The sequence below is a fragment of the Paraburkholderia sp. EG304 genome (genome assembly GCF_046543485.1).
Taxonomy (GTDB): domain Bacteria; phylum Pseudomonadota; class Gammaproteobacteria; order Burkholderiales; family Burkholderiaceae; genus Paraburkholderia; species Paraburkholderia youngii.
In genome coordinates this window covers 112,158-169,828 of the sequence record NZ_JBKGUA010000002.1, presented here as the reverse complement: position 1 = coordinate 169,828, position 57,671 = coordinate 112,158, and the positions used below count along the sequence as shown (strand labels likewise).

The following is a 57,671-nucleotide window of genomic DNA, read 5'->3' as shown; positions in this document are numbered from 1 at the left end:
CTTCTCGCTTACCTCGCTAGTGGCCGGCCAGGTTTCGAACTCGCCGCGAGCGAATTCGCGGCGAACGGCTTCGGTGCTCATTCGCCCGCCGACTATCCGTTGCATTCGGCGCTCGTCGTGGAAGTCGTGCTGTCGTTCGTGTTTGTCGGGACCTGCCTGCTGGTCGTCGTTCGAAAAGAGTTGGCAACGGTTGCGCCGTTCATCACCGGCGCATGTCTGATGCTCGTCTACCTGGTGTCGATTCCGGTCACCAATGGAGCGGTCAATCCGGCCCGCTCGACAGCGCAGGCAGTGTTCGTCGGCAACTGGGCGCTGGACCAGCTGTGGCTGTTCTGGGCAGCGCCGTTGGCCGGCGCAATTGCGGCTGGCGTCCTGTTTTCGTTTCTGCACGGTCGAGTTGATTCGTCCGCGGTGTCATTGGTGGACGGACAGGGTGACGTTTCGTGAGCGGGGGACGCTACTCATCACTTCCGATCGATGCGAGTTCTCAATGCGAGGTGCCGCTGACGTTGGGGCTGCGGCGTTTGTTGCGGTGTCTTTGGCAGCGCTCGCCGCGGCACTCAATGATGCGCTGGCTGGTGTTATCTCTGCTGGCGGCTACGCATGCGGTCTGCATGGCCGCGCCTGCCGGCGCTGCGTCAGAGTCAACCGTCATCTCCACAGTGCGAGCCGATGTCTCCGCGTCGTCACCCAATGCATTTCCTTCCAGACTGACCGTGGGCATACTCGAAGGTGGCTGGCCGCCGTTCGACATCCAGCGGGGTGGCCAGCTCGCCGGCGTCAGCGGCGACCTGTTGCGCGCGCTCCTGGAGCCGAACGTCGTCATCGAGACGAAGAGCTTTCCCGACATGGCCAAACTGGTCGCCGCGGCTTGCGCCGGCGAGGTCGACCTGCTGACGAGCATAGCGCGCACGCCGGAGCGCGAGCGCTGCCTCGGCTTTACGGCGCCCTACTTCCACTCGTTCGCGTCGGCTGTCGTGCGTCGCGACGACGCCCGGCATCTGAAGCCCACTGATCTCGCCGGCGCGCGTATCGCGATCGAGCGCGGTTTTGCGCGTGAGCGTTTGTTGCGCGCCGGTTTTCCGCGCGCGAAGATCGTCTCGTTCGCGAGCACGCACGAAGCGCTGAACGCGCTATTGCATGGCGATGCCGACGTCTATTTCGGCTTCACACCGGTCGTTCAATACGAACTGGCGACCGACGCGTATCGCAATCTGCGCGTAGCGTTCGAGCAAGGCGGCAAAGCGCTCGACCTGCGCTTTGCGGTATCGCCCCGGCAGCTTGCCTTGCGCGATCAACTGAACCGCGCGCTGGTGTCGATGAATCCCGCCGAAGCCGCTGCGATACGCGCGCTCTGGCTGTCCGGCAACTTCAACGCGGCGCCCGCGACGGGTGCCCCACGCTTCGCGCTAACGCCGGAAGAGAAGAACTGGCTGCGTTCGCTGCCGCCGTTGCAGATCGGCTTCGACGACGATTGGGCGCCGTTCAGCTATGTTGACGCCGCGGGTCGCCCCGTCGGTCTGACCGCCGATTACCTCGCATACCTGAGCAGCACGCTCGGTGTCGTGTTCAACCGCGCACGCACGGCCGACTGGGCAGCCACCATCGACGCATTCCAGCGCGGCGACATCGCGATGCTGTCCTCCACATCGAGTCGCGGTGCGCTTCTCGTGGGCGCCGACCGTAGCCGCGTGTACGAGAGCGATCCTCTGGTGATCGTCGGACGCACCGGCGTGCCGCCTCCATGCTGGTTCGACGACATCACGTCGTGCCGCGTCGTGATGTCGCCGCACGTAGCCGGTTCGGTGCCCCTCGCGTTGGAGGCGGTGCCGGTCGATCACATCGTCGTCGCGGCGAGCCTGGGCGAGGCGATGCGCATGGTCGCGAGTGGCGAGGCCGACGTGCTGGTCGGCAACGCTGCCGCGATCAACGTGCAACTCCGGCAGCGCTACGCCGGCGCACTCAGGGTGCTCGACTCGCTCGGTGAATCCGACTCGTTGTATTTTGCTGTGCGCGAGGATTTGAGCCCGCTCGTCAAGCTGATCGATCGCGCGTTGCAGGCGATGCCGGCAGCCGAAAAGCAACGCATCCGGCGCAAGTGGGTGAGCCCCGCCGCGCCGGACAACGCGATGTGGAGCGTGACTGCGGTGCGGCTGCTGCCGGTGCTGATCGGCATCGGCGTGGTGCTGCTGGTGACGCTGCGCGCGTACGTGCTGCTGCAACGCGAAGTCCGGCTGCGCAAGCAGACCGAGCGCGAACTCGCGCTGCAATTGAACTTCCAGGAAACGATGATGAAGACGGTGCCGTATCCGCTCATCGCGAAAGGCCTGGACGGACGGTACATCGCGATCAACGAGGCATACGAGAAGGCGTGCGGGCTGCAGCGCAAGGACGTGCTCGGGCGCACAACGGCCGAGGTCGGCACATGGGGCGAGGCCAATAGCCGTGTGCTCGACGACATGACACACGAGCTCCTGCGCGGCGGCGGCATCGCCAAAGTCGAACTGCAGTTCGAGGACGGTGCTGGCGAGTCGCGGCATGGCATTTTTTGGACGAGCGTCTGCGAAGGCGGCGATGGGCAGCCGGCATACGTACTCGGCACGATGGTCGACATCACCGACATCCGGCGCGCCGAGATGCGCGCGCGCGAAACCGAACGGCGTCTGTTCGACGTCACGCGCTCGTTGCCGGCCGTCGTGTTCCAGATGCGGCGCTCGCCGGAAGGTGCGTATTCCTTCCCGTACATCGGCGGCGACGCGCGACATCTGCTCGGCGACAGCGATTCGCAGGGCGGGGCGCGAGTCGACTTTCAGCGCATATCGGAGCTGGATCGGCCAATCGTTCTTGCCGAGCTCGAGCGTTCCGCGATCTGTACCTCTGCGGTGCATATTGAGTTCCGTGTCGAAAGCGCCGGTCAACTGAAGTGGGTGCGGGCCGAGCTGGTGCCGCAGCGCGAAGCCGATGGCGGCGTCGTTTGGAGCGGCTATTGGGTCGACGCGAGCGTCGAGCGCGCGCGTTCTGAGGAACTCGCCAGAGCGCGCGATGTGGCCGAGGCGGCCTCGCGCGCGAAGGACAACTTCTTCGCGATGATGAGCCACGAAATCCGCACCCCGATGAACGGCGTGCTCGGTCTCGTCGAAGTGCTCGAGCGCACGCCGCTCAGTACCGATCAGAGCGAAATGCTCGGCATGATCCACGAGTCGGCGGGCGCGCTGCTGCAGATTCTCGATGATTTGCTCGACTATTCGAAGATCGAGGCGGGTCGGCTCACGCTCGAAGCCGAGCCGATCGATCTCCGTGAGCTCGTCGATAACGCGGTCGGCCTGCTCGCCGGGCGCGCCCACGAAAAGGGGCTGAAAGTGCGCGTCGACATCGCGAGCGACGCCGCTGCGACGCTCCGTGGCGACAGCGTGCGTCTGCGCCAGATCCTGTTCAACCTGCTCGGCAATGCAATCAAGTTCACGCCGAAGGGCGAGGTGGGTGTCAGCGTAGCGGTCGTCGAAGACCGCGCGGGTTCGCAGACGCTGGAGCTGACCGTTCGGGACACCGGCATCGGCATCGCGCCGGATGTGCAGGCGGGGCTGTTCGAGCCGTTCGTGCAGGCCGAGTCGTCCACCACGCGGCGCTTCGGCGGCACAGGCCTCGGGCTGACGATCTGTCGCAAGCTGATCGACCTGATGAACGGCACGCTCACGCTGCACAGCGAACCCGGCCGCGGCACGAGCATGATCGTGCGGCTGACGATGCCGATCGTCGAACAGCGTTATTCGATCAATGGTCTGCACGGCAAGCTCGGCGTAGTGATCACGCGAGATCGACGCATCGGCCGGGCTCTCGCACACTTCGGCGAGGCGCTGGGGCTCGAACTGCACAGCCTCTCGGGCGATGCGGCGACGCTTGCCAAAAGCGACGTACTGAGCTGCGCGGATCTGCTGTTCGTCGGCGAGGACGTCACGTTGCCGACACATATCGGCACAAATGCGTGCATCGTCACGCTGACCGAAAAACCGAAGCCAACGGGTTACCGCATCCTCGACGACAAGGTGCGCGTCAGCATCAATCCGATTTCGTGGCGCGGCCTCGGCGCCGCTTGTGCGGCCGCGATGACGGAGCTGCCGTCGATCGCCCGGATGGCATCGAGCGTGGTAGGCGCGCCGTTCACGACCGATGGCATCGCGCCGCCGCCCGATCGCGAACGCGCGCTCGCGATCGGGCGGCTGATTCTTGTCGCGGAAGATCATCCAGTCAATCAGGAGTTGATCCGTCATCAGCTCGCCCTGCTGGGGTTCGCGTGCGACGTCACCAACGACGGCGCCGAAGCGCTCACCGCGCTAGAGCGCACGAGCTATGGCTGCCTGATTACGGACTGCCACATGCCGAACCTGTCCGGCTATGAACTGACCCGTCGTATCCGCGAAGCGGAGGCACTGCACGGCGGCGCGCGGCGTCTGCCGATACTCGGCATCACGGCCAATACCGCGCCCGACGACCTGAGTCTGTGCCGCGAAGTCGGCATGGACGACAGTCTCATCAAGCCGACCCGGCTCGCCACGTTGCGCGACCACCTGAGCCGCTGGTTTGGCACTGAGGTCGAGTGGCACCCCGCCCCGGCGGAAACAACCGATCGCGTTTCGACCGCGTCGGCCGGCGAGCCGCAGGCCACCCAACGTGTCGGTGCCGAACCGTTCGTGCCCGTCGACCTCGCGCGCATGACGCAGTTATGGGGAAGCGAGTCGACGGTCAAGGCGTTGCTAGATTCATTCGTCTCGTCGATGCGCGACGACATCGACGCGCTGGCGACGTTACTCGAACGCGCGGACATGGGGCGGGTGCACGAGTGGCTGCACCGGGTGATGGGGGCGGCGAGCGTGCTGCAGTATCCGCCGCTCCTAAAGGCGCTCGAAGCCTATCGCCGCGTCATTGTCGCGAAGTCGCCGGAGCAGTTGCGTAACGAGGGGCATGCGCTAATTCGACAATGCGAGGCAATACTCGATGGCATCGAACAGCAGGCCGCATTGCTCGCGTAGCGAGCGGCGCGCCGTAGACTCGCGCAAATACACGGGCGGTTCAATCGGCCGCAACCAAAATCAGGACGAAAAAAAACGCGGCCGAAGCCGCGTTAAAGATTTGGAGACGTCCTTCGATGAAGGAGTCACTTCTCGCGAGTCGAAGCATACCAGGAATAACGTGATTTATTCATTACAAATCGCGCAATTAACTTTTTGATCAAATCGATTAAACGATTTCGCGCTACGTTTTTTTCTCAATGCTGCCCCGGGCAAACCACCATCCCAGCCTCACCGGCTTCAAATGATTTGCACTAGTATGTGGATGCTCCGCACGGCCGACACAATGCCGCCGCGGCGCGTCAATGTCCGGAGAAGACCATGATTTCGCAGCGAAAATTGAATCTGGCAGTACTGCTGTGCGCGCTTGCATCGAGCGCTGCATTTGCGGATACGGTTGCGCTGAAGGCGAATCTCCAGCCGTCGAGCGAAGTGCCGCCGCGTGTGAGTCACGGGCATGGCATGCTGAATGCGAGCTTCGACACGTCCACTCAATCGCTGCAGTGGACTGTTACTTACGAGGGCTTGAGCGGTCCGGTCACCGCCGCGCATTTCCACGGTCCCGCGCCGGTCGGCCAGAATGCGAAGGTCCAGGTGCCCATCGAGAAGAATGGGCTCGCGAGTCCGATCAAAGGCACGGTGAAGCTGACCGAGCAGCAGGTCATGGATCTGATGGCGGGGCAGTGGTACTTCAATGTTCATACCGCGCAGAATCCGACGGGCGAAATTCGCGGACAGGTGTTGCCGGCGAACTAGGCATGGACCTCGCGTTGGCCCGGCGCGCGTGCCGCGGCCACGATCACCGTCACGCGATTGGAACCCGCCAAACCAACGGCCCCTGCCAACCCACGTACCATGACGGGACTTCAACGAAGGAGCATGTCCCGATGAGCTGGCAAAGCGCGCTCGCGTGCTGGTATTTGCGCAGGCAGTTCCGGCCCGAAACCCTCAAACCGTTTATCAACGTCGAACGGGCGCGCGCGCTGACGTCGAGGCGCGTGTGGTCGCCACGCGTGCCGCGCGGCTGGCATCTGCGCGAAACGTACGGCGCAGGCAACGCGCCGCTCGTCGGCGAATGGCTGGAGCGCGTGGACGGCGGCACGGCCGGCGGCGCGGAGCCTACGGTGCTGTATTGCCATGGCGGCGGTTACTACTTCTGCTCGCCGCGCACGCATCGGTCGCTGACGTTCGCTCTCGCGACCCGCGCCGACGCGCGGCTTTTCTCCCTCGACTACCGCCTCGCCCCCGAGCATCGCTTCCCAGCGGCGCTCGACGACGCCACCGCCGCCTATCGACAGTTGCTCGCGATGGGCATCGCACCCAGCTCGATCGTGATCGCCGGCGACTCGGCCGGCGGCGGTCTCGCGCTCGCCACGCTGGTCGCGCTGCGCGACGCGGGTGCGCCGATGCCCGCGGGCGGTCTGCTGTTCTCGCCGTGGACCGATCTGGCGACCACCGGCGCGAGCCTGCGCACCAACGACAGCGTCGATCCGATGTTTTGCGGCGCCTCGATCGAGCGCGCGGCCAAGGTCTATCTGGGCGATGCGCCGCCCACCCATCCGTACGCGTCGCCGGTCTACGCGGACCTGCACGGTCTGCCGCCGCTGTTCCTGCAGGCGGGCAGCACCGAAGTGCTGCTCGACGACACGCGCCGCGTCGCCGACAACGCGCACGCGGCAGGCGTCGATTGCGAATGCGAGGTGTGGAACAAGCTGCCGCACGTGTGGCCGCTGTTCGCGCCGTTCATGCCGGAGGCGAACCGCGCGCTCGATCGCGCGGCCGCCTTCGTGCGACGCGCGACGAGCCGCGCCGCGAACAGGGCTCACGCGTCGAGTGTGATGTCGAGCGTCCGATAGACGGCTTCGATCGTTTGCTGGCCGTATTGCCGCTCGAGCCGCCGCACGGTGAAGTGCCCGTGCGCGACCTGCTGGAAGTGATCGATAAACACGGTATTGACCATCGCGCCGAGCACGGCGCCGATCGCCGGAATCGATTTGGCCGCGATCTGCTCGCTGACCTGCACCGAAAAGCGCGCGGCGATCGCGTTGATGAGCCGCAGCAGCGCCGCCGAGCCGTGGGCCGTGAAGCCCTTGCTGGCCACCTCGGACGACGCCTTCGACACCGCCTGCGCGAGCGCGCCGCGCATGAAGAAGTAGCCGAGGTCGGCGTCGTCGTCCTCGCTCGAGGCGCCGCCCATGCCGAGCACGGTCAGGCATTGCAGCTGTGTGTCGACCGAGGTCAGGTCCTCGCCCTCGCTGCGCGCGATGTCGCAGATGGATCGAAACATCAGCGTGGTCGTGACGGGCAGTTCGACCGGCAGCGCGAGCAATCCAAACGCGCCGCCAGCCGCGCCGGTCGTCGCGACCGCGAACTTGTGCAGCAGGTTGTTCGGCTTGTCCGGCGCGAGCAGCCTGGCGTCGTCGCGCCGGCCGAGCGTGCGCAGCGCGATCGACAGACATTTGCGCAACGCGGCCTGCGTCGCATCGGACACTTTTTCGTTGGCGAACACCGGAATGCGCGACAGCAGCTTTTCGATCGGCGCGCCGACGACGCTGGCGAGCTTCATCGCGAGCGCGGGGCTTTCGAGCTGGTGTTTGGCGCGCCGCAGCGCGGCGAGGTCTTGCTCCGATAAGGATGGTGCTGCGAGCGAACTCGGCTGCATGAGCCTCCCTGGCATGTCATGGCGTGGGTACTGCAAGTGAGTCTACCGCGTTGCAAGGCGTGTTCCGTCCCGCGCGGAGCGGTGCAGCGTGGTATGATTTTCAATCTTTTGACACGTCAACTTTTGCTCCATCAAAAATGGCTGTCCATACCGCCGCCCACCATTCGAGTGGGCAAGTCTTACCGTTCCGCGAATCCCTGCTGGCCATGCTCGGCATCTCGTTCGTCACGATGCTGGTCGCGCTCGACCAGACCGTGGTCGGCACCGCGCTGCCCACCATCGTGTCCGAACTGCGGGGCTTCGAGCTGTACGCATGGGTCGCCACCTCGTATCTGCTGAGCTCGGTGATCACCGTGCCGATCTTCGGCCGGCTCGGCGATTACTACGGGCGCAAGCCGTTCGTGATCGCATCGATCGTCGTGTTTACCAGCGCCTCGGTGTTGTGCGGCGCCGCCAACGACATGCTGTTTCTCGTGCTCGCCCGCGGCTTGCAGGGCATTGGCGGCGGCATGCTGGTCGGCACCGCGTTCGCGTGCATTCCCGATCTGTTCCCCGATTCCGTCGTGCGGTTGCGCTGGCAGGTGCTGATGAGTTCGGCGTTCGGCATCGCGAATGCGGTCGGGCCTTCGCTTGGCGGTTTTCTGACGCAGTACTACGGCTGGCGTTCGGTGTTCTATGTGAATCTGCCGGTCGGGCTGCTGTCGCTGTTTTTCGTCTGGCGTTTCCTGCCGCATCTGCGGCACGTCGAGCATGAAGGCAAGATGCGGCTCGATTGGCCCGGCGCGCTGTTGATCGCGATCGCGCTCGGCTCGCTGCAACTGTTCGTCGAGTTGCTGCCGAAGCACGGCATCACGCTGAGCGCGTTCGCGCTGCTCGGGCTGAGCGTCGCGTCGGCCATCGCGCTGTGGAAATGGGAAAAGCGCTGCCCGACCGCCATCCTGCCAGTCGACATGTTCCGCAACCGTAGCCTCGCCGCGCTGTTCACGCTGGCCGTGCTCGGCGGCTTCACGATGTTCTCGCTGTTGTTCTACGCACCGCTGCTGTTCCAGGGCGGCTTCGGCATGTCGCCGAAAGAAGCGGGCCTCGTGATCACGCCGCTCGTCGTGTTCATCACGATCGGCAGTATCACGAACGGGCGCGTCGTGTCGCGGATCAAGAATCCGAACCTGATGCTGTACATCGGCTTTGCGATGCTCGCGCTGTCATGCCTCGGCATCGTCGTCGCGACCCGATCGATGCAGCAATGGGTACTGATGTCGTTCATGGTCGTCGGCGGCCTCGGGCTCGGTTTCGTGATGCCGAATCTGACGATTTTCGCGCAGCAGTCCGCGGGCCGCGAACACCTCGGCATCGCGACCGCGCTGCTGCAGTCGCTGCGGATGATCGGCGGCATGATCGGCACCGCGCTGACCGGCACCCTCGTGACCCACATGTACAAGAGCGGCGTGCGCAGTGCGCTCGAAGGCGCGGGCGCTTCGCACTGGTTCGGCGATCTCGGCGATCCGCAGATCCTGATCAACCGCGATGCGCAGACCACGCTCGTCGATCAGCTGACGCACGCGGGCCACAACGGCGCGATGCTGCTCGAAAGCGCGCGCGAGTCGCTGGTCGGCGCGATTCATCTTGGTCTCGCGATGGCCGCGCTGATCGCCGTCGTGTCGGTGTGGCAAAGCCGCCGCGTGCCGCCGGTCAAGCTCCAGCGCAAGCTCGAGCCGGTGATTCACGCAGACTGATTTTTTGGACTTGGTGTTGGACAGGCAGATTATGGAAGAACAGGACCGCGTCGCCGTCATGCAGCAATTTGGTCGCACGTATCGGGCCTTCATGTCGGCATTCGAGACCCAGGTGGGTCATCCGCTGCCACGCTGGCGCATTCTGCTCGCGCTGCACGAGCAGGCCGGCGAGTCGTCGCAGAAGCGGCTCGTCGAGCGGCTGCGCGTCGATCCGGGCGCGCTGACGCGGCAGTTGAAGGCGCTCGAAAGCCTGGGCTGGATCGCGCGCAGCATGGACGCGCGCGATAACCGCGTGACCAACGTGCGCCTGACCGAGGCGGGTCGCGACGCGACCGAAGCGAGCCTGCCGCGTCGCCAGGCGTTCTTGCACGACACGATGGCCGGGTTGCCGGATGAGGCGCTCGCGGCGTTGTCGAGCGCGCTGAAAATGCTGGAGACGCGCATCGGCGAAGTGGCGGCCAATGCGAGCGCAGCGGCCGGCGCCGCTGGAGCAGCCCAGGAAACCGCCGGCGACGAGGCGGCACAGCGCGTGTGATTTCTTCTCCGCGTGCGACGACAAAAAAAGGCTGTGCGCCCTTGGGCTCACAGCCTTTTTTCTATCGTCGAAAAGCCCGCGCTTCAGCGCGGCGCAATCCACTCCAATCCAATCAGAAAAACGTCTCGATCACTTCCTTCACGCGATACTGTGGATCGACCAGCAGCACCTGCTTCCACTTGTCGAACGTCAGGCACGGATGCGAGATGTCGAACGCGATCATGTCGCCCACTTTCAGATCGGCGCCCGGGGGAATGCGCAGATACGCGTGCTGATCCATCAGACCGAAGATTTCCCAGCCCTCGCTCGCTGCGATGTCGCGCGGCGCTTGCTGGCCCGGACGATAGTGGCGCGCCGGCTCCGGCATGCCCGCGTCGAACGCGGAGTCGCGTTTGCCGAGGCCGATGATCGCGCGATCCGGCTCGGGAATCGACTGCACGTACGCCCACAATTGCAGCGCCGGCAGCAAGCCTTCGCCCATTTTCTTCGCGACCGGATTGCGCTTGAAGATGTCGGTCTGCGCCTTGCGATAGATGCCGACGTCATGCGTCAGGTAGCAGCCGGGCCGCAGCACGACCTCGACCTTGCCGGTTTGCGTCGCCTGCGCGAACTCTTCGGCGACCACGTCGTACCACGCCGATCCCGCGCCCGATAGCACCGCCGGCGAGCGCGCGAAACGCCCCTGCTCGACGAGCTCGCGCGTGACCGCAACCGCGCCTTGCAGGAACGCGCGCACCTCGGGTTCTTCCTTCAGCACGCCCTCGTACAGTTCGACGCCCGCGAGCTTCAGCACGTCCGGATAGCGCGCGATCGCGTCCAGCACCGCGTTGCGCTGCGCTTCATCGCGCACGCCGGTGCGCCCGCCCGGCACGCCGAGTTCGAGTAGCACCTGCAGCGGCTTCTTCACCGAGGTAAAGAATTCGCCGAGTTGCTCGACACCTTCGGCCGAATCGACGAGGCAGAAGAATTCGAAATCCGGATCGCTGAGCAACTCGGCGATCATCATCATGTTGTGGCGGCCGACCAGCTGATTCGCCATCAGGACGCGCGACACACCGCCGTGATACGCCGCGCGCACCTGATGAGCGGTGGCGAGCGTGATGCCCCACGCGCCGGTTTCGAGCTGACGGCGAAACAGTTGCGGCGCCATCGTGGTCTTACCGTGCGGCGCGAGCTTGACGCCGTATTCGGCGACGAACGCCTGCATCCACTTCAGGTTGTGCTCGACGCGGTCCTCGTACAGCACGGCGGCCGGCAGGCTGACGTCCTCGGCAAGCAGGTTCCACTCGAGGCGCGCAGCGTCCTTCAGCTGGACGCTCGTGCCCGGAACCATGCCCAAGCCCTTGCTATAAGGATCAATCGTCGCGCCCTGATAGTTTGTAACTTTCATGTCTCCGTGCTCCATCGTCCGGTTAAATTGAATCAAATTTGACTTTACCATGTTACCGAAAGTACGATGTCCGGAGAAATGTTATTTAGTACCACGGGTTTCGAAGGCCGCCGGAAAGGGGCGCGAAAGCCGTGCCGCGAACCCCATCGCCCGCCATGAACAGTAGCGCCGAACCGCTCGCTTTCGACATCGTCGCGCGCATCGCCGAATGCGCGCCGGAGTTGCGCTCGGCCGAACGCAAGGTCGCCGCGCTGATTCTCGACGATCTGACCGGCGCGTCGCGCGCGAGCATCGGCGCCCTCGCGCAGCAGGCCGAGGTCAGCATCGCGACCGTCACGCGTTTCGCGAAGGCGGTCGGCTGCCGCGACGTGCGCGAGCTGAAGCTGCGGCTCGCGCAGGCGGCCGCGGTCGGTCAGCGTTTTCTCGAGCGCGACGCAGCAAGTGACGCACCCGAGCCGATCGCCACGCGCGTGTTCGACGAACTGCAAACCGCGCTCGCGCACAATCACCAACTGCTGCGCCAGGCGCCGCTCGCCGAAGCGGCGGCCGCGCTGCGCAATGCGCGCATGACCTACGTGTTCGGCATGGGCGGCGGTTCGACCGCGCTCGCCGACGAAATGCGTTTCAGGCTCGTGCGCCTCGGCCGCCCGGTCGCGACCTATCAGGACGGGCTGTTGCAGCGCATGGTCGCGAGCACGGTGTCGCGCGACTGCGTGGTGATCGCGCTGTCCACCACGGGGCGCGTGCCGGAGATGGTCGAGAACTGCAAGATCGCGCGCAGCTATGGCGCGACGGTGGTCGCGGTGACCGCGCCCGCGTCGCCGCTGGCGAAGCTCGCCGACTGGCTGATCCCGATCGTCGCGTTCGAAACCGACTTCATTTACAAGCCGTCGTCATCCCGTTACGCGATGATGATGGCGCTTGATGTGCTCGTCACCGAACTTGCCGTCAGCCAGGGCGACGAGAGCCGCGAATTGCTGCGCCGCATGAAGCACGCGCTCGACGCGCACCGCGGCGGCGGCGATCGACAACCGTTAGGAGATTGATCCATGCATTCGCATCCCGAAGCCGCCGACACGCTGATCGTCGGCGCGCAACTGTATGACGGCACGGGCGCACCGCCCGTCGAGCGCGATGTGGCGATCCGCGACGGGCGCATCGCCGCGATCGGCAATCTGTCGAACTGGCTTGCCGAAGAGGTGATCGAGGCCGAGGGGCGCGCGCTCGCGCCGGGCTTCATCGACGTGCACACGCACGACGACACACACGTGATCCGCTCGCCGCAAATGCTGCCGAAGATCACCCAAGGGGTGACGACGGTGATCGTCGGCAATTGCGGCATCAGCGCGTCGCCGGTGTCGCTGAAGGGCGATCCGCCCGATCCGATGAACCTGCTCGGCGAGCGCGATGCGTTCCAGTATCCGACCTTCGCCGACTACGTGAGCGCGGTGAACGCCGCGCGGCCGGCGGTGAACGTCGGCGCGCTGATCGGCCACACGGCGTTGCGCAATAACCAGATGGACCGGCTCGATCGCGCGGCGACCGCCGAGGAAATCGAGCGCATGTGCGCGCAGCTCGAGGAAGCGCTCGCGCACGGCGCGCTGGGTCTCAGCTCGGGGCTCGCATACGGCTCGGCATTCGCCGCGCCGACCGAGGAAGTGATGGCGCTCGCCGAGCCGCTCGCGGCCGCGGGCGCGCTGTACACGACCCACATGCGCACCGAGTTCGACGCGATTCTCGACGCGATGGACGAGGCCTACCGCGTCGGCCGTCATGCGCGCGTGCCGGTCGTGATCTCGCATCTGAAGTGCGCGGGGCCGTCGAACTGGGGGCGCAGCGTCGAGGTGCTGAAATCGCTCGAAGGCGCGCGCGGCGGGCAGCCGGTCGGTTGCGACTGCTATCCGTACAACCGCAGTTCGTCGACGCTCGATCTGAAGCAGGTGACGGGCGACATCGACATCACGATCACGTGGTCCGAGCCGCATCCCGAGATGGCGGGCAAGCTGATCAAGGACGTCGCCGCCGAATGGGGCGTGTCGCAGCAGGAAGCGGGCAAGCGCCTGCAGCCGGCGGGCGCGGTCTATCACAACATGTCCGAAGACGACGTGCGGCGCATCCTGTCGCATCCGGCGACGATGGTCGGCTCGGACGGCTTGCCGAACGATCCGCTGCCGCATCCGCGGCTGTGGGGCGCGTTTCCGCGCGTGCTCGGCCACTATGCGCGCGATGCCGCGCTGCTGCCGCTCGAGGAAGCGGTGCGCAAGATGACGAGCCTGTCCGCGCGCCGCTTCGGTCTCGCGCAGCGCGGCGAAGTGCATATCGGCTATCACGCCGACCTCGTGCTGTTCGATCCGGCGAAAGTGCACGACGTGGCGACCTTCGACAAGCCGCAGCAGCCCGCTGCCGGCATCGACGCGGTGTGGGTCAACGGCGTGCTGTCGTATCGCGACGGCGCGGTGACGGGCGAGCGGGCCGGCCGGTTCGTCACGCGCGGTGCGCCGTCGAAGGGCGATGCTCAGGGCGCGTTCTGATTTTTATCGATTGATGGTGGCACGCGCGGCGAGGGCGCCGCGTACGTGCCCGACTTTTTGAGGAGTGTGACGATGAAGCGATATGGCGTGGAAGGCGGAAAGGGAACGGGCGGTCAGGTAATGCCGTTCGCGCGCGCGGTCGAAGCGGACGGCTGGCTGTTCGTGTCGGGCCAGACGCCGATGGAAAACGGCGAAGTGATCAACGGCGGCATCGTCGAGCAATCGCACAAAGCGATCCAGAACGTGTTCGCGATCCTGAAGGAAGCGGGCTACGGCGCCGAGCACGTCGTGCGTTGCGGCGTGTGGCTCGACGATCCGCGCGACTTCGCGTCGTTCAACAAGGTGTTTCGCGAGTATTTTGGCGAGAATCCGCCGGCGCGCGCGTGCGTGGTGTCGTCGATGGTGATCGACTGCAAGGTCGAGGTGGATTGCGTCGCTTACAAGAAGCCGGCGGCCTGAGCGCTTTGACGGCTTCGATGTGATGAGGGCGCCGCAGGCTGTGATGGCCTGCGGCGCCCTCGTTGCGTTTGCCGCGGTGCTTACCGTTACTGCCGCGCAAGCCGCATGTTGTCCGGCATCGGCAGGTTGTAGTTGGTGCGGAACGGGTTGATGTCGAGCCCGCCGCGGCGCGTGTAGCGCGCATAGACCGCGAGCTTCAGCGGTTTGCACATCTTCATGATGTCGACGAAGATCCGCTCGACGCATTGCTCGTGAAAGCCGGTGTGATTACGGTACGAGATGATGTAGCGCAACAGACCCGCGTGATCGATCTGCGGCCCGGCATAGTGGATCTGCACGCTGCCCCAGTCCGGCTGGCCGGTCACCGGGCAGTTCGACTTCAGCAGGTTAGAGAACAGCGTTTCCTCGACCGGCGCCTCGCCGTGCGCCGCGCTCAGGAGCGACGCATCCGGCTGATAGACGCTCGCCTCGAGTTCGAGCCGATCGAGCGACAGGCCGCCGAATTCTTCCATTTTCAGCTTGCCGAATTCGTGCGGCGTGTACAGATGCACCGACACGGTCGCGCCGCACGACGCGGACACGTCGCGCCTGATCGTGTCGCGCACGGCCTCGGTCGATTCGAAGGCGGTCTGCGCGAACGAGCCCAGGTACAGCTTGAACGATTTCGATTCGACGATGTTCGGCGAGTCGGCCGGTACGAAGAACGTGGCGACCGCGATTTGCGGTTTGCCGCGCGCGTTGAGCCACGACAGCTCGTAGGCGTTCCAGATGTCGGTGCCGAAAAACGGCAGTCGCGCGGTAATGCCGATCGTCTCGCGCGCATGGCTGCGCGCAATCGGAAACAGCAGCGTCGGATCGTATTGTTCGGTGTAAGTCGAGGACTTGCCGAGCGGAGATTGTTCGGGTGTCATGATGCGTTCACGATGCCACTCAGCACGTGCCCGGTCGCCGTTACGACGCGGGCCGATTCGCAGTGGCCGATCTGGTCGTCGAAGAAAAAGTCGGGCTCGAACTCGCGCAAAAATGCGCTTTTATCGAGGCCGCCGAGGAACATCGCTTCGTCGATTTCGATGTTCCACGCCATCAGGGTGCGGATCGCGCGCTCATGCGCGGGGGCCGAGCGTGCTGTTACCAGTGCCGTGCGAATGCGCATCGGCGCGGCCGCGTCCGCGAGTTTTTGCAACCGGTGCAGTGCTTCGAGCAGCGGCTTGAGCGGTCCGTCCGCGAGCGGCAGATGCTTGTTGTCGATCTCGTGACCGACGAACGCACGCAGGCCGTCCTTCTGGAAGATGCGCTCCGCTTCGTCGGAAAACAAGACCGCGTCGCCGTCGAACGCAATGCGGATTTCGTCCGGGTACTTGCTCGCCATTTTCGCCGATTCCGGCAACACGCGTGCGGCAGGGAACCCAGCGGCGAGTGCATCGCGCACGTCCTGCTGATTCGCCGACAGAAACAGCGACGCGCTCAGCGGCTTCAGATAACCGAACGGTGCGCGGCCGCGCGTGAACACGCCGCGCTCGATCGCGAGCCCGTGTTCGCGGCACGAATGAAACGCGCGCAGGCCGCTGATCGGATCGCTGCGCGACAGGATCACCACTTCGACGCGATGACCGCCGGCGGCGTTCAGCGCGAGCAGCTTGCGGATCAAAGGAAAGGCGACGCCCGGTTTCGCGGGCACGTTCAGGCGCTCGCGCTGCAACGCTTCGTAGGCCTTCAGGTCGCCGGCCTCGTAGACGCGGTTCTCTTCCTCGAAGTCGAACAGCGCGCGCGACGAGATTGCGACCACCAGTTTGTCGACAAGCGAAAGCGCCATCGGTGAGTTCCGGTCCGAAGAGATCAAGCGAGGAAGAGGCGATAGACCGGGTTTTTCGTTTCTTCCCAGCACGGATAGCCGAGCGTTTCGATGAAGCGCTCGAACGCTGCATGGTCGCTCTCGGGCACCTGAATGCCGACCAAGATCGAGCTGTAGTCCGCACCCTGGTTGCGATAGTGGAACAGGCTGATGTTCCAGTTCGGCGCCATCGACGACAGGAATTTCATCAACGCACCCGGACGCTCGGGAAACTCGAAGCGGAACAGACGCTCGTCGCGTGCGAGCGGCGAACGGCCGCCAACCATATAGCGGATGTGCTGCTTCGACAGTTCGTCGAAGGTCAGATCGACCGTGGCGAAGCCGTGCGCTTCGAATGCGCCGGCGATCTGCGCCGGTTCGCTGCGATTGCGGATCTGCACGCCGACGAAGATATGCGCGGAGTTCGCGTCGGCGATCCGGTAGTTGAATTCGGTGACGCTGCGCGTGCCGACCAGCTCGCAGAAGCGCCTGAAGCTGCCGCGCTCTTCGGGGATCGTCACCGCGAAAACGGCTTCACGTGCTTCGCCCACTTCCGCGCGTTCGGCGACGAAGCGCATGCGGTCGAAGTTCATGTTCGCGCCCGACGTGATCGCGATCAGCGTCTGGTTCTCGATGCCTTCCCGTTCGGCGTACTGCTTCGCGCCCGCCACCGCCAATGAACCTGCCGGTTCGAGCACGCTGCGCGTGTCCTGGAACACGTCCTTGATCGCCGCGCACAGCGCATCGGTGTTCACGAGCAGCACTTCGTCGAGATATTCGCTGCACAGACGGAAGGTTTCCTCGCCGACGAGCTTCACCGCGGTGCCGTCGGAGAACAGGCCCACTTCGTTCAGCGTCACGCGCTCGCCCGCCTTCAGCGAGGCGGCCATCGCGCACGAATCATCGGTCTGCACGCCGATCACCCTGATCTCCGGGCGCACCGATTTCACGTATGCCGCGACACCGGCCGCGAGCCCGCCGCCGCCGATCGGCACGAAGATCGCGTGAATCGGCCCCTGGTGCTGGCTCAAAATTTCCATCGCGACGGTGCCCTGGCCGGCGATCACGTACGGATCATCGAACGGATGCACGAAGGTCAGGCCGCGTTCTTCCTGCAGCTTGACCGCGTGACCATAGGCATCGCTATACGATTCGCCGAACTGCACGACCTCGACGGTCGGCCCGCCGTGCGTGCGGATCGCGTCGACCTTGACCTGCGGCGTCGTCACCGGCACGACGATGATCGCTTTCACGCCCATGCGTGCGGCCGACAACGCGACGCCCTGCGCATGATTGCCCGCCGATGCGGTGATCACGCCGCGACTGAGCGCTTCGGCCGGAATATGCGCCATCTTGTTGTACGCGCCGCGCAGCTTGAACGAGAACACCGGCTGGTTGTCCTCGCGCTTCAGATAGACCGGATTGCGCAGCCGTGCCGACAGGTTCGGCGCGCGTTCGAGTTCGGTCTCGCGCGCCACGTCGTAGACGCGCGCGGTCAGGGTCTTTTTCAGGTAGTCGTGGGAAGCCATGCGGGTCGCGCGGTGCGCTATGTGAGACGGGAAAACGTCAATGATAGCGCCAACGGTGCCCGCTCTGGCCGTTCCGCGCGCGGCGGGGAGGGGTGGCACGCCCTTGGTGGGGCCGTTTCGGCACTGCAAAGCGAAGTTTGCCAAACCGTCCGGCCGGTCAATGGGGTCGCATGCGAAACGCCGCGGGATTCGCCGCCAAATCCCCCGAAGCACCGTCACCGCCCAGGTTCCCGCCGTCAACGCGTGGCGGGATGATGCGGTAGAATTCCATTTTGGAATAAGGATCGGAAGATGCACTGGCAGCCTCGGATCGCCCATTTAATGCCCGTTCCGCGCGAATCCTGCCCCGCGGCGGAGCGGCATGTCCGCCACGCGCGATCGTGTAGCTGTCTCTGAGTGCCGCGAAGCGACCGCCGTGAGTTGGCCGCCGGTCGTTTTCGCTCCCCTGGAAGCCCTAGAAGATTTCAAGCATTGCGCCCCACGCGCATTGTCGGCCGACGCCTCGTGACGAGCGCGCCAGGCCGACCTACCGAGTCGTCCAAACATGAACGCACCTCAAGTTTTCGATCCGCACGGCGCCGCCGCTGCGGTGGCCGCCGATCCCGAAGCGCGTCTGCGCGAAATTCCCTACAACTACACGTCGTTCTCCGACCGCGAAATCGTCATCCGCCTGCTCGGCAACGATGCCTGGGACGCGCTCGCCGAACTGCGCGCCGAACGCCGCACCGGCCGCTCGGCGCGCATGCTGTATGAAGTGCTCGGCGATATCTGGGTCGTGCGCCGCAATCCGTATCTGCAGGATGACCTGCTCGACAATCCGAAGCGCCGCGCGCTGCTGATCGAGGCGCTCAATCACCGCCTCGCCGAAATCGAGAAGCGCCGCCGCGCCGATCTGCGCGAGCACGGCGACGAAGCCGGCGTCGAGCGCGCCGCGCGCGTCGAAAAGCTCGTGCAGGCCGCGCGCCGCGCGATCGACCAATTCGCCAGCGAATTCCAGCAGACCTACGACCTGCGCCGCCGCACCACGCGCGTGCTCGGCAAGGTCACGCAGAAAGACAACATCAAGTTCGACGGCCTGTCGCGCGTCTCGCACGTGACCGACGCGACCGACTGGCGCGTCGAATATCCGTTCGTCGTGCTGACGCCGGACTCCGAGGCCGAAATCGCCGGCATGATCAAGGCCTGCTTCGAACTCGGCCTGACCGTGATTCCGCGCGGCGGCGGCACCGGCTACACGGGCGGCGCGGTGCCGCTCACGCCGTTCTCGGCCGTCATCAACACCGAAAAGCTCGAGCAGCTCGGCCCGGTCGAAATGACCCAGCTGCCGGGCGTCGATCGCAAGGTCGCGACGATTTTCTCGGGCGCGGGCGTCGTCACGCGGCGCGTGACCGAAGCGGCCGAGCAGGCCGGCTTCGTGTTCGCGGTCGACCCGACCTCGCTCGACGCGTCCTGCGTCGGCGGCAACGTCGCGATGAACGCGGGCGGCAAGAAGGCGGTGCTGTGGGGCACGGCGCTCGATAACCTCGCGTGGTGGCGCATGGTCGACCCGGAAGGGAACTGGCTCGAAGTCACGCGTCTCGAGCACAACATGGGCAAGATCCACGACATCGAAGTCGCGCGTTTCGAGCTCAAGTGGTTCGACGGCAACTACGCGCCGGGCGAGAAGCTGCTGCGCACCGAATCGCTCGACATCAAGGGCCGCGTATTTCGCAAGGAAGGCCTCGGCAAGGACGTCACCGACAAATTCCTCGCCGGGCTGCCGGGCGTGCAGAAGGAAGGTTGCGACGGTCTCATCACGTCGGCGCGCTGGGTGCTGCACAAGATGCCCGCGCATACACGCACCGTCTGTCTCGAGTTCTTCGGCCAGGCGCGCGAGGCGATTCCGAGCATCGTCGAAATCAAGGACTACCTGTTCGAAACGTCGCGCCAGGGCGGCGCGATTCTCGCGGGCCTCGAGCATCTCGACGAGCGCTATCTGCGCGCGGTCGGCTATGCGACCAAGAGCAAGCGCAACGCGTTTCCGAAGATGGTGCTGATCGGCGATATTGTCGGTGACGATGCGGATGCGGTCGCGCAGGCTACGTCCGAAGTCGTGCGCATGGCCAACGGCAAGAGCGGCGAAGGTTTCGTCGCGGTGAGCGCCGAAGCCCGCAAGCGCTTCTGGCTCGACCGCAGCCGCACCGCCGCGATCGCGAAGCACACCAACGCGTTCAAGATCAACGAAGACGTCGTGATTCCGCTCGACCGCATGGGCGAGTACACGGACGGCATCGAGCGCATCAACATCGAGCTGTCGCTGAAGAACAAGCTGCAACTGGTCGACGCGCTCGAAGCGTTCTTCAAGGGCGGCAAGCTGCCGCTCGGCAAGAGCGACGACGCGAACGAAATCCCGAGCGCCGAGCTGCTCGAAGACCGCGTGCAGCAGGCGCTCGATCTGCTCGCGCGTGTGCGCACGCGCTGGGAATTCGTGCGCGACAAGCTCGACTTGTCGCTGCGCGAGGCGCAGCACTATCTGGTCGGCCTCGGCTACGAATCGCTCGCCGAGAAGTTCGCCGATCGCGTCGACGCGCAACCGGACGCAGCCGTCTTCCACCTCGCGCAGGACCGCACGATCCGCGTGTCGTGGAAGCAGGAAATCCGCGCCGAATTGCGGCAGATTTTCAACGGCGGCGAGTTCAAGCCGATCCTCGACGAAGCCCAGGCGATCCACAAGCAGGTGCTGCGCGGCCGCGTGTTCGTTGCGCTGCACATGCACGCGGGCGACGGCAACGTGCACACGAACATCCCGGTCAACTCCGACAACTACGAGATGCTGCAGGACGCGCACACCGCGGTCGCGCGCATCATGAAGCTCGCGCGTTCGCTTGACGGCGTGATCTCCGGCGAGCACGGCATCGGGATTACCAAGCTCGAATTCCTGACCGACGACGAGATCGGCGAATTCCGCAAGTACAAGCAGCGTGTCGATCCGCACGGCCGCTTCAACGCGGGCAAGCTGCTCGAAGGCGCGGACCTGCGCAACGCGTACACGCCGAGCTTCGGCCTGATGGGCTACGAGTCGCTGATCATGCAGCAGTCCGATATCGGCGCGATTTCCGAGTCGATCAAGGACTGCCTGCGTTGCGGCAAGTGCAAGCCGGTCTGCGCGACGCACGTGCCGCGCGCGAACCTGCTGTACAGCCCGCGCAACAAGATTCTCGCCACCTCTTTGCTGGTCGAGGCATTCCTGTACGAAGAGCAGACGCGCCGCGGCGTGTCGATCAAGCACTGGGACGAGTTCAACGACGTCGCCGATCACTGCACTGTCTGCCACAAGTGCGTGACGCCGTGCCCGGTGAAGATCGACTTCGGCGACGTGTCGATGAACATGCGCAACCTGTTGCGCAAGATGGGCAAGAAGAAGTTCAACCCGGGCAACGCGGCGGGCATGTTCTTCCTGAACGCGACGAATCCGCAGACCATCAACCTCGCGCGCACCGCGATGATGGGCGTCGGCTACAAGGCGCAACGCCTCGGCAACGAGGTGTTGAAGAAGTTCACGAAGAAGCAGACCGCGCATCCGCCCGCCACGGTCGGCAAGCCGGCGGTCACGCAGCAGGTGATCCACTTCATGAACAAGAAGATGCCGGGCAACCTGCCGAAGAAGACCGCGCGCGCGTTGCTCGATATCGAGGACAACAAGATCGTCCCGATCATCCGCAATCCGAAGACGACCACCGTCGATACGGAAGCGGTGTTCTACTTCCCGGGCTGCGGCTCCGAGCGGCTGTTCTCGCAGGTCGGTCTCGCGACCCAGGCCATGCTGTGGGAGGCGGGCGTGCAGACCGTGCTGCCGCCGGGCTACCTGTGCTGCGGCTATCCGCAGCGCGGCTCGGGCCAGTACGACAAGGCCGAGCAGATCGTCACCGACAACCGCGTGCTGTTCCACCGCGTCGCCAATACGCTGAACTACCTCGACATCAAGACGGTGGTGGTGTCGTGCGGCACGTGCTACGACCAGCTCGCCGGTTACGAATTCGAAAAGATCTTCCCCGGCTGCCGGATCATCGACATCCACGAGTACCTGCTGGAAAAAGGCATCAAGCTCGATGGCGTGAACGGCGTGCGCTACATGTACCACGACCCGTGCCACTCGCCGATCAAGACGATGGACCCGGTCAAGCTCGTCAACCAGCTGATGGGTTCGGAGCAGGACGGCTACAAGATCGAGAAGAACGACCGCTGCTGCGGCGAGTCGGGCACGCTCGCGGTCACGCGTCCCGACATCTCGACCCAGGTGCGCTTCCGCAAGGAAGAGGAAATCCGCAAGGGCGCGGCGAAACTGCGCGGCATCCCGCTCGTTGCCGAAGCGGGCGCGAACGCGATCAATCCGGCCAATGCATCGGCCGGATCCGCCGGTGCGCCGAACGGTTCGGTGCTGAAGGCCGGCGACGGTCCGCAGCCGGGTAACGGCACCGCGGGTTCGACCGACGTCAAGATCCTCACGAGCTGCCCGTCGTGCCTGCAAGGGCTGTCGCGCTACAACGAAGACGCGGGTACCGAGGCCGATTACATCGTGGTCGAGATGGCACGTCACGTGCTCGGCGAAAACTGGATGGCGGACTACGTACAACGGGCGAACAATGGCGGAATCGAGCGCGTGCTGGTTTAATGGCACGACCGACGATATTTGCCGAGGACGACGATGGACTGCGTTTTTTGCCGTGAAGACGGCGGCGATGTGCTATGGCAGGACGACGCGTTGCGAGTCGTCCTCGCCGACGAACACGACTACCCGGGCTTTTGCCGGGTCATCTGGAATGCTCACGTAGCCGAGTTTTCGGATCTTTCCGCCGACGAGCGCGATCACGTGATGAAGGTCGTCTACGCGGTCGAGCGTGCGCAGCGGCGCGTGATGCAGCCGGCGAAGGTCAATCTCGCGAGCCTCGGCAACCAGGTGCCGCACATGCACTGGCACGTGATTCCGCGTTTCTCGAACGACGCGCATTTCCCCCTGCCGATCTGGGCGCCGCGCCAGCGCACGGTGTCCGAAGCGATGCTGTCGTCGCGTCGGGCGCACGCCACGCTGCTGCGCGAAGCCGTGCGGCAGGAAATCGAACAGGCGCTGGGCTGAGCATCGCTGAATCCGCCGCCGCGCACCGCCGGGCGTCGGTCGGTGCGCAGGGCGGCCGATGCGTCGTTATCACCCGCCGTTATCTGATGAGGCCAACATGAGCGGATTGACTCCCGAGACGCCGGTGCCGACCGGCGTGGTCGTGCATTCTAAGTCGCGCGTGCTCGAACTGCAGTACGCGAACGGCGAAGCGTACCGGCTGCCGTTCGAACTGCTGCGCGTGTATTCGCCGTCGGCGGAAGTGCAGGGCCACGGGCCCGGCCAGGAAACGCTGCAGACGGGCAAGCGCGACGTGACGATCACGATGATCGAAGGCGTCGGCAATTACGCGCTGCAGCCGACTTTCTCCGATGGACACTCCACCGGTATCTACTCGTGGGACCTGCTGTACGACATGGCCGTGCGTCAGGATGAACTCTGGCGCGCGTATCTCGCCAAACTGGCAGCGGCCGGCATCGACCGCGACACGCCGATGGTGCCCGCCGCTGCTGCGCACGGGCACTGTCACTGATACGATTCGCTCCCGAACGCCGCTCGAGCGGCGCAACATTCAAGAACACGCGAAAGGACGAGCGCGATGAGCAAAACCCACTTCGGCTTTCAATCGGTCGACGAACAGGACAAGGCGCAGAAAGTGGCGGGGGTGTTCCACTCGGTGGCCGCCAACTACGACCTGATGAACGACCTGATGTCGGGCGGATTGCACCGGGCGTGGAAGGTGTTCACGATCGCCCAGGCGAACGTGCGGCCGGGCTACAAGGTGCTCGACATCGCGGGCGGCACGGGCGATCTGTCGAAAGCGTTCGCCAAACAGGCGGGTGAGACGGGCGAGGTCTGGCATACCGACATCAATGAATCGATGCTGCGCGTCGGCCGCGACCGGCTGCTCGACAAAGGCATCATTACGCCGACGCTGCTTTGCGATGCCGAAAAAATCCCGTTTCCGGATAACTATTTCGACGTTGTGACGGTCGCGTTCGGTTTGCGCAACATGACGCATAAAGACATCGCGCTCGCCGAGATGCGGCGTGTGCTGAAACCGGCCGGGCGGCTGCTCGTGCTCGAGTTCTCGAAGGTATGGGACCCGCTGAAGAAGGTCTACGATCTGTATTCGTTCAAGGTGTTGCCGTGGCTCGGCGAGCGCTTCGCCAAGGACGCGGAAAGCTACCAGTACCTGGCGGAATCGATCCGCATGCATCCTGACCAGGAAACTTTGAAAACTATGATGGAACAAGCTGGTCTCGACGGCGTCAAATATTACAATTTGTCAGCTGGCGTGGTAGCGTTGCATGTGGGGACCAAATACTAGGGTCCTCTAACCCATCGATTTTTAAAGGAAAGTGCGAAATGTCCGATTCGAATTTGTTATCTGCTCGTAAGGTTAAGGGGTCGCTGGCGAGAAGAATCGGACTGATCGCGATGGTCGGTCTGCTGACGGTCGGCACGCTTGCCTCTCTCGACGCCGAAGCACGCCGCATGGGCGGAGGCCGCAGCTTCGGCCGTCAGTCGAACAGTCTGCAGCAGCAGCGCCAGACGCCGCCGCCGTCCCAGCCGGCGCAGAACAATCAGGCCACGCAGCGGAGCGCCCAACCGGCGGCTCCCGCAACCAAGCCCACGCCGCCCGCCGCGCCGAACCGCAATCGCTGGCTCGGCCCGATCGCCGGTCTCGCGGCCGGTCTCGGCATCGCCGCGTTGTTGTCGCATTTCGGGCTCGGCGAGGCGTTCGCCGGCATGTTCGCCAACGTGATCGTGATTGCGTTGATCGCGATGGTCGTGATCTGGCTGATCCGCCGCTTCACCGGTCGCAAGCGCGATGCGGCGCAACCGGCTTACGCGGGCACGGCGCCGTCGCTGAACACCAAAGGCACCGACTATATTCAGGAGCCGCGTTACACCGCGCCGCCGACCGGCTCGTACCTCGAACCGCAAGGCAACCCGTTGACCACGCCATCGCTCGGCGCGACGCCGTCAGTGCCGGCCGGCTTCGATTCCGAAGCGTTTCTGCGTAACGCGAAGGTGTACTTCGTGCGCCTGCAGGCCGCGTGGGACGTCGGCAACATCGATGACATCCGCGAATTCACGACACCGGAAATGTTCGCCGAAGTGCGCGTCGATCTCACCGCGCGCGGCACGCAGCCGAACCAGACCGACGTCGTGCAGTTGAACGCCGAGCTGCTCGGCGTCGAGGAGCGCGCGACCGAATACTTCGCGAGCGTGCGCTTCTCCGGTTTGATCCGCGAGGCGCCGGGCGCGGCGGCCGAGCCGTTCGTCGAAGTCTGGAATCTGACGAAGGCGAACCGCGCCGGCGAAGGCTGGCTGCTTGCCGGCATCCAGCAGGTCGAGCAACACTGACATGCCGAAGCGTCGAGTCGCGTTTGCCTCGCAAAAAGCCGACCACGGCACAGCGATTCCTCGCCTCGCGCATCGCTTAGGCCGTTCGGTATAGCAGGCCGCGAAGCGAACGGACGTTACAATGGGAGCCCGCGCAAGCACCTCGCTCGCGCGGGTTTTTTCTTGCCACCTTCGATGACCCTCGCCGCCAAGCCCTTCGCTGCCGCTGTCAATCACCTGCTCGCCCGCGAATCGTGGGCCCGCGAGCGCCTCGCCCCGTACGCGGGCAAGACCGCACGCCTGTCATGTCCACCGGTGGTGCTTGCACTGTTCGTGCAGCCCGACGGCTATCTCGGCACGCTCGACGAAGCCGATGCGCACCAGTTCGACGTGACGATCTCGGTGCCATCGGACGCACTGCCGGCCTTCCTGCAAGGTGGCCAGGCCGCGGTGATGAAGCACGTGAAGATCGAGGGCGACGCCGAGTTCGCGACCGTGATCGCGAAGCTCGCCGAGCATCTGCGCTGGGAGCCGGAGGAAGATCTCGCGAAGCTGATCGGCGATGGGCCCGCGTGGCGCATTACGTCGCTCGTGCGTTCGGTCGGCGAGCATGTGCAACGCACCGGCCGCAACCTGCTCGACACGGCAGCCGAATATCTGCTCGACGAGAATCCGCAGCTGGTGCGCCGCACCGCGCTCGCGGACTTCAATGTCGAGCTGGCGCGCGCGCGTGATTCGCTCGCTCGCGTCGAAAAGCGCATCGAGCGTCTCGAACAGAAGGTCGAAGCCCGCGGCGCGCAAGCGTCGGGCGGCGCCGCCACGTCGCGCGGCACGCGCTAGTCAACGGGCCCAGCCATGCGTTTTCTGCGTTTTCTCAAGATTTTTTTCACGGTCATCCGCTTCGGCCTCGACGAAATGATGTTGAGCCGCATCAACGATCGGCGCGTGCGTCTGCTGTTGCGTATCACGACGCTCGGTCGTAAGTTCGATGCGCCGCCGGGCGTGCGTCTGCGGCTCGCGCTCGAAAGCCTCGGGCCGATCTTCGTCAAGTTCGGGCAGGTGCTGTCGACCCGCCGCGATCTGCTGCCGGTCGATATCGCCAACGAACTCGCGAAGCTGCAGGACCAGGTGCCGCCGTTCGATTCGGCGGTCGCGATCGCACTCGTCGAGAAGTCGCTCGGCGCGCCGGTCGACGTGTTGTTCGACGATTTCGAGCGGGTGCCGGTCGCGAGCGCGTCGATCGCGCAGGTCCACTTCGCGACGGTGAAGGCCGGCCAGCACGCAGGCAAGGCGGTCGCGGTGAAAGTGCTGCGCCCCAACATGCTGCCGGTGATCGATTCCGACCTTGCGCTGTTGCGCGACATCGCCGTGTGGGCCGAGCGTCTGTGGGCCGATGGCAAACGCCTGAAGCCGCGCGAAGTGGTCGCCGAATTCGACAAGTACCTGCACGACGAACTCGACCTGATGCGCGAGGCCGCCAACGGTAGCCAGCTGCGGCGCAACTTCCAGGGGCTCGACCTGCTGCTCGTGCCCGAGATGTACTGGGAATTCTGCACGCCCACGGTGCTCGTGATGGAGCGCATGGTCGGCGTGCCGATCAGCCAGGTCGATACGTTGCGCGCGGCGGGCGTCGATATCCCCAAGCTCGCGCGCGAGGGCGTCGAGATTTTCTTCACGCAGGTGTTCCGCGACGGCTTTTTCCACGCCGACATGCACCCCGGCAACATCCAGGTGAGCCTCGATCCCGCGCACTTCGGCCGCTATATCGCGCTCGACTTCGGCATCATCGGCGCGCTGTCGGACTTCGATAAAAACTACCTCGCGCAAAACTTCCTCGCGTTCTTCAAGCGCGACTACCATCGCGTCGCGACGCTGCATCTGGAGTCGGGTTGGGTGCCGCCGACCACGCGTGTCGAGGAACTCGAAAGCGCGATCCGCGCGGTCTGCGAACCGTACTTCGATCGCGCGCTGAAGGACATTTCGCTCGGCCAGGTGCTGATGCGCCTGTTCTCGACGTCGCGGCGCTTTAACGTCGAGATCCAGCCGCAGCTCGTGTTGCTGCAAAAGACGATGCTGAACGTGGAAGGCCTCGGCCGTTCGCTCGATCCCGAACTGGATCTCTGGAAGACCGCGAAGCCTTACCTCGAGCGCTGGATGAACGAGCAGATCGGCTTGCGCGGCTGGTATGAACGCCTGAAGATCGAGGCGCCGCAGTGGAGCAAGACGCTGCCGCAGTTGCCGCGCCTCGTTCACAACATGCTGGCCGAACGCCATCATCTGGTGGGCGGCGCGAACGACGACGTGATTCGCCAGATACTGCTTGAGCAGAAGCGCACCAACCGTCTGCTGCAAGGCCTGCTGCTGTTCGGCGTGGCGGTCGGCGTCGGCGCGATGCTGGCACGGGCGTTCCTGGCGCTCGCTTACGGCGGTTGAGCGCGGCTGGCGGCCCATTGGCCGCACTGTGTTTCAGCGGCAGTGTCGGCCGCGGCTGGCGGTGACGACCGGGCGCAAACCTGAACGAGGCATCCGATGAGCGATCCGACCCAACCCCCCATGCCCGATTTCGCGAATCGCGATCCCAACTCGCCGGAGTTCTGGGACGAACGTTTCGAGCGCCATTACACGCCGTGGGACCAGGCGGGCGTGCCGTCCGCGTTTCGCGCGTTTGCCGAACGGCACCGCAACGCCGCCGTGCTGATTCCAGGCTGCGGCAGTGCCCACGAAGCGGTATGGCTCGCCCGTCAGGGCAACCCGGTGCGCGCGATCGACTTCTCGGCCGCCGCCGTCGCGGCGGCCCGCGAGCAACTCGGCACGCAGCACGCATCGCTGGTCGAGCAGGCGGACTTTTTCACCTATGCGCCGCCGTTCACGCCCGGATGGATCTATGAGCGCGCGTTCTTCTGCGCGCTGCCGCCGACGCGCCGCGCCGACTACGCGCAACGTATGGCCGAACTGCTGCCGCCCGGCGGGTTGCTCGCGGGGTACTTTTTTATCGGCGCGACGCCGAAGGGGCCGCCGTTCGGCATCGCACGCGATGAGCTCGATGCGCTGTTCACGCCACATTTCGAGCTGATCGAAGACGAAGCGGTCGACGACTCGATCGCCGTGTTCGCCGGACACGAGCGCTGGCTCACCTGGCGGCGTCGCGGCTAGCCCCACGCGCCGCTCTTGAGAGCTTCGCGGGACGCCCCCATCTTGCGCGGTGGCGGGCGCATCACGCGTCCGCCACCCGAAATCCGGGGAACGGACATCGTTTGCGGCTATAATTCAAGGCTTTGCAAGCGTTTACAAGATTTCAGTAGGGATTTGGAGTAGGAAAGGATCATGCCGATCTACGCTTATCGTTGCGGGTCATGCGGCTTTGGGAAGGACGTGCTCCAGAAGATGAGCGACCCCCAGTTGACGCAGTGCCCCGAGTGCGGGAAAGACACATTTAGCAAGCAACTCACCGCCGCCGGCTTCCAGTTGAAGGGTTCCGGCTGGTACGTGACAGATTTCCGCGGCGGCAGCGGCGGCGCGAGCGCGCCGGCCACGTCGGAAGCGAAGTCCGAGCCGTCCGCGGCCGCAGCCCCGGCTGAACAGGCTGCCCCGGCCGCGCCCGCGGCCCCCGCCGCAGCGGCGGCCGCCGCAAGCCCGAGCGGTTCCGGCAGCGCCTAGTGGGACCGCCGCCCCGCGCGGGCGGCGTATCTACCGCGCATGGGCTTCGGCCCGCGCAGCTTTCTGGCGGTACACATGACGACGAAGAAATTCACGCTCAAATCGGTGTTTCTGACCGGCCTGCTGGTGCTGGTGCCTCTGGCTATCACACTGTGGGTGCTCGGTCTGATCATCGGCACGATGGACCAGACGCTGTTGCTGCTGCCTACCTCGTGGCAGCCGGAACGCGCGATCGGCTATCGCTTGCCGGGCCTCGGCGCGGTGCTCACGCTCGCGTTCATCTTCGTCGTCGGGCTGTTGACGCAGAACTTCATTGGGCAGAAGCTCGTGAAGTGGTGGGAACTGCTGGTCGCGCACATTCCGGTGGTCGGCCCGCTCTACACCAGCGTCAAGCAGGTGTCCGACACGCTGCTGTCGAGCAGCGGCAATGCATTCCGCAAGGCGCTGCTGATCGAGTACCCGCGCCGCGGTTCCTATACGATTGCGTTTCTGACCGGCATCCCGGGCGGCGACGTGGCCAACCACCTGAAGGAAGATTACGTCAGCGTGTACGTGCCGACCACGCCGAACCCGACGTCCGGCTTCTTCCTGATGGTGCCGAAAAGCGAAGTGATCGAGCTCGACATGACCGTCGACGCTGCGCTCAAGTACATCGTCTCGATGGGCGTCGTGGCGCCGTCCGCGCCACCGCCGGCGCCGGTGCGCCGCACCACCGTCGAGCCTCCGCTGTAATGCCGGCGCGCAACGCTTCATGCAGGATCGTCTGCGGCGCGCCGTTCAACCAATGCAAAACGAAAGACAAACATCATGTCGATGAGATCTGAATACTGCGGTCTGGTGACCGAAGAACTGCTGGGCCAATCCGTCTCGCTGTGCGGCTGGGTAAGCCGCCGCCGCGACCATGGCGGCGTCATCTTCATCGACCTGCGCGATCGCGAAGGGCTCGTTCAGGTCGTCTGCGATCCGGATCGCGCGGACATGTTCAAGATCGCCGAAGGCGTGCGCAACGAGTTCTGCGTGCAGGTCAAGGGCGTCGTGCGCGGCCGTCCGGAAGGCACGACCAACGCGTCGCTGAAGAGCGGCAAGATCGAAGTGCTGTGCCACGAGCTGATCGTGCTGAACGCGTCGGTCACGCCGCCGTTCCAGCTCGACGACGACAACCTGTCGGAAACCACGCGTCTCACGCACCGCGTGCTCGACCTGCGCCGTCCGCAGATGCAGCACAACCTGCGTCTGCGCTATCGCGTCGCGATCGAAGTGCGCAAGTACCTCGACGAGCAGGGCTTCATCGACATCGAAACGCCGATGCTGACCAAGAGCACGCCGGAAGGCGCGCGCGACTACCTCGTGCCGTCGCGTACGAACCCGGGCCAGTTCTTCGCACTGCCGCAGTCGCCGCAGCTGTTCAAACAGCTGCTGATGGTCGCGAACTTCGACCGTTACTACCAGATCACCAAGTGCTTCCGCGACGAAGACCTGCGCGCCGACCGTCAGCCGGAATTCACGCAGATCGACTGTGAAACCTCGTTCCTGTCGGAACAGGAAATCCGCGATCTATTCGAGGCGATGATCCGTCACGTGTTCAAGACGACGATCGGCGTTGCGCTCGACGAGAAATTCCCGGTCATGGAATACGCGGAAGCGATGCGCCGCTTCGGTTCGGACAAGCCGGACCTGCGCGTGAAGCTCGAATTCACCGAACTGACCGATGCGATGCGCGACGTCGACTTCAAGGTGTTCAGCACGCCGGCCAACACGAAGGACGGCCGCGTCGCGGCGCTGCGCGTGCCGAAGGGCGGCGAGCTGTCGCGTGGCGACATCGACAGCTATACGGAATTCGTGCGCATCTACGGCGCGAAGGGTCTCGCGTGGATCAAGGTCAACGAAGCGGCGAAGGGCCGTGACGGTCTGCAAAGCCCGATCGTCAAGAACCTGCACGATGAAGCGCTGAAGGCGATCATCGAGCGCACCGGCGCGCAAGACGGCGACATCATCTTCTTCGCGGCGGATCGCGCGAAGGTCGTCAACGACAGCCTCGGCGCCCTGCGCCTGAAGATCGGTCATTCGGAATTCGGCAAGGCCAACGGTCTCGTCGAGTCCGGCTGGAAGCCGCTGTGGGTGGTCGACTTCCCGATGTTCGAATACGACGAGGAAGACAACCGCTACGTCGCCGCGCATCACCCGTTCACGAGCCCGAAGGACGAGCACCTCGAGTACCTCGAAACGGACCCGGCGCGCTGCCTCGCGAAGGCCTACGACATGGTGCTGAACGGCTGGGAAATCGGCGGCGGCTCGGTGCGTATCTATCGTGAGGAAGTGCAGAGCAAGGTGTTCCGCGCGCTGAAGATCAACGCGGAAGAAGCGCAGGCCAAGTTCGGCTTCCTGCTCGACGCGCTGCAATACGGCGCGCCGCCGCACGGCGGTATCGCGTTCGGTCTGGACCGCATCGTCACGATGATGGCCGGCGCCGACTCGATCCGCGACGTGATCGCATTCCCGAAGACGCAACGCGCGCAGGATCTGCTCACGCAGGCGCCGAGCGAAGTCGACGAGCGTCAGCTGCGCGAGCTGCACATCCGTCTGCGTTCGCCGGAACCGAAGGCGTAAACCGTGGCCGCTTGGCGCGGCCGCAAAACAGCCACACGAGCGAAACGAAAAGGCGCTGAGGTGTACTTCACCTCAGCGCCTTTTTCATTTTTTGCGTTACAGTGAAGCCACCGCTTTCCCGACCCTTTCGACCGTCATCCGACATGTACCGCGCGTCGCGTCGCGCCCAGTTTTGAGCCATGCCGAAACCGCCGAAAATTCCGCAGTCCGTCCTCGTCATCATTCATACGCCCGCGCTCGACGTGCTGCTGCTCGAACGCGCCGACCATGCCGAGTTCTGGCAGTCGGTCACCGGTTCGAAAGACCGGCTCGACGAACCGCTCGCCGACACGGCGGTGCGTGAAGTCGCCGAGGAAACCGGCATCATGATCGGCGGCGCGCTGGTGCCGCGCAGCGCGTTGTTCGACTGGCAGTACTCGATCGACTACGAGATCTACCCGGAATTTCGCTACCGCTACGAACCAGGCGTGCTCTATAACACCGAACACTGGTTCAGCCTGCAGGTGCCCGAGCGTATCGACGTGTCGCTCGCGCCGCGCGAACACACCGCGTATATGTGGCTGCCGTATGAAGAGGCCGCATCGCGCTGCTTTTCGTCGTCGAATGCCGATGCGATCCTGCAGTTGCCGCGCCGCCTCGCCGCACGCCCGATCGACCCCCAATCCGGCCCGCTGGCCGGGGAGCGTGGCCAGTGAGCGCAGGCGGTTCGGGCCGTCTCGCGCGTCTGCGGCACACGTTGCTCGGCCGTCGTTACTGGCAGCGCTACCGCTTCACCAGCAACAACCAGGTCGAGCTTCTGCGCTCCGGTGACGACTTCTTCGACGCGCTGATCGAGCGCATCGACGCCGCCGAGCACAGCGTCGCGCTCGAAACCTACATCTTTTGCGACGACGAAGCCGGCCACGCGGTCAGCGAGGCGTTGCTGCGCGCGGCCGCGCGCGGCGTCAGGGTGCGCGTGATCACCGACGGCATCGGCACCGCGCGCCTGAAAATGTTCGATCAATGGCCGGCGGGCGGCATCGAGCATCGCATCTACAACCCGCATCTGTTCGGCCGCTTCGGCTTTTCGCGCACGCACCGCAAGCTCGCGGTGATCGACGATCGGATCGCGTATTGCGGCGGCATCAATATCGTCGACGATTACGAGAACAACGGCGAGAAGCTGCCGTACCGCCGCTGGGACTTCGCGGTCGAGCTGCGCGGGCCCGTGGTCGCAGACGTGCGCGACGCGATCGAGGTGCAGTGGCGGCGGATTCGCCTCGGCCATCGGCCGCTCGATTCGATCAGGCCAGACGTGTCGTCGCAGGACGCCAACTCGCTTGGCAGTCTGCGCCGGCGCCGGCGGCGCCGCAACGAGGAACTGTGGGCCGGCGGCGAGCCGTGCGTCGCGTTCGTCGCGCGCGATAACCTGATCAACCGCCGCGCGATCGAAAAGGCCTATCTGGCCGCGATCGGCCAGGCTCGCCATGAAATTCTGCTGGCGAATCCGTACTTCATGCCGGGGCGCAAGCTGCGTCGCGCGCTGGTGTTTGCAGCGCGGCGCGGCGTGGTCGTGAAGCTGATCATCGGGCGCAAGGAATTCAAGGCGCTCGATTACGCGGTGCCGTTCCTGTACCACGCGCTGCTGCGCGCGGGCGTGCAGATCGCCGAATACGAGAAGACGCTGCTGCACGGCAAGGTCGCGGTGGTCGATTCGAACTGGGGCACGGTCGGTTCGTCGAATCTCGATGCGCTCAGCCTGATGCTCAATAACGAAGCGAACGTCGTGCTCGTGAACGATCCGTCGATCGCGAAACTTCGCGATGCGATTCTCGATGCATTCACGGACGCGCGCCGGATCGATGAAGCGCACTACGAATCGCGACCGGCGCGTGTGCGCGCGCTGAGCTGGATCGCGTACACGAGCTACCGCGTCGCGATGAAACTGCTGACGGTCGGCGGCTACGATTGACACCAATAAAACCACGCACGCGCCCGTCGGCAACCATCGATTCAAGGCAAACGCCTCTAAAAATCTGATTGATCTGATGGTCGAAAGCCGCAAAATTAGAGGCCGGTTAGAAACCGGTTTCTAATAAAGTCCTTGTTTCGCGGACGGCAAGCACTCAATAATAGTACGGCCGTTCGATTTTCAATTCGGTCACATTGGAACGGTAGAACAGCTATGCGAAAAGGCGAACAAACCCGAGCCGCGATTCTCGACGCAGCACTCGATCTGGCAAGCCGAGACGGACTGGAAGGTCTGACGATTGGCCTGCTGGCCGAGCGCATGCAGATGAGCAAAAGCGGCGTGTTCGCGCATTTCGGGTCGCGCGAGGATCTGCAGGTCGAGGTCGTGCGCGAATATCACCGCCGTTTCGAAGACGAGGTGTTTTTCCCGAGCCTGCGCGAGCCGCGCGGTCTGCCGCGCTTGCGCGCGATGATTTCCCGCTGGTTCGAGAAGCGCATTCAGGAAGTCACGACCGGATGCATTTACATCAGCGGCGCCGTCGAATACGACGATCGCGCGGACAGCCAGGTGCGCGAGCAACTGGTGTCGAGCGTGACGACGTGGCGCGCGGCGCTCACGCGCGCGATTTCGCAAGCGATGGAAGAAGGGCATCTGCGTGCCGATACCGATCCGGAGCTGATGCTGTTCGAACTGTATAGCGTCACGCTCGGCCTGCATCATGACGCGCGCTTCCTGCATTTGCCGGATGCGGTGCGTCTCACGTGGGCCGCGCTCGAAAAACTGATTAATTCGTATCAGAGCGAAAGCCGTTAGCGGCGTCGCCGGAACTTACCGGAAACGCGCGGCGCACAAGGTCCGTACACGGACCCGGCCAACGGCCTGGCTTTTTGTCAATCTAGGGAGAGGAAGTCATGGGACAGTACGCCGCGCCGCTGCGCGACATGCAATTCGTGTTGCACGAACTGCTCAACGTCGAAGCCGAACTTCGGCACATGCCGAAGCACGCCGATCTCGACGCCGACACGATCAACGCGGTGCTCGAGGAAGCCGGCAAGTTCTGCTCCGAGGTGCTGTTCCCGCTCAACCACAGCGGCGATCAGGAAGGCTGCACGTATGCCGGCGACGGCGTCGTGACCACGCCAAAGGGCTTCAAGGAAGCCTATCAACAATACGTCGAAGCCGGCTGGCCGGCGCTTGGCTGCGACCCGGAATATGGCGGTCAGGGGCTGCCCGCGTTCGTCAACAACGCGCTCTATGAAATGCTGAACTCGGCGAATCAGGCGTGGACGATGTATCCGGGCCTGTCGCACGGCGCGTACGAATGCCTGCACGCGCATGGCACGCCGGAACTGCAGCAGCGCTATCTGCCGAAGCTCGTCGCGGGCGTCTGGACCGGCACGATGTGTCTGACCGAGCCGCATTGCGGCACCGACCTCGGCATTCTGCGCACCAAGGCCGAGCCGAACGGCGACGGCTCGTACTCGATCAGCGGCACCAAGATTTTCATCTCGAGCGGTGAACACGATCTGGCGGAGAACATCGTTCACCTCGTGCTCGCGCGTCTGCCGGATGCGCCGAAGGGCACCAAGGGCATTTCGCTGTTCATCGTGCCGAAGTTCGTGCCGAACGAAGCGGGCGAGCCCGGCGAGCGCAATGGCGTGAAGTGCGGCTCGATCGAGCACAAGATGGGCATTCACGGCAACGCGACCTGCGTGATCAATCTCGACAACGCGAAGGGCTGGATGGTCGGCGAGCCGAACAAAGGCCTGAATGCAATGTTCGTGATGATGAATGCCGCGCGTCTCGGCGTCGGCATGCAGAGCCTCGGCCTCACCGAAGTCGCCTATCAGAACTCGCTCACGTACGCGAAAGAGCGTCTGCAGATGCGTTCGCTGACGGGCCCGAAGGCACCGGAGAAGGCCGCCGATCCGATCATCGTGCATCCGGACGTGCGTCGCATGCTGCTCACGCAGAAGGCCTACGCCGAAGCCGGCCGCGCGTTCTCGTACTGGTCGGCGCTGCAGATCGACAAGGAGCTGTCGCACGCCGACGAAGCCGAGCGCAAGGAAGCCGCCGACCTCGTCGCGCTGCTCACGCCGATCCTGAAGGCGTTCCTGTCGGACAACGCGTTCGAAGGCACCAATCACGCGATGCAGATCTACGGCGGCCACGGCTTCATCGCCGAATGGGGTATGGAGCAGTACGTGCGCGACGCGCGCATCAACATGATCTACGAAGGCACCAACGGCATCCAGTCGCTCGATCTGCTCGGCCGCAAGGTGCTCGGCGACATGGGCGCGAAGCTGAAGAAGTTCGGCAAGCTCGTCGCCGAGTTCGTCGAAGCCGAAGGCATCAAGCCGGAAATGCAGGATTTCGTGAACCCGCTCGCCGACATCGGCGAGAAGGTGCAGAAGCTGACGATGGAAATCGGCATGAAGGCGATGCAGAACCCGGACGAAGTCGGCGCCGCGGCCGTGCCGTATCTGCGCACGGTCGGCCATCTGGTGTTCTCGTACTTCTGGGCGCGCATGGCGCGTATCGCGCTGGACAAAGAGGCATCGGGCGATCCGTTCTACAAGGCGAAGCTCGCGACCGCGCGGTTCTACTTCGCGAAGCTGCTGCCCGAAACGGCAATGACGATCCGCCAGGCGCGGGCCGGTTCGAAGCCGATGATGGACGTCGAAGAAGCGTTGTTCTAACGCTCACAGAGAGAGCGAGGCGCCGGCGCGCAGCGAACCCGCGCTGCCTCGCTCCAGACCACACACCTCGCGCGAAGCATGGCTGACGCTTCGCGCCACCGCACAACTCTCCGGAGAAACGACGTGAGCAATCTGATCATTCGCAAGGTAGCCGTACTCGGCGCCGGCGTGATGGGCGCGCAGATCGCCGCGCACCTGATCAACGCCAAGGTGCCCGTGCTGCTGTTCGATCTGCCCGCCAAGGAAGGCCCGAAAAACGGCATCGCGCTGAAGGCGATCGAGAATCTGAAGAAGCTGTCGCCGGCGCCATTCGGCGTGAAGGACGACGCGCAATACATCCAGCCCGCGAACTACGACGACGACATCGAAAAGCTCGCCGAGTGCGACGTCGTGATCGAAGCGATCGCCGAACGCATGGACTGGAAGCACGACCTGTACAAGAAGGTCTCGCCGCACATCGGTCCGAACGCGATCTTCGCGACCAATACGTCGGGGCTGTCGATCACCGCGTTGTCCGAAGGTTTCTCGGACGAACTGAAGGCGCGCTTCTGCGGCGTGCACTTCTTCAATCCGCCGCGCTACATGCATCTGGTCGAACTGATCCCGACCGCGACGACGCGTCCGGAAATTCTCGATCAGCTCGAAACCTTCCTGACCAGCGTGGTCGGCAAAGGCGTCGTGCGCGCGAAGGACACGCCGAACTTCATCGCCAATCGCGTCGGCGTTTTCTCGATCCTCGCGGTTATCGCCGAAGCCGGGAAGTTCGGTCTGCGTTTCGACGAAGTGGATGACCTGACCGGCGCGCGCCTCGGCCGCGCGAAGTCGGCGACGTTCCGCACCGCCGACGTGGTCGGTCTCGACACGATGGCGCACGTCATTAAAACGATGCAGGACACGCTGCCGGACGATCCCTTCTTGCCGGTCTACGAAACGCCTGCCGTGCTCGCTGAACTGGTGAAGAAAGGCGCGCTCGGCCAGAAGAGCGGCGCCGGCTTCTACCGCAAGGAAGGCAAGGCGATTAAGGTGCTCGATCCGAAGACCGGCAACTACGTCGACGGCGGCGGCAAGGCGGACGAAATCGTCGGCCGCATCCTGAAGCGTCCGGCTGCCGAGCGCCTCAAGCTGTTGCGCGAAACGCAGCATCCGCAGGCGCAGTTCCTGTGGTCGATCTTCCGCGACGTCTATCACTACATCGCCGTGCATCTGGAGTCGATCGCCGACAATGCGCGCGACGTCGACCTCGCGATCCGCTGGGGCTTCGGCTGGAACGAAGGTCCGTTCGAAGGCTGGCAGACGGCCGGCTGGAAGCAGGTCGCCCAGTGGGTGCAGGAAGACATCGCGGCAGGCAAGGCGCTCGCCAACGTGCCGCTGCCTTCGTGGGTGCTCGAAGGCGCGGTCGCCGACAAGGGCGGCGTGCACACGGCTGAAGGTTCGTGGTCGCCGGCCACGCAGAGCTTCGTGCCGCGCTCGTCGCTCGACGTGTACAAGAAGCAGGTGTTCCGTGCGCCGCTCGTCGGCGAAACCGGCGCCGATCCGAAGACCTTCGGCAAGACGCTGTTTGAGACCGATGCGGTGCGCGCATGGGTCGACGATCGCGCGGGCGAGGACGACGTGCTGATCGTGTCGTTCAAGAGCAAGATGAACACGATCGGACCGGCGGTGATCGAAGGTCTGACGCGGGCGATCGAACTGGCCGAGAAGGACTACAAGGGCCTCGTCGTGTGGCAGCCCACGTCGCTGAAGCTCGGCACGCCGGGCGGTCCGTTCTCGGCGGGCGCGAACCTCGAGGAAGCGATGCCCGCGTTCATGATGGGCGGCGCGAAGGGCATCGAGCCGTTCGTGAAGAGTTTCCAGCAGGGCATGCTGCGCGTGAAGTACGCGAACGTGCCGGTGGTTGCGGCGATCTCGGGCATCGCGCTTGGCGGCGGCTGCGAGCTCGCGCTGCACAGCGCGAAGCGCGTCGCGCACATCGAGAGCTATCTGGGTCTCGTCGAAGTCGGCGTGGGTCTGGTGCCGGCGGGCGGCGGCCTGAAAGAAGCGGCACTGCGCGCGGCGGAAGCGGCAAGCCAGGTTGGCGCGACCAACGATCTGCTGAAGTTCCTGCAGAAGTCGTTCGAGAACGCGGCAATGGCGAAGGTCTCGTCCTCGGCGCTCGATGCTCGCGCGATGGGCTATCTGAAGCCGTCCGACACGATCGTCTTCAACGTGTTCGAACTGCTCGACGTCGCGAAGAAGGAAGCGCGCGCGCTTGCCGCTGCGGGCTATCGTGCGCCGCTGCGCGCGACGCAGGTGCCGGTCGCGGGCCGCTCGGCGATCTCGACGATCAAGGCGTCGCTCGTCAACATGCGTGACGGCCGCTTCATCAGCGATCACGACTTCCTGATCGCGAGCCGCATCGCGGAAGCGGTGTGCGGCGGCGACGTCGAAGCGGGCAGCCTCGTCGACGAAGAATGGCTGCTGCAACTCGAGCGTCGTGCGTTCGTCGAGCTGCTCGGCACGCAGAAGACGCAGGAACGGATCATGGGCATGCTGCAGACCGGCAAGCCGGTGCGCAACTAAGCGGCGACTTGCGCCGACAGAGGAACTCGAAATGGCAAAGCAATTGGAAGACGCATATATCGTCGCCGCGAGCCGCACGCCGATCGGCAAGGCGCCGCGCGGCATGTTCAGGAACACGCGTCCGGATGAACTGCTGGTTCACGCGATCAAGTCGGCCGTCGCTCAGGTGCCCGGACTCGACACCGGCGTGATCGAAGACGCGATCGTCGGCTGCGCGATTCCGGAAGCGGAGCAGGGCCTGAACGTCGCGCGGATCGGCGCGCTGCTCGCCGGTCTGCCGAACACGGTCGGCGGCGTCACGGTGAACCGCTTCTGCGCGTCGGGTCTGACCGCGCTCGCGATGGCCGCGGACCGCATCCGCGTCGGCGAAGCGGACGCGATGATCGCGGGCGGCTGCGAATCGATGAGCATGGTGCCGATGATGGGCAACAAGCCGTCGCTGTCGCCGCATATCTTCGATCGCAACGAAGACGTCGGCATCGCATACGGCATGGGCCTGACCGCGGAGAAAGTCGCCGAGCGCTGGAAGATCAGCCGCGAAGCGCAGGACGCGTTCTCGGTCGAATCACACCGCCGCGCGATCGAGGCGCAACGGTCCGGCGAATTCAACGACGAAATCGCCGCGTACACGATCACCGACCGCGTGCCCGATCTCGCGACCGGCGAGATCAGCGTGAAAACGCGCGAGGTGAAGCTCGACGAAGGTCCGCGCGCGGACACGTCGATGGAAGGCCTGGCGAAGCTGCGCGCGGTGTTCGCGAACAAGGGCTCGGTCACGGCCGGCAACAGCTCGCAGACGTCGGACGGCGCGGGTGCGCTGATCGTCGTGTCGGAAAAGATCCTCAAGCAGTTCAACCTGACGCCGCTCGCGCGCTTCGTCAGCTTCGCGGTGCGCGGCGTGCCGCCGGAAATCATGGGCATCGGCCCGAAGGAAGCGATTCCGGCCGCGCTGAAGGCCGCCGGCCTGAAGCAGGACGACCTCGACTGGATCGAGCTGAACGAGGCGTTTGCCGCGCAGTCGCTCGCGGTGATTCAGGACCTCGGCCTCGATGCGTCGAAGCTCAACCCGCTCGGCGGCGCGATCGCACTGGGCCATCCGCTCGGCGCGACGGGCGCGATTCGTGCGGCGACCGTGGTGCACGGCCTGCGCCGCCGCAACTACAAGTACGGCATGGTGACGATGTGCGTCGGTACCGGCATGGGCGCGGCGGGCATCATCGAGCGTCTGTGAGCCGCTGATCGAACGGGGGATCCTTCGGTGATCCACTAAGGACCGTGCAACGGTTCGCAGGCCGCCCGGCTTGCGAACCGTTTTTACATTCAGCAGGAGCACAAGGAGATGAGCGGGATGACGACGGATATTCTGGTCGAGCGCGCCGATGCGGTGCTGACCATCAGCTTCAACCGGCCCGGCAGGAAAAACGCGATCACGGCCGCGATGTATCAGACGATGGCCGACACGCTCGTAGAAGCGCAGGGCGACACGTCGGTGCGCGCGATCCTGATTCGCGGCAGCGCGGGCATTTTCAGCGCCGGCAACGATCTCGAAGACTTCATGAAGACGCCGCAGGTCAGCGGCAACCCGCCGGTGATCCAGTTCCTGCGCGCGATCAGCGCGGCGGAGAAGCCGCTCGTGGCGGCGGTCGCGGGGCCGGCGGTTGGCGTCGGCACGACGCTGCTGCTGCATTGCGATCTGGTCTACGCGGCCGACACCGCGAGCTTTTCGCTGCCGTTCACGCAGCTCGGGCTGTGCCCGGAGGCGGCGTCGAGCCTGCTGCTGCAACGCGTAGCCGGCTATCAGGCGGCGGCGGAAAAACTGCTGCTCGGCGAGGCGTTCGACGCGGCGGAAGCGCTCCGCATGGGCTTGGTGAATCGCGTGCTGCCGGCGGGCGAAGTCGATGCGTTCGCGGCGTCGCAGGCTGCGAAGCTGGCAGCGCTGCCGGCGTCGTCATTGCGCGCGACGAAGAGCCTGATGAAACGCGCGAGCCAACAGGAAGTGCAGACGCAGATGAGCGAGGAATTCGTGCACTTCGGCAAGATGCTGCTCGCGCCCGAGGCGCGCGAGGCTTTCAAGGCGTTCTTCGAAAAGCGCAAGCCGGATTTCCGGCAGTTCGACTGAGGGACGTACGGCGCAGCCGTGCTTCGGGGCGGGCTAGCCGTGAGTCGCCGCTGCGCCGCTTCGATCGCTCAACCCCGCGGCTGCCACGTGTCGTAATCGACGTAGCTGCCTTCGCGGCAGAAGCTCACGAGCCGCACACCCGCCTCGCGCGCAATCGCAATCGCGAGCGACGACGGCGCCGAGATCGTCGCGACCATCGGCACGTCGACGCGCGCGGCCTTGCGCACCAGTTCGTAGCTCGCGCGGCTCGACAAAAACACGAAACCGTCGCGCGTATCGGCGCGATCGAGCACGAGCTGGCCGATCAGCTTGTCGAGCGCGTTGTGGCGGCCGACGTCCTCGAACGCATAGCGGATCGCGCCTTGCGCATCACACCACGCGGCCGCGTGCAGGCCGCCCGTCAAACGCGTGAGCGCCTGGTGCTCGGGCAGCGCGCGCGCGGCGCGCGCGATCGCATCGGCCGCGAGCCGTTGCAGAAAACCGGTGTCCGCTACACGCTGCGGTTTCAGATCGAGCAGATCGATGCTTTCGATGCCGCACACGCCGCAGCCGGTGCGCCCGGCGAGCGCGCGGCGCTTTTCCTTCAAACCGGCGAACGCCTGTTGCACGACCTGCAACCGCACCTCGGCATGCGGCAGTTCGCCATGCCCGTGCAGTTCGACCTCGATGTCCTGAATATCGCTGCCGCGCTCGACGATCCCCTCGGAAATCGCGAAGCCGACCGCGAACGCTTCGAGATCGCGCGGCGTGCACATCATCACCGCGTGCGAGATCCCGTTGAACACCAGTGCGACCGGCCACTCCTGGCCGACGTGATCGGTGGCGGTTTCGATCGACGTCCCGCGATGGCGGCGCACCACGAGTTGCACCGCGCCGGGTTGTTCGTCGCTGTCGAGGTCGTGGGGCTGCCCGTTTGCCGCCTCGGTTGCGCGTCCGTTTTCCTGTCCGTTCAAGCTGCTTCACTCCTGTAGCATGCCGCGCATTCAGGTGCCCGCCCGGCTCGCCGTATGCTTCAAGGCCGCCGCCGCGCGGGCCGCCGTCGCGCGAATAAGGTTCTAAAATACCTCAAGCGACGCCCGCACGCTGTCCGCCACCGACAAGGAGCACTGACATGGGACTCAACGAAGCACCGCTTCTGTTCGACTTCGAAGTCGCGTCTTCGGAGAATTTCACTTATATCCCGATGTCGGTGCGCTTCAATCTCGACCGTTTCGGGCTGCGCATCACGCTCGCGCAGTGGCAGCAACTGCCGCTCGAAGACCGCAAGCTGCTCGCGCGTTTCCCGGTCGAAGAAGACACGCAGATCGAACCGAACTTCGATCACGCGCTGTTCGAGATGCTGCGCACGCACGCGAACATCGAACCGGAGTGGTTCACGCCGGAGGAGTCGCCGGCCTGGCGGCAAACCGACAGTGTGCCCGACGGCGTCGCACATCAGGCGGGGCTGGCGGGGCTCGCCGCGCCGAGCGTCGCGCGCTGGGCGGAGCTCGATCCATTCAAGCGCTACGTGCTCGCGAAGCTGTCGCGCAAGCCCGAGGCGAACCACGATTTCGTCCCGGCAATGAAGGAGTTTGGAGCGGCCGGCTAGGTGCGGCCGGCTAGGTGCGGCCGGCTAGGTGCGGCCGGCCAGGAGCGGGCCGCTCCGCAACCTCCCCCCAATCCTCAGATTTTTTTCACGCCGACCCTCAACCCGCTTCCGATCGCTGCCGATATCCAAAGGTTGGCGCGTAAAAGATTTGCATCGATGCGGCCCGACGCACCGGTAGCGAGCGCGCTCTCCCGCCCTCGGAACGATTGACGTTCGGAACCCATGAATCCTTTTTTGTCGAAGCGACTGCTGATCAATATTGCGGTCGTGGTCGTCGCGGTCGGTGCAAACGCGTTCGTCGCGTACACGCAGATTCGCGGGCAGCGAGACGCCGATGCGCGCCTCGCGCGCTCCACCAGCGTGCGCCAGAACCTCGATGCGTATCACGCCGCGCTCGGTAAAGCGCTCGCCGCGGTGCACCGCCTGAAGGAATCGGGCGATCCGGTCCCGCCGGACGCGGCCGCTTCGATGACGAGCACACTCGCGAGCCGCGAGGATGCATTGCGCGACGAGCTCGCGACCGAGCCGCCCATGTCGGCGGCGCTCGCCAGCCTGAGCGCGGCGCGGCACGCGCTGCAGCACGATCTAGATGAGACGCTGCGCAACCACGCGAGCGACTTACCCGGCGCGGCCAGCGTGACGTCGGGCGCCGCATCGACCGAAGCACCGATCTCGGCCTCCCCCGACGCATCCGTCGACTCCGCGCCATCCAACCCGCAGCTTGCCCCCTCGCTAGAGCGTGTCGAAGCCGCGCTCGCCACGTTGCGCAGCGAGGAAAACCGCTCGTTGCAAGCCGCGCTCGCGGCATCGGCGAGCGACAGCCAGCGCGCGATGTTCGTACTGCTCGTGACGATGCTCTCCGGCAGCGTGCTGCTGATGCTTACGTTCGGCGTGCGCGAGAACAGCGCGCGTGAAAAGCTGCGCAGCGCCCGCGCGCTGGCGCGCAACGACGAGCGTTTTCGCAGCCTGTTCGACGATCACCGGGTGCCGATGTACATCTTCGATCGCGATACGCTGCGCTTTCTCGCCGTCAACACTGCCGCGATCGAGCAATACGGCTACACGGAAAGCGAGTTTCTGCGCATGACGATCCGCGCGATTCACCCGAATTCCGAAGTTGCGCGCCTCGAGAGGCACTTGGCGCGCAGCGCGGACTTGCGCCAGAGCCACACGATGGCAGGCATCTGGCGGCATCGGCGCAAGGACGGTACGATCGTCAGCGTCAACATGTCGTATCACGCGCTCAGCTTCATGAGCCGCGACGCGTCGTTCGTACTGGCGGACGACGTGACCGATCAGATCAACGCCGAAGCCGAAGCGCTGCGCTCGAATCAGATGCTCGAGGCGGTGATCGACAACATTCCGCAGCGGATCTTCTGGAAGGATCTGAACTCGCGCTATCTGGGCTGCAACATGGCGTTCGCGCGCGACGCGGGGCTCGCGTATCCCGAGCAGGTGATCGGCAAGAGCGACACCGATTTGCCGTGGCGCGCGTTCGCCGACCTGCTGAACGAGCACGATCGCGAAGTCGCCAGCACCGGGGTGCCGAAGATGAACTTCGAGGTCGACTTCGTGATCGACGGCGTGCATCGCACGAGGGTCACGAGCAAGCTGCCGTTCACCGACGGCGACGGCCAGGTGATCGGCGTGCTCGGCTCGTACACCGACATCACCGAGCAAAAGCGCGCCGATCTCGCGCTGCGTCTGCAAAGCCGTGCGCTCGACGCGAGTGTCAACGCGATCCTGATTACCGCGCCGTCGCCGTCGGGCAATCTGATCGAATACGTGAATCCGGCGTTCATGCGCATCACCGGCTACGATCTCGATGAGGTGATCGGTCACGACTGCCGCGTGCTGCAGCGCGACGACCGTGATCAGGAAGGCGTCGCGTTGATCCGCGAGGCGCTCGCGGCGAATCGCGAGGTCAGCGCGGTGGTGCGCAACTATCGCAAGGACGGCGCGCTGTTCTGGAATCAGCTGTTCATCGCGCCTGTGCCGAACGCGGAAGGCGTGATCACCCATCATATCGGCGTGATCAACGACGTCACCGAGCTGATCCGGTATCAGGAGCAACTCGAATACCAGGCCAACTACGACGGCCTCACGCGGCTGCCGAACCGCAACCTGCTGCGCGACCGGCTCGAACATGCGCTCGTCGTCGCGCAGCGGCATCACACGGGCGTGGCAGTCGTGTTCCTCGATCTCGACGGCTTCAAGAACGTCAACGACAGCCTCGGTCATAGCGTCGGCGACCGGCTGCTCGGCGTGGTCGCCGAGCGGCTCGCGCGCTGCTCGCGCACTAGCGACACGGTCGCGCGCCACGGCGGCGACGAGTTCGTGGTCGTGATGACCGACACCGTCGACGAGCAATCGCTGATCACGTGGATGGAGCGCGTGCGCGCGTCGATCGCCGAGCCGGTGTGGCTCGACGGCACGGAGCTGTACGTCGGCTGCAGCATGGGTGCGAGCCTGTTCCCGCAAGACGGCGAGGACGCCGAAACGCTGATGAAGAAGGCCGACGTCGCGATGTACCGCGCGAAGGACATGGGCCGCAACACGTTCCAGTTCTACCAGCCGGAGATGAACGCGAGCGCGGGCGCGCGCCTGAATCTCGAACGGCGCCTGCGCCGCGCGCTGCGCGACAACGAGTTCCTGCTGCACTATCAGCCGCAGGTCGATATCGTCAGCGGCCAGATCGTCGGCATCGAGGCGCTGGTGCGCTGGCGCGATCCGGAGGCCGGGCTCGTGCCGCCGTCGTCGTTCATTCCGCTCGCCGAGGAAAGCGGGCTGATCGGGCCGCTGTCGGAGTGGGTGCTGCGCGAGGCATGTCGGCAGAACAAGGCGTGGCAGGATCAGGGCTTGCCGCCCGCGCGCGTGTCGGTGAATCTGTCGGCGCGGGTGTTCCAGCAGCGCGACATCGCGAAGCTCGTGATGCAGGTGCTCGCCGAGACCGGGCTCGAACCGAAGTATCTCGAACTCGAGCTGACCGAGAGCACGATCATGCGCAACGCGGAAGAAGCGGTGTTGATGCTCAACGAGCTGCACGCGCTCGGCATCGGTCTCGCGATAGACGACTTCGGCACCGGCTATTCGAGCCTCAGCTATCTGAAACGTTTCCCGGTGGACCGCCTCAAGATCGACCGCTCGTTCGTATCGGATATCGGCGTGTCGGGCGACGACGAGACGATCACGTCGGCGATCATCGCGCTCGCGCATTCGCTGAAGCTGCAGGTGATCGCCGAGGGCGTCGAAACGTCCGCGCAACTCAACTTCCTGAAAGAACGCGCGTGCGACGAGATGCAGGGCTTCTATTTCGCGAAGCCGCTATCGACCGAGGGGATTTCCGAGCTGCTGCATGGCGGGTTGGTGCCAGAACTGGAGCCGGCGTGAAGGGAGCGTGACCCGCGGCGCCCAGGGTCGCCGCGTGTCGCCGCGGGCCGTGTCAAACGCCGGTCACTCCGCTGGCGTGTCCTTGAATACCGGCAGGCTTTCCGCGAACGCGGAAAATTTCTCGAGCCGCGGATGATCGGCCTTGCTGACCGCCTCCGGCAGCAGCATGTGCGTGAATTGCCATGCCACGGCGACGGCCACGTCCGCCGCGCTGAACTGCTGCTGCGTGTCGGGCAGCGGCCCTTCGCCCAACTCGCGTTCGAGTTCGGCATAGGCGGCGAGCAGTTGCGCTCTTACGCGCTCCACCCACGGTTCATGCTGCTTCTCCTGCGGCCGCAGATTGCGCTCGTAGACGATCTGCACGCTCTTTTCGCACGCGGCGAGCGCGAGACCCGTCAGACGCGCGGCGCGCAACGCCGCGTCGGCTTGCGTCGGGAACAGCGGAGTGGGACCGGCGAGCGTCGCCAGATACTGCAGGATCACCGTCGAATCCATCACGACCGCGCCGTTGTCGGCGACGAGCGTCGGCGCTTTGACGACCGGGTTGATCTTTGCGAACTGGTCGTAGGTGCGGAATACCGAAATCGACTCGTGTTCGAAGTCGAGCGCGAGCAGCTTCATGCAGATGGCGACGCGCCGCACGTACGGCGAGTCGAGCATTCCGATCAGTTTCATCACGTATCCATTAGAAGAGCGACTATGGGGCGCCCGGGCCTCGTGCGCTGATCGGCTGCAACGGCTAGCGGGTGGCGCGGCGCGTGACGCGGGGAACCGCTAGCTTAAGCATCCTTGCTGGCTCAGTCCAGCACGGGCAGTGCGCGCGGACGGCGGTCGCTATCGGTGGCGACGTAGGTGAGGATCGCTTCCGTGACCTTGACGACTTCCTGCGACAGGCTCATCCGCTGCGCGTAGACCTCGACCGACACCGTCACCGACGTATTGCCGGTCTTCACGATATCCGCGTAAAAGCTCAGCAGGTCGCCGACGAACACTGGCTGCTTGAACAGGAACGAATTGACCGCGATCGTCGCGACTCGTCCATTCGCGCGACGGCTTGCCGGAATCGAGCCGGCGATGTCGACCTGCGCCATGATCCAGCCGCCGAACACGTCGCCGTGAATGTTCGCGTCCGACGGCTGCGGCATCACGCGCAGCGCGCAAGGCTTGGAAGGAAGTTGAAGAAGATCGGTCATCGGGACATCCTTGGGAAACGTGTTCGAGTGTATTGACGCACGCGGACGCAACGGCCGGGCCAGCCCGACCATAGGCTGCGGAAAGCGCCGCCAGCTGGCTTCTGCGACAATACGGGGGATCACGAATTGTACGGGAAAGCGCCCAGCCAGGCGCGCGAGCCGCGCCGCTGCGAACTCCGGCAGTTCCACACTCTCTCCACGATTTATGCGCCGCGCCCCTTCGTCAGAACCTTCGCCGATTTCCACCGGACCCCGCAACGACTGGCAAACGATCCTGTCGCTGCTGCCATATCTTGCAACCTACAAATGGCGAGTCGGCATCGCGCTCGGCTGCCTGATCGGCGCGAAGGTCGCGAACCTCGGCGTGCCGATCGTGATGAAGCACATCGTCGACAGTCTCGCGTCGATCCGGCATCTGACCGCGCTCGGCCGCGCGCAGGACGCGCCCGGCATCGTGCTGCTCGGCGGTGTCGGTTTGCTGGTGGTCGCGTATGCGGTGGTGCGGCTGTCCACGTCGTTCTTCACCGAGCTGCGCGAAATGCTGTTTTCGAAAGTGACGGAAAGCGCGGTGCGCCAGCTCGCGCTGAAAGTGTTTCGTCATCTGCACGGGCTGTCGCTGCGTTTCCATCTGGAGCGGCAGACGGGCGGCATGTCGCGCGATATCGAACGCGGCACGCGCGGCATCACGCAGCTGATTTCCTATTCGCTGTACAGCATCCTGCCGACGCTCGTCGAAGTCGGGCTCGTGCTCGGCTTTTTCGTCGTCAAGTACGAGGCCTATTACGCGATCGTCACCTTCGTCGCGCTCGCGGCGTACATCGCGTTCACGGTGAAGGTCACCGAGTGGCGCACTCACTTTCGCCGCACGATGAACGAGCTCGATTCGAAGGCGAATTCGCGCGCGATCGACTCGCTGCTCAACTACGAGACCGTCAAGTACTTCGGCAACGAGGAGTGGGAGGCGAGCCGCTACGACGAAAACCTGAAGCGCTATCGCGCGGCGGCGATCAAGTCGCAGCGTTCGCTGTCGGCGCTGAACTTCGGGCAGCAGGCGATCATCGGCACGGGGCTCGTGTTCATCCTGTGGCGCGCGACCCAGGGCGTGATGGCCGGGCGCCTGACGCTCGGCGACCTGGTGCTGATCAACACGTTCATGCTGCAGCTGTATATCCCGCTGAATTTTCTCGGCGTGGTCTATCGTGAGCTGAAGCAAAGCCTGACCGACATGGACCGCATGTTCACGCTGCTCGGCGCGCCGCAGGAAGTGCCCGATGCGCCCAATGCGGTGGCCTTGCAGGTCAGCGGCGCGCAGGTGCGTTTCGACAACGTGAGCTTCGCGTACGAGTCTTCGCGACCGATTCTGCACGACGTGAGCTTTACCATCGCGGCCGGCACGACGACCGCGGTGGTCGGCCACAGCGGCTCGGGCAAGTCGACGCTCGCGCGGCTCCTGTTCCGCTTCTACGATCTCGACCGCGCGACGGGCGGCGCGATCCGGATCGACGGGCAGGATATTCGCGACGTCACGCAGGATTCGCTGCGCGCGTCGATCGGCATCGTGCCGCAGGACACGGTGCTGTTCAACGACTCGATCTACTACAACATCGCGTACGGGCGGCCGTCGGCGACGCGCGACGAAGTGATCGCGGCGGCGCGCGCCGCGCACATCCACGAGTTCATCGAGAGTCTGCCGAAGGGCTACGACACGCCGGTCGGCGAGCGCGGGCTCAAGCTGTCCGGCGGCGAAAAGCAGCGCGTCGCGATCGCGCGGACCATCCTGAAGAATCCGCCGATCCTGCTGTTCGACGAAGCGACGTCCGCACTGGATTCACGCTCGGAGCGCGCGATCCAGCACGAACTCGACCTGATCGCGCGCGAACGCACGACGCTGATCATCGCGCACCGGTTATCGACGGTCGTGCACGCGCAGCAGATCATCGTGATGGACAAGGGGCGCATCGTCGAGCGCGGCACGCACGCCGAGCTATTGCGCGCGAACGGCCTGTTCGCGCAGATGTGGGCGTTGCAGCAGCGCGCCGCGCAGACCACGGACGCGGTGGAAAGGGCGGAAGCGGTCGGCGCGGGCGAGAGCGCGGCGAAGTAAAGCTCAGCGCGAGCGCAACAGCCGATCGAGCGCTTCCAGCTGCGCCTGCGTGCCGACGTTCTCCCACACGCCTTCGTACAGCTCGCCGCTCGCGAGCCCACGCGCGATCGTCTCGCGATAATACGGGCTCAGCGCGCGCCGTGTGCCCCGCGGCAGATCGCGGAACATGCGCGTGTCGTACAGCCCGAAACTGCCGAACGTGAGGCGCGGCTGCGTGTCGAGCGACAGCACGCCGTCGACGAGGCCGAAGTCGCCGTTCGGGTGAAACGGCGGATTCGGCACCATTACCAGATGCATGCCGGGCTCGGGCAGCGCCTGCAGCGCGCCGGCGTGCGCGTGCAGTGCGGCGTAGTCGTAATCGGTGTAGACGTCGCCGGCCACCGCGACGAACACGTGATCCGCGCCGTCGTCGGTCAGTAGCGGGAGCGCGTGCGCGATGCCGCCCGCGGTCTCCAGCGCCTCGTGCTCGGGCGAGTAGCGCAATTCGACCTGCCAGCGCGAACCGTCGCCGAGCGCGGCTTCGAGCTGCGCGCCGAGCCACGCATGATTGATCACGATGCTACGGATGCCGGCCCGCGCGAGCCGTTCGATCTGCCACACGATCAGCGGCTTGCCGCCCACTTCGAGCAAGGGTTTCGGGCACGCGTCGGTCAGCGGACGCATGCGCTCGCCGCGGCCCGCGGCGAAAATCATCGCTTTATTCACGGACATCGTCATCGGTCAGAAGGTGTAGCCGATTTCCTGGGCGCGGCCTTCGAGGTCGTCGAGCAGTTTCGCGAACCCGCGCAGCGGCGCGTAACGCTCGGCCACCTTGCGCGCATAGCCGATGAAGCGCGGCAGGTCTTTCATGTAATGCGCCTTGCCGTCGCGGTAGTTGATGCGGCAGAACAGGCCGAGCACCTTGATGTGCCGCTGCAGCCCCATCCATTCGAGCTGGCGATAGAACTCGCCAAAATCGGCATCGACCGGCAGGCCGGCTTTTTTCGCGCGCTCCCAGTAGTACACGAAGCAGTCGAGCTCGAACTCCTCGTCCCAGCTGAGGAACGCATCGCGCAGCAGCGACACGACGTCGTACGTGATCGGCCCGTACACCGCGTCCTGGAAGTCGATCACGCCGGGGTTCGGCTCGGTGATCATCAGATTGCGCGGCATGAAATCGCGCAGCATGAAGCTTTGCGGCTGCGCGCGCGCGCTCGCGATCAGCAGCGCGAACGTGCGATCGAGCTGCGCGCGCGTTGCGGCAGCGACCTCGCGGCCAAGGTGCCGGCCGATGAACCACTCGGGCATCAGCTCCATTTCGCGATGCAGGAACGCTTCGTCGAACGGCGGCAGCACGTCTGCGCGCGAGCTGAGCTGCCAGCGGATCAGAGCGTCGAGCGCGTCGCGCATCAGCGTGCGGGCCGCGCGGGTATCACCCGCGGCCTGCGCGTCGATCAGCGCGCCGAGGTACGGCGCGGTGCCGAGATCGGTGACGAGCATGAAGCCCGCGTCGAAGTCGACCTCGAGCACGCGCGGCACGTGCACGCCGGCCGCGTCGAGCAATTGCGCGATCTGCGCGAATTCGCGGCATTTTTCGGGCGGCGGCGCGTCGACGGCGATCAGCGTGGCCACGCCGTTGCCTTGCGGCGCCTTACCGGCGAGCCGGAAATAGCGGCGGAAACTGGCGTCGGACGAGGCCGGAACGATCGTGTCGAGCTCCAACGCATGGCGCGCTGCGTGGCCTTGCAGCCAGGCCTTGAGCAGGGAGAGGCGGGTGTCGGTGAAGTCTTGGGTGGAAGGCAGCGTCATGAAAAGCGGCGGCAAATTCTTGGGGACAACGTCTTGCCATATAATACCCCACGACTTTTTTGACGCGACTCACACGCCAGCTTTCGCGTGCTCCGTTTTACCGCCCGCCTCATCACTCGGCAAATTGGGATCCAGACGTGCAGCCGACTCTCACGGTCGCGGTGTGCAGGCGGTGGATCGTGACGACGGAAGCTTGCACACGGGTCGACTCGCCAAACGATACATGCCGCCCAGACAGCTTTCCGATACCACTCCTTCCTGTGCAGTAGTGCCGCGCAAAAGGCGGCTCGTCGCGGCGCTTGTCGCCGTTCCGGGCCTGATGCCCGCGCTTGCGCACGCCCAGCTGGTGGGGGAAGCTGCGCAACCGCAAGCGGTCTACCCGCCGTGGGGCATGCAGCTCGCGCCACAGCTCGAGGATCATCCGTTGCAAACGGGCCAGCGGCCGGCCACCTTCGTGCTCGGCGACCATGCGAGCGGCACGGTCGACCAGGATCTGGCCGCCAAGGGCTCGGCCGAAGTGCGCCACAACACGTCCGTGATCAAGGCCGATGGCCTGCACTACGACCAGGACACGGACATGGCCGATGCGTACGGCAATGTCCACGTGATCAATACCGGCAATACCTTCATCGGGCCCGAAGCGCATCTGCGCGTCGATTCGACCGAAGGCTTCATGACCGCGCCGAAGTATCACTTCACGTTGACGGGCGGCTCGGGCAGCGCGCAGCGCGTCGACCTGCTCGACGCCGAGCGCTCGGTATTCACGAAGGCCACCTACACCGCGTGCGCTTGCACGGACAATCCGGCCTGGTACATCAAGGGCAGCGAGTTCGATTTCGACACCGGCGCCGACGAAGGCGTTGCCTACAACAGCGTGCTGTTCTTCCAGGGCGTGCCGGTGTTCGCGTCGCCGTGGCTGTCGTTCCCGCTGTCGGGCGAGCGGCGCAGCGGCCTGTTGCCGCCCACGTTCTCGCTCAGCTCGTCGAACGGCTTCGAGCTGTCGGTGCCGTATTACTTCAACATCGCGCCGAATCGAGATCTGACGGTCACGCCGCGTCTGATCTCGAAGCGCGGTGTGCAGTTGCAGAGCACGTTCCGCTATCTGTCGCCAACGTATTCCGGTTCGATCACCGGTGAATTTCTGCCTGACGATCGCCTGACGAAGACCAACCGCTACGCGCTGTACATCCAGCACAACCAGAATTTCGGTAACGGCTTCGGCGGCTACATCTACTACAACAAGGTCTCGGATAACACCTATCCGCAAGACCTGTCGTCGTCGGTCAACCAGTTCATGAACGGCCTCCAGCTCCTGTATCAGCAGGAAGCCGGGGTGACCTACAACAACGGGCCGTGGTCCGTGCTCGCGCGCGAGCAGCACTGGCAGACGCTGCAGGAGTCGGTCGCACCGTACGGCCGCGAGCCGCAGTTGAACGTGAAGTACGCGAAGTACAACGTCGGGGGCTTCGACTTCGGCGCCGAGGCCGACTACACGAACTTCCGCATCACCACCGCGGACCTGACCGAAGGCCAGCGGGTGCTGTTCAACCCGTACGTGTCGTATTCGGTGGTGGGGCCGGGCTACTTCGTCACGCCGAAGGTGCAGTGGCACTTCGCGTCGTACAACCTGAACAACATCGGCACCGATCTGAACGGGGTGCCGAACCCACAGAAGAATTTCACCGAGTCGATCCCGACCTTCACGTTCGACACGGGGCTGACCTTCGAGCGCTCGGTGCGCCTGTTCGGCCAGGATTTCATCCAGACGCTGGAGCCGAGGCTGTACTACGTCTACACGCCGTACCGCAACCAGAACAACGCGCCGCTGTTCGATACCGCCGAGTCCGACTTCGGCCTCGCGGAAATCTTCACGCCGAACACGTTCGTCGGTAACGACCGGATCGCCGACGCGAACCGCCTGACCGCTGGTCTCACCACGCGCTTCATCAACCCGGCCACCGGCGACGAACGCGCGCGCTTCGTGATCGCGCAGCAGTACTATTTCCGCGATCAGCGTGTCACGTTGCAGCCTTCGCAGACGAGCGCGCAGGCCACGCACTCGGACCTGATCGCGGGTGCGGCGATCAAGCTGGGTGCCGGTTTCGCTTCGGAAACGGCGTTCCAATATAATGCGGACAATAACCAGCTCACGAAGACGAGCGTCGGCTTCGGGTTCAGTCCGGAGACCGGCAAGGTCCTCAACGTGGCGTACCGCTACACCCGCGCCAACACCACGCTCGACAACCAGCCGATCAATCAGGTGCTGATTTCGGGTCAATGGCCGCTGTCGCACCGGATGTACGGTGTCGGCCGGTTCAACTATGACCTCGGTGGCCACCGTATCGTCGACGGCCTGGTCGGCCTGCAATACGACGCGGATTGCTGGACGCTCGGCGCCGGCATCCAGCGCTACGCGAACGGCCTGAACTCGTCGGGACAGAATCAGTCGAGCACGCGGTTTCTGGCGCAGTTGACGTTCAAGGGCTTGTCGAGCGTCGACAACGGGCTGATGACCGCGTTCCGCAGCAGTGTGGCCGGCTACACGCCGTTGCCGCCACCGCCACCGCCGGAGTCGCGGTTCACCAACTACGAATGACGGTCGCCCGGTCATTCACGGCTTGCGAAAAGACGGGCGAAGCGCCCGACATCATTGGAGTATCTGTGGCAATCATGAAACAGCTTCGCTTGGCAATACTCGCGGCGGGTCTCGTCGCCGCGGCGTCCTTCGTTCCAGTCGCGTCGGTACAGGCGCAGGCATTGGGCGGCAATAGCGGCCAGACGGTCGACACCATCGCCGCGGTGGTCAACAACGGTGTCATCACGCAGCGCGAGCTCGACGAGCGGGTCGGTCTGATCGCGCACCGGCTGAACCAGCAGAACGCTCCGGTGCCGCCGACGGACCAGTTGCGCCAGCAGGTGCTCACGCAGATGGTGCTCGAGCGCATCCAGCTGCAAAAGGCCAAGGAAGACGGCATCAACATCGACGACGCAGCGGTGCAGCGCACGCTCGAGCGTCTCGCGCAGGCGAACAACATGCCGCTCGCAATGTACCGCGCGCGCATCGAGGCGCAAGGCGTGCCCTGGGCCACGTTCTCGAACGACGCGCGCACGGAGCTGACGCTGTCGCGTCTGCGCGAGAAGGAAGTGGACAGCAAGATCACGGTGACGGACGCCGAGGTCGCGAACTACATCGCCAGCCAGCGCGGCCCGGGCGCCGGCCAGACAAGCGACCTGCATATGCAGCACATTTTCGTGAGTGCGCCGCTGAACGCGCCGGAAACCGACATCGAGGCGGCGCAGAAGAAAGCCCAGGGGCTGCTCGCCGAAGCGAAGGGCGGCGCGGATTTTGCCAAGCTCGCGAAGGCCAATTCGCAGGCGCCGGACGCGTCGAAGAACAGCGGCGATCTCGGCTTCCTCGCACCGTCGAAGCTGCCGCCCGAGTTCGTGAAGGCGGCCTCGACACTGCGTCCGGGTGAGATCAGTCCGGATCTGATCCGCACCAACGACGGCTTCGAAATCGTGCGTCTGGTCGAGCGCCGTGCCGGCCAGGGCAGCAGCGCGGATGCGCCGAAGCTCGTGCAGACGCATGTGCGCCACATTCTGCTGCGCGTCGGCGACGGCCAGTCCGAACCGCAGGCACGCCAGAAGCTGATCGACATCCGCAATCAGATCGCCGCGGGCGGCGACTTCGCGAAGTTCGCGCACACCTACTCGCAGGACGCCTCGTCGTCGCAAGGCGGCGACCTCGGCTGGATCAGCCCGGGCGAGACGGTGCCCGAGTTCGAGCGCGCGATGAACGCGCTGCAGGACGGCCAGATCAGCGAGCCGGTGCGCAGCGAATACGGCTACCACCTGATTCAGGTGCTCGGCCGCCGCGATGCGGAAGGCTCGATTGCGCAGCAGATGGATCTCGCGCGTCAGGCCATCGGTCAGCGCAAGGCGGAACAGGCGTACGCCGACTGGCTGCGCGAGTTGCGCGATACCGCGTACGTCGAAGTGAAGCCGACCACGGCGAACGTGCAGTAACCGGAGCCCATGCCATGACGAGCGCTGCTGAGCCCACCCACCGCCCGCTGCAGATCGCGATCACAACCGGCGAGCCCGCCGGCGTCGGTCCCGAGCTGACCGCGCAGGCGCTGGCGGGGGCGGCGGCGCACTGGCCTCACGCACAGTTCACCGTGCTCGGCGATGCGCAATTGCTCGTTGAGCGGGCGCGCGCGGTCGGCGTCGATTGGGCCGCGCTGCTCGCGCAGGGTCCGCGCGTGCGGCTCGAACCTCACCCGCTCGGCGCGCCTGCACAGGCAGGCAAGCTCGACGCCGCGAACGGCCGCTATGTGCTCGATCTGCTCGATGCGGCGATCGACGGCGCAGTGGCCGGCAGGTTCGACGCGATCGTCACCGCGCCGCTGCAAAAAAGCACGATCAACGACGCCGGCGTGCCGTTCACCGGCCACACCGAATATCTGGCCGAGCGCACCCATACGTCGCGCGTCGTGATGATGCTCGCGGGCACCGGCAAGCGGCCGCTGCGCGTCGCGCTCGCGACCACGCATCTGCCATTGAAGGACGTGTCGGCGGCCTTGACGATCGAAAGCCTCGTCGCGACGCTGCGCATCATCGATCACGACCTGCGTCATCACTTCGGTTTGCCCGCGCCGCGTATTCTCGTGACGGGGCTCAATCCGCACGCGGGCGAAAACGGCTACCTGGGCCGCGAGGAAATCGACGTGATCACGCCGGCGTTGCAGCAGGTGAACGGCGAGGGCATCGATGCGCGCGGTCCGTATCCGGCCGACACGCTGTTCCAGCCGCGTTATCTCGACGAAGCCGACTGCGTGCTCGCGATGTTCCACGACCAGGGCCTGCCGGTGCTGAAATTCGCGACGTTCGGCGAAGGGATCAACGTGACGCTCGGCCTGCCGATCATCCGCACCTCGGTCGACCACGGCACCGCGCTCGATCTGGCCGGCACCGGCCGCGCCGACGCGGGCAGCCTGATGGCCGCGATCGAGACGGCTGTTTCGATGGCGCAGCACCGTCGCGCGGGCTGACGCGCGGGCGACGTGAGCGCTTGCGGTGCGCTTGACGCGCCGCGTGGTGTCGTATTTCCATACGTGACGTCTTTCATTCTCAAGCAGTTTTCTTTCTAGCGTTTCTTCGATGTCCACCAGCAGACAGCAAGGCCGGCACCAGGGCCATCTCGCGCGCAAGCGTTTCGGTCAGAACTTTCTGGTCGACATGGGCGTGATCGATTCGATCGTCGACGTGATCCGGCCGCAGCGCGGCGAGCGCATGGTCGAGATCGGTCCGGGCCTCGGCGCGCTGACCGAGCCGCTGATCGAGCGGCTCGCGACGCCCGAGTCGCCGCTGCACGCCGTCGAACTCGACCGCGATCTGATCGGCCGTCTGAAGACGAAGTTCGGCGACCTGCTCGAACTGCACTCGGGCGACGCGCTCGAGTTCGACTTTGGCTCGCTCGCGGCACCGGGCGACAAGGCGTCGCTGCGCATCGTCGGCAATCTGCCGTACAACATTTCGAGCCCGCTGCTGTTTCATCTGGCGACCTTCGCGGACCGCGTGATCGATCAGCACTTCATGCTGCAGAACGAGGTGGTCGAGCGGATGGTCGCGGAACCGGGCACGAAGGCGTTCAGTCGCCTGTCGGTGATGCTGCAATACCGCTACGTGATCGACAAGCAGCTCGACGTGCCGCCCGAGTCATTCCAGCCGCCGCCGAAGGTCGATTCGGCGATCGTGCGGATGATCCCGTACGAGCGGCACGAAATGCCGGCAGTCGATGAAAACGTGCTCGGCGAGGTGGTGACGGCGGCGTTCTCGCAGCGTCGCAAGATGCTGCGCAACACGCTTGCCGCGCTGCGCGATACCGTCGATTTCGATGCACTCGGCTTCGATCTGCAACGCCGCGCGGAGGACGTGCCGGTTGCCGAATACGTGAGCGTGGCGCAGGCGGTGGCGGCGCGCTCGGCCGCGGCGCCGGAATAGCCTCAACGTTTGACGACGGCGGCGCGCCGCCGTCGAGCCGCTTATCGTTTTGCCGGCGCGTTGACGAGCGCGATACCGGTCAGCACCAGCAGCGCGGCGATCAGAAAGCGCGCGCTGAACGACTCGCCGAGCAGCAGCACGCCGAAGGTCACGCCGAACATCGGCGTCAGGAACGAAAACACCGACAGCCGCGATGCGATGTAACGCGTCAACAGCCAGAACCACAACAGATAGCTGACGAATGCGACGATCACAGCCTGATACGCGAGGCTCGCGAACGCGAGCGGCGTCACGCTTTCCACGCGCACTTCGCCGAGCGTGAGCGCCAGCGCGAGCAGCACCACCGCCGACACCGTCAACTGATAGAACAGCGTCTTGCTCGCGCTCGTCTGCGCCAGCCGCGAGCCGCGCACGACCACCGTGGTCGCGGCCCATGCGATGCCGGCGAGCACGCCGAGCGCATCGCCGGCCGCGCCCGCAAGCGTCGAGCCGTGGGCTACGCTTGCTGCCGCGCCGGCGTCCGGGTGCAGGAAGCCATCGGCGAACGCGAGTGCTATCCCCGCGAACGCGACAACGATGCCGAGCCATTGGATGCGCCGCATGCGTTCGCCATCGACGAACCAGTGCAGGCCGAGTGCCGTGAAACACGGCGCCGTATACAGAAAGACCGCCATGCGCGACGCGCTCGTCAGCGTCAGGCCGAAAAAGATGCAGACGAACTCGGCCGCGAACAGTACCCCGGCGAGCAGGCCCGCACCGAGCGTGCCGTCGTCGCGAAAGAGCGGCGTGCCGCGCGAGCGTGCCCATGCCCACACGAGCAGCGCCGCGATCGT

General features: G+C 65.0%; 45 protein-coding genes (2 of these 45 cut by a window edge). 34 read left to right on the top strand and 11 right to left on the bottom strand.

The annotated features are described in order from the left end of the window. From aqpZ to ACLFKU_RS03355, 4 genes are all read left to right on the top strand, one after another. On the top strand, window positions 1-447 hold the 3' portion of the coding sequence (aqpZ, locus tag ACLFKU_RS03370; RefSeq protein WP_368584459.1) for an aquaporin Z. The gene continues 300 nt to the left of window position 1, outside the view; only the last 447 of its 747 coding nucleotides appear in the window; its start codon lies beyond the left edge, outside the window; the stop codon is at window positions 445-447. Between the two features lie 167 nt (window positions 448-614). After that, on the top strand, window positions 615-5,027 hold the full coding sequence (locus tag ACLFKU_RS03365; RefSeq protein ID WP_410848266.1) for an ATP-binding protein: 4,413 nt from the start codon (window positions 615-617) through the stop codon (window positions 5,025-5,027). Window positions 5,028-5,387: 360 nt separating this feature from the next. After that, complete coding sequence (locus tag ACLFKU_RS03360) at window positions 5,388-5,822, top strand: CHRD domain-containing protein (RefSeq protein WP_368584463.1); 435 nt, start codon at window positions 5,388-5,390, stop codon at window positions 5,820-5,822. Window positions 5,823-5,953: 131 nt separating this feature from the next. Beyond that, window positions 5,954-6,922 carry an alpha/beta hydrolase gene (locus ACLFKU_RS03355; RefSeq protein ID WP_410848165.1) on the top strand — a complete coding sequence of 323 codons (969 nt, stop codon included), beginning with the start codon at window positions 5,954-5,956 and terminating at the stop codon, window positions 6,920-6,922. Here ACLFKU_RS03355 and ACLFKU_RS03350 read toward each other — a convergent pair. Continuing rightward, the gene (locus tag ACLFKU_RS03350) at window positions 6,889-7,728 is read right to left on the bottom strand and encodes an EcsC family protein (RefSeq protein WP_410848164.1); all 840 of its coding nucleotides are present in this window, start codon (window positions 7,726-7,728) and stop codon (window positions 6,889-6,891) included. The two genes, ACLFKU_RS03355 and ACLFKU_RS03350, sit on opposite strands and share 34 nt — an antisense overlap. 137 nt (window positions 7,729-7,865) lie before the next feature. Between ACLFKU_RS03350 and ACLFKU_RS03345 the strand changes: the two genes are divergently transcribed. Both ACLFKU_RS03345 and ACLFKU_RS03340 read left to right on the top strand, forming a co-directional pair. Beyond that, window positions 7,866-9,461, top strand: a complete 1,596-nt coding sequence (locus tag ACLFKU_RS03345) for an MDR family MFS transporter (protein WP_410848163.1) — start codon at window positions 7,866-7,868, stop codon at window positions 9,459-9,461. A gap of 31 nt (window positions 9,462-9,492) precedes the next feature. Next, on the top strand, window positions 9,493-9,996 hold the full coding sequence (locus tag ACLFKU_RS03340) for a MarR family winged helix-turn-helix transcriptional regulator (RefSeq protein ID WP_176125033.1): 504 nt from the start codon (window positions 9,493-9,495) through the stop codon (window positions 9,994-9,996). Between the two features lie 112 nt (window positions 9,997-10,108). Here the strand turns inward: ACLFKU_RS03340 and ACLFKU_RS03335 are convergent, their stop codons facing one another. After that, window positions 10,109-11,386 carry an amino acid deaminase gene (locus tag ACLFKU_RS03335; RefSeq protein WP_368584469.1) on the bottom strand — a complete coding sequence of 426 codons (1,278 nt, stop codon included), beginning with the start codon at window positions 11,384-11,386 and terminating at the stop codon, window positions 10,109-10,111. Window positions 11,387-11,541: 155 nt separating this feature from the next. Here ACLFKU_RS03335 and ACLFKU_RS03330 point away from each other — a divergent pair, with 155 nt between their 5' ends. The 3 genes from ACLFKU_RS03330 to ACLFKU_RS03320 all read left to right on the top strand — a co-directional run bounded on the left by ACLFKU_RS03330 (window position 11,542) and on the right by ACLFKU_RS03320 (window position 14,376). Next, window positions 11,542-12,432 (top strand): MurR/RpiR family transcriptional regulator, encoded by an 891-nt coding sequence (locus ACLFKU_RS03330; protein ID WP_368584470.1) that lies wholly within the window; start codon window positions 11,542-11,544, stop codon window positions 12,430-12,432. Between the two features lie 3 nt (window positions 12,433-12,435). Beyond that, window positions 12,436-13,917: an N-acyl-D-amino-acid deacylase family protein gene (locus tag ACLFKU_RS03325; protein WP_368584471.1), complete on the top strand. Its 1,482-nt coding sequence runs from the start codon at window positions 12,436-12,438 to the stop codon at window positions 13,915-13,917. Between the two features lie 72 nt (window positions 13,918-13,989). Beyond that, the gene (locus ACLFKU_RS03320) at window positions 13,990-14,376 is read left to right on the top strand and encodes a RidA family protein (protein WP_008923846.1); all 387 of its coding nucleotides are present in this window, start codon (window positions 13,990-13,992) and stop codon (window positions 14,374-14,376) included. An 86-nt stretch (window positions 14,377-14,462) separates the two neighbouring features. Here the strand turns inward: ACLFKU_RS03320 and queF are convergent, their stop codons facing one another. Genes queF through ilvA form a run of 3 tightly spaced genes read right to left on the bottom strand, consistent with a single transcriptional unit; the run spans window position 14,463 to window position 17,757 of the window. Then, the gene (gene queF / locus ACLFKU_RS03315) at window positions 14,463-15,287 is read right to left on the bottom strand and encodes an NADPH-dependent 7-cyano-7-deazaguanine reductase QueF (protein WP_410848162.1); all 825 of its coding nucleotides are present in this window, start codon (window positions 15,285-15,287) and stop codon (window positions 14,463-14,465) included. Then, window positions 15,284-16,189: a 5'-nucleotidase gene (locus tag ACLFKU_RS03310; RefSeq protein WP_368584473.1), complete on the bottom strand. Its 906-nt coding sequence runs from the start codon at window positions 16,187-16,189 to the stop codon at window positions 15,284-15,286. The genes queF and ACLFKU_RS03310 overlap by 4 nt, the downstream gene beginning before the upstream one ends. A 23-nt stretch (window positions 16,190-16,212) precedes the next feature. Continuing rightward, window positions 16,213-17,757, bottom strand: a complete 1,545-nt coding sequence (gene ilvA / locus ACLFKU_RS03305) for a threonine ammonia-lyase, biosynthetic (RefSeq protein WP_410848265.1) — start codon at window positions 17,755-17,757, stop codon at window positions 16,213-16,215. A 523-nt stretch (window positions 17,758-18,280) separates the two neighbouring features. On the opposite strand from ilvA, the gene ACLFKU_RS03300 reads away from it, so the two are divergent. From ACLFKU_RS03300 to ACLFKU_RS03215, 18 genes are all read left to right on the top strand, one after another. Next, window positions 18,281-22,387: a DUF3683 domain-containing protein gene (locus ACLFKU_RS03300; protein ID WP_410848161.1), complete on the top strand. Its 4,107-nt coding sequence runs from the start codon at window positions 18,281-18,283 to the stop codon at window positions 22,385-22,387. A gap of 33 nt (window positions 22,388-22,420) precedes the next feature. After that, on the top strand, window positions 22,421-22,849 hold the full coding sequence (locus ACLFKU_RS03295; RefSeq protein ID WP_368584476.1) for an HIT family protein: 429 nt from the start codon (window positions 22,421-22,423) through the stop codon (window positions 22,847-22,849). Window positions 22,850-22,946: 97 nt separating this feature from the next. Further along, entirely contained in the window at window positions 22,947-23,360 is a 414-nt protein-coding gene (locus ACLFKU_RS03290) for a gamma-butyrobetaine hydroxylase-like domain-containing protein (protein ID WP_013088372.1), read from the top strand. A gap of 66 nt (window positions 23,361-23,426) precedes the next feature. Next, on the top strand, window positions 23,427-24,158 hold the full coding sequence (gene ubiE, locus ACLFKU_RS03285; RefSeq protein ID WP_176122425.1) for a bifunctional demethylmenaquinone methyltransferase/2-methoxy-6-polyprenyl-1,4-benzoquinol methylase UbiE: 732 nt from the start codon (window positions 23,427-23,429) through the stop codon (window positions 24,156-24,158). Window positions 24,159-24,196: 38 nt separating this feature from the next. Next, complete coding sequence (locus tag ACLFKU_RS03280) at window positions 24,197-25,201, top strand: TIM44-like domain-containing protein (protein WP_410848160.1); 1,005 nt, start codon at window positions 24,197-24,199, stop codon at window positions 25,199-25,201. Between the two features lie 174 nt (window positions 25,202-25,375). Further along, a complete protein-coding gene (locus tag ACLFKU_RS03275; protein ID WP_410848159.1) occupies window positions 25,376-26,020 on the top strand; it encodes an SCP2 domain-containing protein in 645 nt (214 codons plus the stop codon). Between the two features lie 15 nt (window positions 26,021-26,035). Then, the gene (gene ubiB, locus ACLFKU_RS03270; protein WP_410848158.1) at window positions 26,036-27,613 is read left to right on the top strand and encodes a ubiquinone biosynthesis regulatory protein kinase UbiB; all 1,578 of its coding nucleotides are present in this window, start codon (window positions 26,036-26,038) and stop codon (window positions 27,611-27,613) included. Window positions 27,614-27,709: 96 nt separating this feature from the next. Beyond that, window positions 27,710-28,333, top strand: a complete 624-nt coding sequence (locus ACLFKU_RS03265; RefSeq protein ID WP_410848157.1) for a methyltransferase domain-containing protein — start codon at window positions 27,710-27,712, stop codon at window positions 28,331-28,333. 171 nt (window positions 28,334-28,504) lie between these two features. Further along, window positions 28,505-28,837, top strand: a complete 333-nt coding sequence (locus ACLFKU_RS03260; protein WP_368584480.1) for an FmdB family zinc ribbon protein — start codon at window positions 28,505-28,507, stop codon at window positions 28,835-28,837. 75 nt (window positions 28,838-28,912) lie between these two features. Next, window positions 28,913-29,569 carry a DUF502 domain-containing protein gene (locus ACLFKU_RS03255; protein WP_026228003.1) on the top strand — a complete coding sequence of 219 codons (657 nt, stop codon included), beginning with the start codon at window positions 28,913-28,915 and terminating at the stop codon, window positions 29,567-29,569. Between the two features lie 75 nt (window positions 29,570-29,644). Further along, complete coding sequence (gene aspS, locus ACLFKU_RS03250) at window positions 29,645-31,444, top strand: aspartate--tRNA ligase (RefSeq protein WP_176109570.1); 1,800 nt, start codon at window positions 29,645-29,647, stop codon at window positions 31,442-31,444. Between the two features lie 179 nt (window positions 31,445-31,623). Next, window positions 31,624-32,139: a dihydroneopterin triphosphate diphosphatase gene (nudB, locus tag ACLFKU_RS03245; protein WP_410848156.1), complete on the top strand. Its 516-nt coding sequence runs from the start codon at window positions 31,624-31,626 to the stop codon at window positions 32,137-32,139. Beyond that, window positions 32,136-33,395, top strand: a complete 1,260-nt coding sequence (gene clsB / locus ACLFKU_RS03240; RefSeq protein WP_410848155.1) for a cardiolipin synthase ClsB — start codon at window positions 32,136-32,138, stop codon at window positions 33,393-33,395. Before nudB ends, clsB begins: the two co-directional genes overlap by 4 nt. A 213-nt stretch (window positions 33,396-33,608) precedes the next feature. Continuing rightward, a complete protein-coding gene (locus ACLFKU_RS03235) occupies window positions 33,609-34,208 on the top strand; it encodes a TetR/AcrR family transcriptional regulator (RefSeq protein ID WP_410848154.1) in 600 nt (199 codons plus the stop codon). Window positions 34,209-34,306: 98 nt separating this feature from the next. Then, window positions 34,307-36,094: an acyl-CoA dehydrogenase C-terminal domain-containing protein gene (locus ACLFKU_RS03230; RefSeq protein ID WP_410848153.1), complete on the top strand. Its 1,788-nt coding sequence runs from the start codon at window positions 34,307-34,309 to the stop codon at window positions 36,092-36,094. A gap of 123 nt (window positions 36,095-36,217) precedes the next feature. Beyond that, a complete protein-coding gene (locus ACLFKU_RS03225; protein WP_410848152.1) occupies window positions 36,218-38,653 on the top strand; it encodes a 3-hydroxyacyl-CoA dehydrogenase/enoyl-CoA hydratase family protein in 2,436 nt (811 codons plus the stop codon). 31 nt (window positions 38,654-38,684) lie between these two features. Continuing rightward, a complete protein-coding gene (locus ACLFKU_RS03220; RefSeq protein ID WP_410848151.1) occupies window positions 38,685-39,884 on the top strand; it encodes an acetyl-CoA C-acyltransferase in 1,200 nt (399 codons plus the stop codon). A 117-nt stretch (window positions 39,885-40,001) separates the two neighbouring features. Then, window positions 40,002-40,772, top strand: coding sequence for an enoyl-CoA hydratase (locus tag ACLFKU_RS03215; RefSeq protein WP_368584487.1), 771 nt, complete (start codon window positions 40,002-40,004; stop codon window positions 40,770-40,772). Between the two features lie 68 nt (window positions 40,773-40,840). Here ACLFKU_RS03215 and fdhD read toward each other — a convergent pair whose 3' ends face one another. Then, a complete protein-coding gene (fdhD, locus tag ACLFKU_RS03210; RefSeq protein ID WP_410848150.1) occupies window positions 40,841-41,725 on the bottom strand; it encodes a formate dehydrogenase accessory sulfurtransferase FdhD in 885 nt (294 codons plus the stop codon). 158 nt (window positions 41,726-41,883) lie between these two features. Here fdhD and ACLFKU_RS03205 point away from each other — a divergent pair, with 158 nt between their 5' ends. Continuing rightward, window positions 41,884-42,360 carry a nitrate reductase associated protein gene (locus tag ACLFKU_RS03205; protein WP_013088389.1) on the top strand — a complete coding sequence of 159 codons (477 nt, stop codon included), beginning with the start codon at window positions 41,884-41,886 and terminating at the stop codon, window positions 42,358-42,360. Window positions 42,361-42,582: 222 nt separating this feature from the next. Next, window positions 42,583-45,750: an EAL domain-containing protein gene (locus ACLFKU_RS03200; protein WP_410848149.1), complete on the top strand. Its 3,168-nt coding sequence runs from the start codon at window positions 42,583-42,585 to the stop codon at window positions 45,748-45,750. 63 nt (window positions 45,751-45,813) lie between these two features. Here the strand turns inward: ACLFKU_RS03200 and ACLFKU_RS03195 are convergent, their stop codons facing one another. After that, window positions 45,814-46,425 (bottom strand): glutathione S-transferase family protein, encoded by a 612-nt coding sequence (locus tag ACLFKU_RS03195; protein ID WP_368584490.1) that lies wholly within the window; start codon window positions 46,423-46,425, stop codon window positions 45,814-45,816. A gap of 122 nt (window positions 46,426-46,547) precedes the next feature. Next, the gene (locus tag ACLFKU_RS03190) at window positions 46,548-46,943 is read right to left on the bottom strand and encodes an acyl-CoA thioesterase (protein WP_013088392.1); all 396 of its coding nucleotides are present in this window, start codon (window positions 46,941-46,943) and stop codon (window positions 46,548-46,550) included. 205 nt (window positions 46,944-47,148) lie between these two features. Between ACLFKU_RS03190 and ACLFKU_RS03185 the strand changes: the two genes are divergently transcribed. After that, window positions 47,149-49,047, top strand: coding sequence for an ABCB family ABC transporter ATP-binding protein/permease (locus ACLFKU_RS03185; RefSeq protein ID WP_410848148.1), 1,899 nt, complete (start codon window positions 47,149-47,151; stop codon window positions 49,045-49,047). Between the two features lie 3 nt (window positions 49,048-49,050). Here ACLFKU_RS03185 and murU read toward each other — a convergent pair whose 3' ends face one another. Together murU and ACLFKU_RS03175 are read right to left on the bottom strand one after the other, a co-directional pair. Next, complete coding sequence (gene murU / locus ACLFKU_RS03180; protein ID WP_410848147.1) at window positions 49,051-49,764, bottom strand: N-acetylmuramate alpha-1-phosphate uridylyltransferase MurU; 714 nt, start codon at window positions 49,762-49,764, stop codon at window positions 49,051-49,053. Between the two features lie 3 nt (window positions 49,765-49,767). After that, window positions 49,768-50,835 (bottom strand): aminoglycoside phosphotransferase family protein, encoded by a 1,068-nt coding sequence (locus tag ACLFKU_RS03175; protein WP_410848146.1) that lies wholly within the window; start codon window positions 50,833-50,835, stop codon window positions 49,768-49,770. Window positions 50,836-51,058: 223 nt separating this feature from the next. On the opposite strand from ACLFKU_RS03175, the gene ACLFKU_RS03170 reads away from it, so the two are divergent. From ACLFKU_RS03170 to rsmA, 4 genes are all read left to right on the top strand, one after another. Beyond that, entirely contained in the window at window positions 51,059-53,431 is a 2,373-nt protein-coding gene (locus tag ACLFKU_RS03170; protein ID WP_410848145.1) for an LPS-assembly protein LptD, read from the top strand. A 65-nt stretch (window positions 53,432-53,496) separates the two neighbouring features. Further along, a complete protein-coding gene (locus tag ACLFKU_RS03165; RefSeq protein ID WP_410848144.1) occupies window positions 53,497-54,861 on the top strand; it encodes a peptidylprolyl isomerase in 1,365 nt (454 codons plus the stop codon). A gap of 14 nt (window positions 54,862-54,875) precedes the next feature. Continuing rightward, a complete protein-coding gene (gene pdxA / locus ACLFKU_RS03160) occupies window positions 54,876-55,886 on the top strand; it encodes a 4-hydroxythreonine-4-phosphate dehydrogenase PdxA (RefSeq protein ID WP_410848143.1) in 1,011 nt (336 codons plus the stop codon). A 109-nt stretch (window positions 55,887-55,995) separates the two neighbouring features. Continuing rightward, window positions 55,996-56,838 carry a 16S rRNA (adenine(1518)-N(6)/adenine(1519)-N(6))-dimethyltransferase RsmA gene (rsmA, locus tag ACLFKU_RS03155; protein ID WP_410848142.1) on the top strand — a complete coding sequence of 281 codons (843 nt, stop codon included), beginning with the start codon at window positions 55,996-55,998 and terminating at the stop codon, window positions 56,836-56,838. A 41-nt stretch (window positions 56,839-56,879) separates the two neighbouring features. Here the strand turns inward: rsmA and ACLFKU_RS03150 are convergent, their stop codons facing one another. Further along, window positions 56,880-57,671, bottom strand: partial view of a DMT family transporter gene (locus ACLFKU_RS03150; protein ID WP_410848141.1) — the 3' portion only. The gene runs 156 nt beyond the window's last position; the window shows 792 of its 948 coding nt (coding positions 157-948); its start codon lies off the right edge, out of view — the gene reads right to left on this strand; the stop codon is at window positions 56,880-56,882.

Coding starts and splice junctions, on each gene's coding strand:
- ACLFKU_RS03365 (WP_410848266.1), top strand. CDS start 615: ATGGCCGCGCCTGCCGGCGCTGCGTCAGAGTCAACCGTCATCTCCACA.
- ACLFKU_RS03360 (WP_368584463.1), top strand. CDS start 5,388: ATGATTTCGCAGCGAAAATTGAATCTGGCAGTACTGCTGTGCGCGCTT.
- ACLFKU_RS03355 (WP_410848165.1), top strand. CDS start 5,954: ATGAGCTGGCAAAGCGCGCTCGCGTGCTGGTATTTGCGCAGGCAGTTC.
- ACLFKU_RS03350 (WP_410848164.1), bottom strand. CDS start 7,728: ATGCAGCCGAGTTCGCTCGCAGCACCATCCTTATCGGAGCAAGACCTC.
- ACLFKU_RS03345 (WP_410848163.1), top strand. CDS start 7,866: ATGGCTGTCCATACCGCCGCCCACCATTCGAGTGGGCAAGTCTTACCG.
- ACLFKU_RS03340 (WP_176125033.1), top strand. CDS start 9,493: ATGGAAGAACAGGACCGCGTCGCCGTCATGCAGCAATTTGGTCGCACG.
- ACLFKU_RS03335 (WP_368584469.1), bottom strand. CDS start 11,386: ATGAAAGTTACAAACTATCAGGGCGCGACGATTGATCCTTATAGCAAG.
- ACLFKU_RS03330 (WP_368584470.1), top strand. CDS start 11,542: ATGAACAGTAGCGCCGAACCGCTCGCTTTCGACATCGTCGCGCGCATC.
- ACLFKU_RS03325 (WP_368584471.1), top strand. CDS start 12,436: ATGCATTCGCATCCCGAAGCCGCCGACACGCTGATCGTCGGCGCGCAA.
- ACLFKU_RS03320 (WP_008923846.1), top strand. CDS start 13,990: ATGAAGCGATATGGCGTGGAAGGCGGAAAGGGAACGGGCGGTCAGGTA.
- queF (WP_410848162.1), bottom strand. CDS start 15,287: ATGACACCCGAACAATCTCCGCTCGGCAAGTCCTCGACTTACACCGAA.
- ACLFKU_RS03310 (WP_368584473.1), bottom strand. CDS start 16,189: ATGGCGCTTTCGCTTGTCGACAAACTGGTGGTCGCAATCTCGTCGCGC.
- ACLFKU_RS03300 (WP_410848161.1), top strand. CDS start 18,281: ATGAACGCACCTCAAGTTTTCGATCCGCACGGCGCCGCCGCTGCGGTG.
- ACLFKU_RS03295 (WP_368584476.1), top strand. CDS start 22,421: ATGGACTGCGTTTTTTGCCGTGAAGACGGCGGCGATGTGCTATGGCAG.
- ACLFKU_RS03290 (WP_013088372.1), top strand. CDS start 22,947: ATGAGCGGATTGACTCCCGAGACGCCGGTGCCGACCGGCGTGGTCGTG.
- ubiE (WP_176122425.1), top strand. CDS start 23,427: ATGAGCAAAACCCACTTCGGCTTTCAATCGGTCGACGAACAGGACAAG.
- ACLFKU_RS03280 (WP_410848160.1), top strand. CDS start 24,197: ATGTCCGATTCGAATTTGTTATCTGCTCGTAAGGTTAAGGGGTCGCTG.
- ACLFKU_RS03275 (WP_410848159.1), top strand. CDS start 25,376: ATGACCCTCGCCGCCAAGCCCTTCGCTGCCGCTGTCAATCACCTGCTC.
- ubiB (WP_410848158.1), top strand. CDS start 26,036: ATGCGTTTTCTGCGTTTTCTCAAGATTTTTTTCACGGTCATCCGCTTC.
- ACLFKU_RS03265 (WP_410848157.1), top strand. CDS start 27,710: ATGAGCGATCCGACCCAACCCCCCATGCCCGATTTCGCGAATCGCGAT.
- ACLFKU_RS03260 (WP_368584480.1), top strand. CDS start 28,505: ATGCCGATCTACGCTTATCGTTGCGGGTCATGCGGCTTTGGGAAGGAC.
- ACLFKU_RS03255 (WP_026228003.1), top strand. CDS start 28,913: ATGACGACGAAGAAATTCACGCTCAAATCGGTGTTTCTGACCGGCCTG.
- aspS (WP_176109570.1), top strand. CDS start 29,645: ATGTCGATGAGATCTGAATACTGCGGTCTGGTGACCGAAGAACTGCTG.
- nudB (WP_410848156.1), top strand. CDS start 31,624: ATGCCGAAACCGCCGAAAATTCCGCAGTCCGTCCTCGTCATCATTCAT.
- ACLFKU_RS03235 (WP_410848154.1), top strand. CDS start 33,609: ATGCGAAAAGGCGAACAAACCCGAGCCGCGATTCTCGACGCAGCACTC.
- ACLFKU_RS03230 (WP_410848153.1), top strand. CDS start 34,307: ATGGGACAGTACGCCGCGCCGCTGCGCGACATGCAATTCGTGTTGCAC.
- ACLFKU_RS03220 (WP_410848151.1), top strand. CDS start 38,685: ATGGCAAAGCAATTGGAAGACGCATATATCGTCGCCGCGAGCCGCACG.
- ACLFKU_RS03215 (WP_368584487.1), top strand. CDS start 40,002: ATGACGACGGATATTCTGGTCGAGCGCGCCGATGCGGTGCTGACCATC.
- ACLFKU_RS03205 (WP_013088389.1), top strand. CDS start 41,884: ATGGGACTCAACGAAGCACCGCTTCTGTTCGACTTCGAAGTCGCGTCT.
- ACLFKU_RS03200 (WP_410848149.1), top strand. CDS start 42,583: ATGAATCCTTTTTTGTCGAAGCGACTGCTGATCAATATTGCGGTCGTG.
- ACLFKU_RS03195 (WP_368584490.1), bottom strand. CDS start 46,425: ATGAAACTGATCGGAATGCTCGACTCGCCGTACGTGCGGCGCGTCGCC.
- ACLFKU_RS03190 (WP_013088392.1), bottom strand. CDS start 46,943: ATGACCGATCTTCTTCAACTTCCTTCCAAGCCTTGCGCGCTGCGCGTG.
- ACLFKU_RS03185 (WP_410848148.1), top strand. CDS start 47,149: ATGCGCCGCGCCCCTTCGTCAGAACCTTCGCCGATTTCCACCGGACCC.
- murU (WP_410848147.1), bottom strand. CDS start 49,764: ATGACGATGTCCGTGAATAAAGCGATGATTTTCGCCGCGGGCCGCGGC.
- ACLFKU_RS03175 (WP_410848146.1), bottom strand. CDS start 50,835: ATGACGCTGCCTTCCACCCAAGACTTCACCGACACCCGCCTCTCCCTG.
- ACLFKU_RS03170 (WP_410848145.1), top strand. CDS start 51,059: ATGCCGCCCAGACAGCTTTCCGATACCACTCCTTCCTGTGCAGTAGTG.
- pdxA (WP_410848143.1), top strand. CDS start 54,876: ATGACGAGCGCTGCTGAGCCCACCCACCGCCCGCTGCAGATCGCGATC.
- rsmA (WP_410848142.1), top strand. CDS start 55,996: ATGTCCACCAGCAGACAGCAAGGCCGGCACCAGGGCCATCTCGCGCGC.